Here is a 57671-nt window from a genome sequence, read left to right as displayed (position 1 = left end):
GCGGATGATCCATTGGTGTAATGAATGGTTTCCCTTTATCAAACTCAGTGATTTCAACTTCAACACCTGCTGGTTTATGTGTTTCAATATGTTTACGTAGTAAATCTACAATAATGACCGGATCTTGATCTGGAACGAGACGACAAGTTATTTTAGCGCCAGCTTTAGCTGGTAATACTGTTTTAATACCTTCGCCAGAAAAACCACCGAATACGCCATTTACTTCTAAAGTAGGGCGTGCCCAAGTTTGCTCTAAATAAGTGAAGCCTTGTTCTCCGAATAATTCAGAAACACCGGCCTCTGCCTTCATATCGTCTTCGTTAAAATCTAGCTCGGCAAATGCTGCGCGTTCCTCATTCGTTAAATCGCGGACATCATCATAGAATCCTTCGACTTGAATCGTACCATGTTCATCATGGAAAGAAGCCAGAAGTGTTGCGATTGCGTGGATTGGATTTTGTACACCACCACCGTAAATTCCAGAGTGAAGATCACCTTTCGGACCTTGAACATTAATTTGAACACCCGTTAAGCCACGTAATGCGTAGCAGACAGCAGGTTTACCAGGTGCATATAGCCCTGTATCTGAAATAACGACTAAATCTGCTTTTAATTCTTCTTTATGATCGATGATAAATTGATCTAAATGAACGCTACCAATTTCTTCTTCACCTTCAAATAATACCTTGACATTGACGGGCAATTTTTCAGGGGATTGCAACATAGCCTCAAGTACTTTAACATGCATGAATACTTGTCCCTTGTCATCACTCGCACCACGACCATACATAATATTGTCGCGAATTTCAGGTTTAAATGGCTCAGAATGCCATAATTCGATGGGATCAACAGGTTGGACATCATAATGACCATAAACAAGAACAGTTGGTTGATCATCCGCGTGAAGCCAGTCAGCTGTTACAACAGGATGACCAGCCGTATCGCGTACTTGAATATTTTCCATTCCTGCTTTTTTAAGTAAAGTAGCCAAGTGATTTGCGGCAATGATCATATCTTCTTTATGCTCAGATAAAGAACTAATACTTGGAATCGCTAAAAATTCTTTCATTTCATTTAAATGCTCGTCGCGATGAGCAGTAAAATAAGCATCTAATTGTGATAATTGCGTCAAAATAATCCCTCATTTCATTGGTTTTATAGCAATAGTATAGCATAGCAACAGAACTATTTCGAGTATCGTAATAGTTCTGTTTTACGAATGATAATTTAGGTCGACAATGTTCCAGATGACCTGTATAGTTTTTACAAGAGGTATTCTCATTTCAAATGATAATAGTCAAAAAAATGATAGATTACGCTATAAACTATTGGAATCAAATGACCGATTAAAGGGTATGAGGTACTATCTACGTTATTGAAGGAGGGCTTTTCGTGGAATTTGTCGCCTTATTTATCTGTCTCATCTTGTCTTTTATTTTTTCGGGCAGTGAAACGGCGCTCACAGCAGTAAATAAACTAAAGGTGCAACTACGTGCAGACAATGGAGATCTCAAATCTCAAAAAATGCTGCGCTTAATAAAAGAACCAGATCGAATGATTACAACGATATTGATAATTAATAACACTGTAAATATATTAATGCCAACATTATTAACAATCATTGCTATTCGACATGGCTGGACAATCTCCATTGCTACAACAATTTTGACGATTATCCTTATCATATTTGGTGAAGTTTTACCAAAAACAATCGCGGTCACTTTTGCCGAAAAAATTGCCTATATCGCTTTGCCACTGATTGCTTTTTGTGTCATGGTTTTCAAACCAATTACTTATATTATTCAAAATTTCACGAATATTTTTATCCGTATCTTATCAAAAGGTGAGGTGACAGAGGCATCGCTGACAAAAGCAGATATCCGCTCGATGGTAGATATTGCGACGACGACGGGTGCTTTTCAAACAGATGAATCAGATCGTATTAAAGAGATGATGGATTTTCCTGAAAAAGATGTTTCTGATGTATTAGGTGCTCACCGCACTGAATTAGTGGCGTTGCATATTGATGCTTCCTATGAAGAAGTAAGAAAGACAATTATTGATTCAGGTCATTCACGTTATCCAGTTTATACAGATGATATCGATACGATTGTTGGCTTGTTTTTTTCGAAAAAATATGTAGAGTGGTCGATTGACCCTACCAAAAAAATGAAGGAATTTGTTGATTATAATGCATTATTTGTTGTAGCGAGTATTCCTGTGGAAAAAGTATTTAAAATGATGATGACCGAAAAAAAACATTTAGCAATTGTCTTAGATGAATACGGTGGTACACTTGGTATCGTTTCACATGAAGATATTATAGAAGAAATGATTGGACAAGAAATTGAAGATGAATCAGATCAACAATTAGTAGATGTTTTTGCATCTACACCAACAACTGTCGTTTGTAGTGGTCGTATCGAGGTAGATAAAGTAAATGAATTATTAAATATCGAACTGCCGAACGATGACTATGAAACGATGAATGGTTTCATACTCGCTCAATTTTTCCAATTACCGAAAAAAAATGATACATTCCATTGGGAAAATATTGTGATTACGATTAATGAGGTTGAAGATCATAAAATTCAGAAATTAACAGTAACGAAACAAGTAGATTAGACGGAAGCTGACTTTGGAGAATCCCTTCAAAGTTAGCTTTTTCTACTATGTGGATTAGAAAGGAGCAAAGTACAGATGGTCATGACGATTGAAAATTTTTTGCAATTACCGATTACGACAAATTTTAAAGTAGTAGCTGGAGAACGCTATTTAAAACGTCCTATGCAAAATGTTGAAATTTTAGACTTTGAATTTATGGAGGGTTTTGAAGTAAATCGGCATACAATGTTTTCAGAAGCAAGTCTCGTATTATCTAGTTTATTATTTGCAAAGGATGATGAGCAAGCCCTTTTTCGAATGATTGATGAACTAACGGAGTTAAAAGTAAGTTGCTTCGCATTCAAACCAGTTATTTACACGGAATTACCACCGGAAGTACTCCACTACGCAGAGTCTAAAAAACTGCCCATTCTCGTGTTTGGTGGAGATGAGTTTTTTGAGGATATTATTTTTCAAGCAATGGATTATCGCAATAAAACGGCTCAAATTGAATTTTTAGAATCGACGATTGCATCCCTTATGGAAAATAAACTAGCAGCAAATCAACAACAATCTTTAATCAAACAAATGAATCGTTCATTTGAAGAGTATATTATGGTAATGAATATTAAAAGTGAAAGAATTGCCAATGAAAATTTATTTCGTTTTGAACCTTTTTTAAGAAAGGGATTAATTTGTCGTTATGAACAATCTATTTTTATCATTATGACGCATCAACAATATAACTTTGATTTCTTAGAGCAGGCAACGATGATTAAACAGTTACTTAATACATCGTCGTTATCGGATTTTATCGGTTATAGTCAGATACATAAAACATCAGAAAACTTTGCTACTGCCCTTCATGAATCGTATTATGCATCTATATTTGCAGAAATCAATAGTGAAAAAGACTGTCGTTACAGTGAGCTGAAAAATGATCAATTACTTATTGAAAATTATCGTAATAATAGCCATTTTACAATGAATTATGTTACGACGTATCTGGCTAAAATTATCGATGATATCGGTGATAATAATTTGTTAAATACAGCGATTACCTATATTTTAACGGGCGGCAATATTAAGGAAACAGCTGATCTACATTTTTGTCATCAAAATACGATTCGCTATCGTATGACAAAAATACGACAACTCATCGATGAACGAGCTACTGATTTTCAATTTTATGAGCATCTCTCTGTAGCAATTAAGCTGTATTTACTTCATAAATATACAATCAATCGTAATTCTTTGTAAAAATTACAAAGAATTTAGAAGAAATTTAGAAAATAGCCCACTCTGCTTGTACTAATTACATGTTATTCTGTAATAAGTTAGAGGGGGAGAACGAATGAAAGAAAGAACAGCCGTCATGATGCTGATGCTCACCGCAATTGTCTGGGGGAGCGGTTTTGTCATGACGGATATTGGCTTGGTGTATTTAAGCCCATATCAATTAATGGCAGGAAGATTTATTTTAGCAGCCATTATACTGATTAGTATATTTAGTTATAAACTCAAAAATATAAACAAAAAAGTGCTGATAAAAGGTGCGATATTGGGGACTATTTTATATACTGGTTTTGTGTTGCAAACGGTTGGTTTACAATATACAACACCCTCAAAAAATGCATTTTTAACAGCTGTTAATGTCTTAATTGTACCGCTGATTGCTTTTGTTATTTACAAACGTAAATTCGATCGCTTTGAAATGATTGGTGCCTTTGCAGCCTTGATTGGTATCGGATTATTATCATTAGAAAGCTCCTTTACTATGAATATTGGTGATGTTTTAACATTGCTTTGTGCTGTAGCATTTGCTTTTGATATTTTTTATACGAATAAATTTGTACAAAAAGAAGATGCAATTTTACTGACGGTTGTCCAATTTATAGTAGCAGCGATCTTGAGTGTTATTTTTATGCTATTATTTGACCATATACCTACTTCTATCGAAGCGGGTGGTATTTATTCAATTGTCTATCTAGCAATCTTTTCGACAATTATTGCTTATTTACTACAAAATATTGCTTTCCAATACACAACAGCAACAAAGGCTGCAATTATTTTATCAATGGAAGCATTGTTTGGCATGATTTTTTCCGTCCTTTTTTTATCTGAATTATTAACATTCAGAATGGTAATCGGGGCATTTCTTATTTTACTGGCGATTATTATCGCAGAAGTGAAACCCACATTCAGAAAAAAACAAGCAAATCTGATTGGTAAATTAAAAAATTGACTAAGTAAATACGTCTGGAATGCAGTAAAATAACTTTTCGACGAATCAAAACACCTCTATTAAATTCTGTATGGGATCATACAAAATTAATGGGGGTGTTTTTGTATTGAAACGAGCGCTAGTAATTTTATAGAGATTTTTTAGCATAAAGTTATTTTATGTTAATACAATATTGAGAGAAGTACTAAGATAAACTAATGCATTTTTCACATATTGTTTGGAGTAATCGAAGCCAAGTATTGCAACAATTTTACCGTTTGTATCATAAAGAGGGGCGCAACAAGTTTTCCATGAGCCATATTCATCTTCGTAAATAGGGCTGACACTGATGACGCCCTCATAGGCATTAGAGATCGTATCATTGATAATTTCGCTGCCATAATAAATAGCGCCAACAGGAATGACAAAATCAGCACTTGATGTGAGATTAATAATGTTATTATCGGCATCCTTATAAAAGATAAATCCCCATTCCACATCATCTTCACGTGTATAGATTTGTGTTAATTGATCAGATAATGGTTGTAGAAATGCAGGGTTTTTTGGGTTTTTTACAGCATCTTCTAATATTTTTGGAGAAATTGTAACAGATGCAACGACTGCTGTGGAACGTAGTCGTTTATTTAATTCATTTTCTAAAATAGTGCGTGTACTAAAAATATTCGTCGCATTATCCTTAATTTTTTTATATTTTCGACTCATCGTCGGCTGGCTAATACCGAGGACATTTGCAGCAAGTTTCAAAGAATTATACTTTTTCATCGCCATTAAAATCAATTGTTCTTCAATCAACTCTTGTGCTTCTTGTAAAGGCATTAAAGATTTAAAAATTAAATTCTTATCCTCTTGTTGATGACTGCTAGGTGGATCTAAAAAAAGACGAGTTTGTTGCATGGTCATAATATCGTCATCTGCTAGAATCGTCATTCTTTCTATGAAATTTTCAAGCTCACGCACGTTACCAGGCCATTTTTGTAAGCATAAAAAATCGATCGCTTCGATCGTGAATTGGCGTGTTGTCGCATATTTTTTATTGTAAAAACGTGTGAAATGCTCAATTAATTCTGGAATTTCACTAACGCGATCACGCAATGGTGGAATGGAGATCGGGATAATATTTAAACGATAATATAAATCTTCTCTAAACTTACCATCATGCACCATATTAATCAGTGATTGATTAGTTGCTGCTATGATTTGCACGTCGATTGGAAACTCTTTAGAAGAGCCGATGGGTGTAACGACTCGCTCTTGTAGAACGCGCAATAATTTCACTTGCATAGATAAAGGTAACTCAGCGATTTCATCTAAAAAAAGCACGCCATTATTGGCTTCTCTGAATTTACCGATTTTACCGTCTTTATGAGCACCTGTGAAAGCGCCAGCAATATAGCCGAATAGTTCACTTTCAATGAGTGTTTCGGGTAGTGCACCACAGTTTATAGCGACAAAGGGTTGGTCTTGTCGCGTGCCAGTATCATAAATTGCACGAGCAGCCATCTCTTTACCGACACCAGATTCACCTAATAATAGTGTTGTGGCTCCTGCTTTTGCGGCTTTATCAATTTGTATAGCTACTTTTTTCATCGCATTACTTTTAATGATGAAAGCACTTTTGACAGATGTAGTGTCTTTCGTATTTTCGATTTCATCTGTTTCTAAAATATTATAGCCAAAAAATAATTCATCATCTGAAGGAATTACATAGGTAAGTACGCGTTTATTGAGCCAAGTTTTTTGTAAAAAAGATTGTTTATCTGTAGATATTTTATAGTGTGTGAAGATTGAATTTTGAAATAATTCTTTTTCAAAAGATGAAATAGTCGTATGTAATTTTATTTTTTCTTCATATATAGAATTACTCGTGAAAAATTGAACAATTTCCCCTTTTATTGTACAAACGACAGAAAAATCGAACATCTGAGAAAGTATTGCATTTTGTTGCATTTATAAATACCCCTTTCTTTCTCGAATTTCATAAATGAAATTATAGTAATCATTTTTGAAATCACTAATCCAAATTTATGATAAAAATTCAGAAAAATCAATACTTTTAAAGTTGGCATGTAATTTGCACATATAAAAGTAACTATGAAAAGGGGGGGATTTCATGAATGTAACAACTGCTGCAAAAAGCTATGACAAAGAATTAAACTCTACTGAACCTTTTATTAAATCGATGTATGAAGATTTAGAAAAAAGAATCGAAGAATTCGAGGATGAAATAATTGAATCGAATAATAAAGTGAAGTTATCAGATTTTATAAGTGTAACCGTAGTAATGGGGATTATTACGATTATTGCATTCAGTATATAGAATTTCATAAAGGGGTGTGGGGACTGTGTCTAAAACAAAATCTAATGTGAATGCGGATATCGCTTTTGCCTATTTACCAACACATAAAAAAGAGAGGAAAATGAAGTTTTTCGATTTATTACTCGTACAAACAGTCATTGGACTATCAGCTTTTGGCCTACTATCAGGTGCATATGCGGGTTCGATGTTGACAACAGGTGATTCGATGATTGCTGTATTGTTTGGAAATGCTTTTCCAATGTTTTTAATAGCGCCAGTAGCAATTTATTTTGCAAAATATGGAGTCGATACATTCGTCGGATATCGCAGTGCTTTAGGATACAACGGAGGCGTCGCTTTTTTTGTTTTATTCTATTGTTTGTCTTTAGGATATAGTGCATTGGCTTTATTCATGGCAGGTGAATCTTTATCAAGTGCATTGAAAATTGTTCATGCACCTGCTGTCGTTTCTGGGAGTGGGGGCGCAACAATCTGCGCATTACTATTATTTGTAGTAGCACTTCTGATTGTTATAAGAGGTCCACATGCGATTCGGAAATTTAATTTATTTGCTGTACCTGCTTTCTTTTTATTTTTAATTGGTTTAGTAATCGCAGTTGTTTTTTCAGACCATATTCCTGCGCTGAGCAAATTAGTGCCCATTGAGCCATTTGAAAATCATACTAGATCATTTGTTACAGCTTTAGAAATCAATGTTGCACTGGGCTTTTCATGGTTACCTTACTTAGGACAATATAGTCGTTTAGCCAAGTCGACAAAATCAGCTTATCAAGCTAGTTTTTATAGCTATGGTGTCATCGTAGTGGTTGCTGCAGTCGTTGGGGCATTAGCTGCCTTAATTTCGGGTTCTATGTATCCGGGTGATTGGATGAATGCCATTATGGGGAGCAAATATGCAATAATCGGTCTTATTTTACTAACTGTTGCTAATTTAGGCGCAACCCTATTCCTGATGTATTCATTTGCTATTAGTTTTAAGACAATGTTCTCAAAAAGTTCATGGATTTTAGCAGTTTGTTCACTGTTACCAACTGTATTTTTACTTCTAAACTCAGGATTTTATGATGCGTTTAATATTTTTATGTCGGTCATCTCATTTACGATGGCTAGCCTAGGTGGTATTTTAATCGCAGATTATTTCTTCGTTAAAAAACAAAATATTTCAATGCGAGATTTATACAACACCAACGGGAAATACAAATATTGGTTTGGTTTTAACCCATCAGCAGTTGTCACATTGTTAGTCAGCTATATCTTTTATTGGGGAATTTATAATCCGATTACATTAGAAGTTACTGGTTTATTTTTGAAAATTTCAGCAGGAATCCCAACCTTCTTCTTATCATGCGCTGTTTATTTTATTTGTGCAAAATTTATTTTCCGTTTTGAGGTAGATCGCGTATCTTCGAAGGATGAAACATTCAAAGCATACTTAATAGAACAGAAAAACGATGATGATCAAGTTAAGCAGCCAGTGGAACAACAAAACTAGGAGGAATTAATATGTTTACACAAAACTTAGAATTTAAAACAACCGACTTAGACACATTTCCATTTCCGTTTCGTACGGGGAACTACCGTTATTCAAATGATTTACGAAAATTAGAAAATGTAAATCTAGTAACAATTACACCCGAATATGAATTGCAAGTACGCACAAAACGCCGCCTATTAGATGAACAACCAGAAGTCCGTTATCAATCTTTCCCACATACGATGGAAATGCAGTGGGAGTTTTTAGAAATGGTATTTAGCATGGCTGTTGAAAAATACCCAGAGCATTTTGAATTAGTTAAAAATGGAGACGAGTGGACATTTAAAAATAATATTTTAAAAGAGTCCGATACATTCACTTTTGGAGATGCCTCCACGCTACCTTATGAACCTTATAATTTTGCAGGTCGTCATTTCCACCAAGATTTTGTTTTGATGGTGAATCGCGATGATAATTTTTATCTAGAAGTAGGACAAGTATCCTATGCTGCATTATTTTCAGCACATTGGAATACTGGTATGTCCTTTGATGAAATCCACGGTCCCGTACCTTTTGTATCAAAAAATGGCGATAATTTAGTTGATCGCATTCGTAAATTTTTGTTAGGTATTAATCCTGGTGAGCCATGGACGCGAATTAACTGGAATCTGATGGCCAATCGTTGGGATGTAAACTATGAAACAATGGATGTTTGGGAACCCGAACGTAGCCTAATCACCGCAGAAAATGCAGGCAAGCTTGTCCGACTTCGTGTGGAAGAACAAAAGTTTTATCGTATGTCCCGCAGTAATGCTATTTTATTTGTATTGAATACACAGTTTTTACCGTTGGAAGATTTGAAGCTACGCCAAGAGTGGTTTGATTTAACGTATAGCGTGTTAAGCGATATTCCAGAGCCAATGGCTGAATATAAAGGGATTGCTCCTTATTTAGCTCAATCAGTAGCGTTTTTACGCCGTGAGGATGAGCAACTGAAAAAACAGCAACAAGAGGAGGCATAAAATATGTACAATAGCCCGGTCTTGTTTTTTGAATCAACAACACTCGTAGAAATACTTAGTCCAAAAACTCATTTCGTTAGAGCCGCAATTATTTGTCCGGAAAGCTACAAAGAATATGCGCTTGAATTACAACGAAAATTTCATGATACAGCTGCTGATATTCACTATTATTCTGAACCTACACAAACACGTGAATTTATTGCATCTCAAAAAATGGGTGTTTGTTTTTATGTCATTGGTGAATGGCAACCAACTGCAACTATTTTTACAATTGCAGTTGAAGAAGGCGTTTCTGAAGCAGAACTCCAAGTGAAAATTATAGGGGATAAAGAAAAATTTGTTTATTGTATGAAATGTTTTAAAGATAGCCAAATTCCAGTGGATGCTAAAAAAGTACAATGTCCATGTGGCGCTCATTTAGAAGTAGGTCCATTCTACTCAATTGTTCGTAAAGGGTATATTGGCTACCCATTTATACCGTTGACAGAAGGAGTGATTTGATGAGAATTGCAGGGAATATTCCAGTGAAAATTGAGCGAATTGTGCAAGAGTCACCTACTATTAAACGTTTTCGTTTTATACCAACAGAAGATGAATTATTACCAGCTTTTACTGGTGGTGCTCATTTAAAAACCTTTCTTCAAGCAGATGACGAATTATTTGAAAGAGATTATTCATTAATAAGTGATCCTCGCAATCGTCAATTTTATGAAATTGCCATTAGTAAAGATTCGAACTCTCGTGGAGGATCAAAATATTGGCATGAACAGATAGTAGAGGGAGATGAGTTAGAAATTTCATTTCCACGAAATTATTTCACATTAAATGTTCATGCGAAGCATCATGTTTTTTATGCTTCAGGAATTGGTATTACGCCATTTTTATCCATGCTACAAGACAACCAATTTAATCAAACTATGGAATTACATTATGCGGCACGTACACCAGAAGAATGTGCTTTTTATGAGGTATTAAAAGACAAATATAGCGACATTATTACCTTTCATTTTTCTCGTGTAACAGAACCGAATCGATTAAGTTATGAGCATATGAAAACAAATCGTATTGGTTCTCATGTGTACTTTTGTGGTCCTGTATCTATGGTAGAGGAGTTTCAAGATGCCGCCTTTTCCTATGGCTACCCCGAACATGCCATTCATTTTGAATTGTTCTCAAATGGTTTAGATAATTCAAATTTAAAAGCATTCACAGTGTCTTTAACTGAAAGTGGTAAAGAAATTCAAGTTTCGGATAAAGAATCATTATTAGATGTCTTACTAAGAGAAGGTATAAATGCGCCATATGCTTGTAAGATAGGTGGCTGTGGTAGTTGTGAGGTAGAAGTTTTAAATGGAGAAGTTGAACATCGTGATCACTTTTTATCAGAGGATAATAAACAGGAACGTAAAACCATCCTAACCTGTTGTTCGAGAGCAAAAGAAGAAAATCTAACTATAAAACTATGAAATGAGGCTTTGTTATGACAACTTTAACGACGGTAATGCAACTAAAAAGCTATATAAATGGTGAGTGGGTAGAATCACAAAAAACAATTGATATTATTAATCCAGCAAATCAAGAAGTAATCGCAGTAGCTCCACGTATGTCTAAAGAACAAACAGAAGAAGCTATTCAAGCAGCACGCGAGGCATTTGATCAAGGCGAGTGGGCAAAAACAACGACGAAAGAACGCTCATTGATTTTACATGAAATTGCCAATAAATTAGAAAAAAGAATTCATGAATTTGCTGTGTATGAAACATTAGACAACGGAAAGTTATATGCGGAAGCAGAGGCGGACATTGAAGATACAGTATCTTGTTTCCGTTATTATGCCGGTATTATATTACATCCAGATGGGGAGACCTACAATGTACCAGACGATGTACAGGCAATGGTTGTTAAAGAGCCAGTGGGTGTAGCGGGACTTATTGTCCCTTGGAATTTCCCCCTACTGATGAGTGCATGGAAAATTGCACCTGCACTAGCAGCAGGCAATACCATTGTCTATAAACCAGCAGAAATTACACCGATTACGGCATATAAGCTATTTGAATTATTTGAGGAAGTTGGTTTACCAAAAGGTGTTGCCAATATGGTACTTGGTCAAGGCTCAATAATTGGTCAAACGATTTCAGAAAGCCACGATGTAGACATGGTATCTTTCACAGGTAGTACAGATATTGGTCGAGGTATTATGCGAGCAGCTGCAGGGAATTTAAAGAAAATTTCGCTTGAATTAGGTGGGAAATCACCCAATATTGTGTTTGCGGATGCAGATTTAGAAGTAGCTGTAGATTATGGTTTATTTGGAATTTTCTTAGGCGCAGGACAGGTTTGTTCATCAGGAAGTAGGATTTTAGTACAAGACACAATTTTTGATGCCTATGTAGAACGTTATGTAGCGCGTGCTGAAAAAATTGTTGTAGGCCCTGGGATGAACAAGGATACAAATATGGGTGCTATTGTGAGTGAAGGACAAATGAATTCCATTTTAGGGTATATCAAAAAAGGGATTGCTGAAGGGGCAACTTTAAAAACAGGTGGATATCGTTTAATGGATCATGACCGTGATAAAGGTTTTTTCATTGCACCAACTGTATTCACAGATGTTGATCAGTCCATGACAATTGTTCGAGAAGAAATATTTGGTCCAGTTGTGACAATTCAAAAGTTCTCTACTGAAGAAGAAGCAGTTGCTTTAGCAAATGACACAGATTTTGGTCTTGCAGGTGGCGTATTTTCAAATGACGGTGCAAAAGCATTACGTGTTATTAAACAAATTCGAGCGGGCATTACATGGGTAAATGATTATCATCCAACTTATGTAGAAGCACCTTGGGGTGGTTATAAGCAATCAGGAATTGGTCGTAGTTTAGGTAAATATAGTTTGGAAGAATTTCAAGAAGTAAAACAAATAAATATTCGTTTGAATGTTGAACCAAATGGCTGGTTCCCACAATAAATAGCTAGCACATATATTAAATATAAAGGGGAAATGACAATGATTACAACTAACTATACAAATGAAATAAATGACAAACGTGCAAAATATGTAGTACCGGGTGTAAGTAATGGTTCATTGGCAGTCGCAAAAGAAGCTTTTGGTTCAACGATTATTGATATTGATGGTAATGAATGGATTGATTTTGCGGCAGCAATCGGCACATTGAATGTTGGACATAGTCATCCAAAGATTGTGGAAGTAGTGAAGGCGCAGGCAGAAAAATTCTTACATCCTGGTTTTAATGTGATTATGTATGAATCTTATATTTTATTGGCTGAAAAATTAGCTGAAATTACGCCGGGTACACATGACAAACAAGTTATTCTGTTGAATTCAGGTGCAGAAGCAGTTGAGAATGCTGTGAAAATCGCTCGAAAATATACAAAAAAACAAGCGGTTGTTACGTTTACAAATGGTTATCATGGTCGTACAAATTTGACGATGGCTATGACATCTAAAGTAAAGCCCTATAAATATGAATTTGGTCCGTTCGCACCGGAAATCTATAAAGCTCCATTCCCATACTTATACCGCAAACCAAATAATATCACAGATGAAGAATATGTAGATTATATTATTGAACAATTCCATGATTTCTTCATTGCTACAATTGCTCCAGAAATGGTCGCTTGTGTCGTTATGGAACCAATTCAAGGAGAGGGTGGATTTATTATTCCACCGAAAAAATTTGTTCAAGCGGTAGCTCAATTCTGTAAAGAAAATAATATTGTTTTTATTGCCGATGAGATTCAAACTGGTTTTGCAAGAACTGGGAAATTATTCGCTATTGAACATTTTGATATAATTCCAGATTTAATGACTGTTTCAAAATCATTAGCAGCGGGTTTACCATTAAGTGGTGTAGTTGGACGCAAAGAAATGATGGAGGTAGCAACTGCTGGAGAATTAGGTGGCACGTATGCTGGTAGCCCAGTAGCCTGTGAGGCAGCGTTGGCTGTAATTGATATTATTGAAGAAGAAAAACTATGTCAACAAGCTGAAGTAATCGGTCAAAAAATTGAAAATCATCTAAATAATTATACTGAAAAATATAGTTTTATTGGCGATATTCGTCGTGTTGGTGCTATGGTAGCTGTAGAGCTTGTTGGTAATAATAAAAAACCCGATAAAAAAACAGCTGCGGCAATTGCCAAATATGCGAATGAAAATGGTTTATTATTATTGACGGCAGGTATCAAAGGAAATGTTATTCGTTTCTTAACTCCTTTAGTGATTACAAATTCAGAGCTTGAAAAAGGCTTAGCAATTTTAGATGATGCATTCGCATTTGCAGCAAAATAGGAGGCAAAAAAAATGACAAATTGTATCGTTAAAAATCCGGCAACTGGTGCGGTATTAGCAGAAATCCCCATTGATAGCGTTGAAGCAATCAAAGTGAAAATAGCTGAAGGTGCAGAAGCCTTTAAATCATGGAAAAAAACAAGTGCACATGAACGTGCAGCATTACTTATGGCTTGGTCAGCGTTAATAAAGAAAAATCGTCAACAGCTAGGTGAATTAATAACAGCTGAAAATGGCAAACCAATAAAAGAAGCTTTAGGTGAAGTCGATTATGCAGTCAGCTATATTGATTGGTATGCTGAAGAAGCAAAACGCATGTACGGTCGTACGATCCCAGCGCATGTTCCAAATAAGCGCATTATTGTAACACGTGAAGCGATTGGACTTGTCGGAGCGATTACACCATGGAATTTCCCAGCAGCTATGATGACAAGAAAGGCAGCGCCGGCATTAGCGGCTGGCTGCACCTTCATTGTTAAACCAGCTGAGGAAACACCACTGACAACAATTAGACTTATTGAACTCGCGCATGAGGCCGGTTTTCCAACCGCTGTTGTACAGTCTATTTTAGCAGATGGACCAACTGTAGGTGAAATCTTTACTTCATCGCCAGAAGTTAGGAAAATTACCTTTACAGGCTCTACACCTGTAGGTAAATGGTTAATGGAAAGAAGTGCACAATCGGTAAAACATATGACGATGGAACTTGGTGGACATGCGCCAATTATTATTGCAGAAGATGCAGATTTAGATTTAGCGGTGGAACAAACTGTCATCGCTAAATTCCGAAATGCAGGTCAAACTTGTGTTTCACCTAACCGTTTGCTTGTTCATGCCAATATTGCAGATACTTTTGTAGAAAAATTAACAAAACGTGTTGATTTATTGAGAGTCGGAAATGGTATGGACAATCACAATGAGGTTGGACCAATTATCAACAAAAAAGGTTTCGATAAAATTGTCAATCAATTAAATGATGCCGTTGAAAAAGGTGCTAAAGTTGTGATAGGGAATGAATTCGATTTTGATGAAGGCGCAGATTATTACTTCGTCCAACCAACGATTCTTACGGACGTTACTGCAGATATGAAAATGATGCAAGAGGAAACATTTGGTCCAGTAATTCCAATTGTAACATTTACATCAATTGATGAAGCAATCGATGTTGCCAATAATACGCCTTATGGATTAGCAGCCTATTTCTTCACAGAAAGCTATAAAATGGGGAATTATATTGCTGAGGGACTCCATTTTGGTATTCTTGGTTGGAACGATGGAGCACCTTCTGGAGCGCATGTACCTTTTGGTGGTATGAAAGAGTCAGGTATCGGTAGAGAGGGTGGCTCAGAGGGAATTGAGCCATATTTAGAAACAAAATATCTATCAATGACTATTTAATTAATAATTCTACGTCAAATATTGAGGTGGTGTGATGTGATTCTTTCACATCACACCACTTTTTCTATGCGTTCGTTTCAGATGAATCGATGAGTTATCTTAGTTAACATCTATCGGGTCTCATCCACCTATTTGGGGGCATGCTGTTTTTTAATCGGTAAAATACGATATGTTTGTATCTCCCGCAAAATGAGTTGAGGCAAAGTCCGTGGCAAGCAACAAGCGGAAGTTGTATGGATTTAAAAATCCCAATCAATAGTATGGAACCTAATTAATCACACTATAAAAAAACCATTTGCCATCACGTAACTGTGAGGTAAATGGTTTTTCTGTTTTTTGTAAAATAGGTAAACATTACAATCTATTTTTATTACCTTACATGTTTGTAATCAAAGTGAAAGCCAAAGCGATGGAGCGTAAGGTTCGTATCAGTGATAATAAGAGTATCAAAAAGAACGAAAAAATAATTGGAGGTTTTACAATGACTATTCAACTTGAAACAGTTTATGACGAATATAATCGTTACATATATCATTTATGTTTAAAATTAACACGCAATAAAGCAGAAGCAGAGGACTTAATGCAAGAAGTATGGGTTAAAGTTGTTCGCTATGAATCATACGTTGCACAAGTCGACCACTTGAAAGCTTGGTTAACAACTATTTGCATGAACACTTTCCGCGACCGCTATCGCAAAAATGTTCGCCGCAGCAAATATATGATGAACCAACCTGATACATTAGACGTACCTATATTAGATTTGGTTCCCAACAATGAACTAACTACTGAAGAAGTGATTGAAAAGGAAGATGTTGCTCAACTCGTACATGCAAAAATCAACGAGTTGGATGGGATTTATCGCAATACATTATTGTATTTTTACGTAAATCAATATTCTTTAGTCGAAATCGCTGATTTAATGAAAGTATCAATTGGTACGGTCAAATCACGTCTTTTCCGTGCGAAACAACGCCTAAAAGAAATGATGTTATTAGATGAAGTAACCGCTTCAGCAGTTCTACCAGCATAAAATGAAGCAAGTCCTAGCTTGCCCCCCTCTCCAAATAGGAGTTTATATAGATTTTAAAGAGGTTGTCAATGCCGCGACAGCCTCTTTGGTATGTCCAGATTGTGGAACGGATCCGCTCTGGAAATATTTGATTTTACAATAAATAGTGTTGGTAATAATTTTTAATTGTATGACAGAACCGTTCGTATTTGGTTTTTAACAAGGCAATCATGCGTAAAAATATTTCCTATAGATCATTAAAATAATAGGCATATGAGGCTGGAACAGGCAGCTGAATGCATGTTATACAAGCTTTTTTGTTATCTATATTCGAGAGTAGCGTATCAAAATTAGGGCTGCTTGGTACTTTATTACTTATCCGCATTGCCTTCGGTAGTTAAAAATATAAAAAAAGCCCACACAAAAAGTGCAGGCTGTAATGAACATGACTGGGTTCAATTATCCTAATAGGAGTTTTGCAAATATTTTTCGTAAGGATTCGAGTTCCTCTTCTGAAAGCATACCAAACATGCGATGCACCATATGGTCGATATGGTCATAGGCATGCTCAAGCTGCTTGGCACCTTCTTCTGTAATGGCCAGCTGAAACGCACGGCGATCAGCTTCATTTTTTGTTTTTTGTATAGCGCCTGCTTTAATAAGCTTTGTCGTTAGAACCGTCACGCCACCTGTTGTTACATGTAATTTTTCAGCAAGTTCAGATGGTCGAGTTGGTCCATTGCTATCAAGAAGATCTAATAATAAAATATGTGTTTTAGATAAACCGATATTATTATGACTATTCCACTCATTTGCCCATTTACGCTCCAAAGAGGCAGCAATTTCAAAGAGGGAAGTAATACTGCGCTCTTTACCTTCGTTATTCATCGATTACTCATCTCCAAAGCTAATTATTAAAACTCATTTGATAAGCGTTGCATTTCGTACAGCTCATAAGCGCGAACTTTACGTGGGATGAAACGACGGATGTCCATTTCATTGTATCCAACTTGAAGGCGTTTATCATCAATTAAGATGGGGCTACGTAACATTTTCGGGTGATCTTTAATCACATTATAAAGTTCTTGAATAGATAGTTGATTGATATCACAATTTAAATTTTTGAAATCTTTTGAGTTTGTAGAGATAATTTCATCTGTACCATCCTCAGTCATTCCAAGAATTTTTTTGAATTCAAGTAAAGTTAATGTATCAGATGTAATACGTTTTTCAACGTAAGGGATTTCATTTTCAGTTAACCATTGTAACGCTTTTTTAGAAGAAGTGCAGCTCGTTTGTGTATAAATTATAACAGTCATGTTCATTACCTCTTTCTCTCTTGTTAATATAATTATATCTTACCAATAAGCTATTTATAAGTCAATTACATTTTTATGACAAAAAGATGAAGAAAGTGTCATAAAACAGAAATATTACACATCTGTAAGGTTTGTGTAAAGAGCCTGTAACTGTACTATTATGAAAATGAAACAGTGTGTAAAAAAGGTGAATATAGATAAAAAAGAAGCTTATTCGCAATGGAATAAGCTTCTTTTGTCAGAATAATCTTATTAATGGATGTCTTTTTTCTTGAAGTTACCACCTTGCATTTCAGTCATATTGCTGAATGCGAGGAATGCACCTGGATCAATTTCTTCTACAATTGTTTTAAGTTTTGCTTCTTCAAGGCGGTTAATAACGCAGAAAATAACGTCTTTTTGATCTTTAGAATAACCACCGCGACCATTTAAGTAAGTGACACCACGACCTAAACGGAACATGATTTTATCGCCAATAATTTCACTTTTATCACTAATAATCCAAATAGATTTGGTTTGGTTAAATCCTTCTGATACGAGATCAATCGTTTTAAATGCAATGAAGTAGGCGATTAGCGAGTACATTGCCCGATCAAAACCAAAGATAAAACCAGCACTACCTAATATGAATAAGTTCATAAATAAAATAATTTGACCTACTGAAAATGGTAGTTTTTTGTTGAATAGAATAGCGAGTGTCTCACTGCCATCCAAACAACCGCCAGCACGAATAGCGATACCTACGCCCAAACCGAGCATAATCCCACCTACTACTGTAGCAAGCAATGTATCATTTGTAATTGCGTAGCCATGAGGTATAAAGGTTGTAGCAATTGATAAAATTGCTATGCCATAAGCGACATAAATAGCGAAGCTTCGACCAATTTGTTTATAACCTAAATACAAAAAGGGCAAGTTAAAGAGGAAGAGGAATAGGCCGAGTGACATGCCAGTTAAATGGGATACCATCATTGCGATACCTGTTACGCCACCATCAATTAAGCTGTTCGGAATCAATACAAGCTCAAGTCCACAGGCCATGATGAGTGCGCCAATTGTAATAAATATGAATCGCATAATAATTTTACGAGTCTTCAATCTTTCTGGGGAAATAAATTCCGCGGGTTTTGCATTATTCATTTGTAAATACACCATCCTCCCTTTTATTGTGACGGAAAAATAACGAACGTACAAGTAAAAATCACTAGAAATTGATTTTAAAGTAAAGCGACATTACAATTTTGTAATAGTTAAAAAAGGCGTTTTTTTCGTTTGAAAAATTGAAAATACTATTTTTATTATTATTTTTCCCTATTAATTTTCATTTATTTGAAATTTTTCTATGATAGGGTTAATGAAAAAAATTATAAAAAAGGCTTGATCCCCTTTCAATTATACAAAAATTAGAATGTGAGAATCGATTTTTAAAATAACAAATTAAGGTGTTGAACATACTGTCAGAGCGTATATAATTCATTGTAACTATTCTCAAATTTACTTGAAACTAAACAACCAGTCTCCGATAAAGTATCGAAAACTGGTTGCATCATGCTTTTTATTTGAACTGAGAATACAGGATGTCCCGTCCTCTTTTATAATGAAGACTCCTCAGTTGGATGTGCTTGAGAGAACCATTCTGCAACGTCCCAAACCTTTGTTACAAGACCTTCATAAAATTCAGGTTCATGACTAACGATAATAATCGTGCCCTTGAAGGCCTTCATCGCACGTTTTAATTCATCCTTCGCATCAATGTCAAGGTGATTCGTCGGTTCATCAAATAGTAACCAGTTCGATTCTTCCATCATCAACAAACAGAGGCGTACTTTTGCTTGTTCACCACCACTTAGATGAGCCATTGGGCGTGAAATATGATCGTTTTTCAAACCAGTTTTTGCTAATAGTCGACGAATTTCTGCTTGGTCTAATGAAGGAAATGCATTCCAAACGACATCAATCGGCGTTTCGTTACCTGCTGGTACTTCTTGTTCAAAATAAGAAGGGAAAAGGAAATCACCACGAATAGACTGACCAGACAATGGCTTAATTTTACCGAGCATTGTTTTTAATAAGGTAGATTTACCGACACCATTCATACCAACAAGAGCAATTTTTTCACCACGTTCAATATCGAATGTTAATGGAGGTAAAAGAGGTTGATCATATCCAATAACTAAATCTTTTGCTTCTACTACATAGCGACTTGAACTGCGTGCTTCTTGGAAACCAAATTGTGGTTTTTGTGCAGTTTCTGGACGGTCAATACGTTCCATACGATCCAATTGCTTTTGACGTGACTTTGCACGACCGGTCGTTGAGAAACGAGCCTTGTTTTTATTGATAAATGTTTCTTGTTTTTTGATAAAATCTTGCTGTTTTTCATAAGCATCCAAATGCTGACGCTTATTCAGTTCTGCCAATTCTAAGAATTTTTCATAAGAAGCCGTATAACGTGTTAATTTCGAAAATTCTAGATGGAAAATCACACCAACAACATCATTCATAAATTCAACATCATGCGAGATTAACATAAATGCATGCGGATATTCTTTTAAATAATTTTTCAACCAGTTAATATGTTCTTCATCTAAATAGTTGGTTGGTTCATCTAATAGTAAAACTTTTGGTTTTTCCAAAAGTAATTTAGCGAGTAGCAATTTTGTACGTTGACCACCAGATAGAGCTGTGACATCACGATCTAGACCGATAACATCCAGACCTAATCCACGCGCAATATCTTCGATTTTCATATCTAGTGTATAAAAATCGCCAGCATCTAAGGCATCTTGAATATCAGCCATTTCCACTAATAAGCCTTCCAATTCTTCAGGTGTTGCTTCACCCATTTTATTGGCGATTTCATTTAGCTGCTCTTCCTTTTTATATAATGGAAGGAAGGCATCACTTAATGTGTCATACATCGTACGACCTGGTGTTAGAATAGCATGTTGGTCTAAGTAACCGTAATGAGTATGTGGTAACCATTCAACACGTCCTGTATCATGAATTTGTTGACCAGTAATAATACTCATCATCGTAGATTTACCGACACCATTTGCACCGACTAAACCAACATGTTCACCTTCTACAATACGGAATGAAACATCTTTAAATAGTTCGCGGTCACCGAATGAATGACCTAATTTATCAATTGTTAATATTGCCATAAATAATTATTTCCTCCTGGTAAAAACGAGGGCCATCTCAAAAAAATCAAGACAGCCCATTGCTTTTTAAAATTGTGCTAATTGTTCGTTTAACGCTTTTAGCTGTTCTTCCATATCTTTCAGACGACTCTCAGCTTTTTCAATCATTCCAGCATGGCCGGTAGATTCTAATTTTTCTATATCCCCTTGATGACGGATATAATCGCTTTTTAATTCAAGAATTTGGTACTCAATATCAGATTTTGTAGCCATTAAAATTCTCCTTTATTTGAAAATGCACCAGCATTTATTTTTAAACTTCATAAAAAACATTGTAACATAGGACAGCTTTTCGAGAAAGAATGTAATGCGTTAAAAAACAGCAGAGCTTCTCTGTTTGTTTACATGTAGAAAATCATGCATCAAGAATCTTTCTACTATAGAAACTTTATGGATCCGTAAAGGAAGACGTAAATTAGCTTAAAAGGGTAGATTAACAAGAACGATAGTTCATTCATTAGTCTGAATTATGGTTAAACTACTAGTTGGACAAGAATCTATTTTGATACAATAGAATTACGGAAAATAATTGGAGGGTCAGCATATGAAAATTCTATTAGTAGACGGTACAGTATTAGGCTCAAAAACAGGTGCCATTCTAGTTGAAATAAAAAAATATATAGAAAAAATCGATGAAAATTTTGATATGGAGATTCTAACATTTGCAAACTACGAGCATCAAATTGTTGATGGTCGCCCGTTTGATCAATATAATACAGGTATGCAAGAGATGGTAACGAAATTGGAGCAAGCGGATGGTTATATTTTCGCAACGCCCATTTTTCAAGGATCGATTCCCGGTGTTTTAAAAAATGCTTTTGATTTTTTAAATCCTAAAGCATTACGCTATAAACCGGTGTCAATCGTCGCAAATGGTGGAACACATCAACATCATTTAGTAGTCGAAAATCAATTCAAGCCAATTTTGGATTACTTTAGAGCGCTTGTCACACCAAACTATGTTTATACACATGCTGACCATTTTGATGAAAATAATATGATAATTGATCCGAATGTACATGAACGTTTGCAAGAACTTGCACGTGTTTTTGTGAAATATTGTGAATTAAGTGCCACTTTATCGAAAACACCTATTGATCAACACGAATAAGGTTGAAGCTCCCCTGGAAATAAGGGGAGCTTTTTAGATAGTCGCCCTTTTTATAAAACCATGCTATACTCTTATTAATTAATTTGAGCGGAGGTGAAGAGAATGATGAAATCAACTATTGAGACATGTGTACAACTAGATACTGCAATGTACTATGCACGTGTCATTACATTTGATTTTGATGCAAAAGGGATAACTATGTCTTTTTTTAACAACATCAAAAAATCAAACAATAGCTGATTAACCATTCCTTCATAACATATTATGTAGAGGTTTGCTCGTTAATTGAGCAAGCCTCTTTTTGTTTTCAGCTATTTATACGGAGGATACTAATTATGTATATTAAAGCAGAAGCAATCAGTAAAAATTTCGGTGGTAGTACGCTTTTCGAAAAAATGACCGTTGATATTCATGCAGGGAATCATGTAGCGATCGTCGGTAATAACGGCTGTGGTAAAACAACATTATTAAAAATATTCGCAGGAGAAGAGGTTGCGGATGCGGGACGCATTATTAAACAGAAAGATAGTGTGATTGGTTTTCTACATCAAATCCCTTATTATCCACAGTGGAAGGTTTCAGATGTATTATATGAAGCGTTTCAGTCAATTACGGCACTTCAGCAACAGATGACAGCATTGGAACAACAGATGGCAACAACATCAGATTTAGATAAATTACTCGTGAAATATGGTGAATTACAGGAATTATTTGAGGCGCAGGATGGCTATGCACTAGCTTCAAAAGTAGCGAGTATTGCCAATGGTTTAGGGATTGCCTCATTAGTTGATGAATCATTTGAACAATTAAGTGGTGGTGAAAAAACGAAGGTGACACTCGGCAAAATCCTGCTACAAGAGCCGGATATTTTATTGCTGGATGAACCAACAAATCATCTAGATTTACAAGCAATTGAATGGCTAGAAAACTATATAAAACAATTTAAAGGTACTGTGGTAATCGTGTCGCATGATCGACAATTTATGAATCAGGCAGTGGATAAAATCATTGAAATAGAAGATGGTCAAGCATGGGTCAGTCACGGGAATTATGATCATTTTTTACAGGAAAAAGAAGATAAGTTCACGCGTGAATTTGCACAATATGAAGAACAGCAAAAAAAGATTAAAAAAATGCGCGACTCGATTCGTCGCTTGAGACAATGGGCTAATGAAGCTTCACCACCCAATCCAGATTTATTCCGCAAGGCAAAAACGATGGAGCGTATGTTAGAACGTTTGGAAAAAGTTAAAAAACCAACAGTTCAAAAAAAGATGAATTTACAATTGGAAGCTGCCGGTCGAAGTGGTAAAGAGGTCGCACAGTTTAAAGCTGTGAATAAATCATATGAGCGCCCACTATTGGAAAATATTAATTTCACTTTATACTGGCAACAAAGTTTAGCGATAATTGGTGCAAACGGTGCAGGTAAATCGACGATTATAAAGATGCTTTTGGGTGAAGAATGCCCTGATGCTGGAACGATCCAAATCGGCAGTTCAGTGAAAATTGGTTATTTAGCACAGCATATGATTCAGGCGGATTCAGAAGCGCGTCTCATCGATGTTTTTCGCGAGGAGATCATGATGACGGAACCCGAAGCACGTCATATTCTAGCACAATTCTTATTTTATGGGCATGATGTCTATAAAAAAGTGAAAAATATGAGTGGTGGGGAAAGAATGCGTCTCAAACTGGCACAATTTATGCAACAAGATATTAATTTACTGGTGTTAGATGAACCAACAAATCATTTGGATATCGAATCACGAGAAGTATTAGAAGACAATTTAGAGCAGTTTGAAGGGACGATTATTGCCATCAGTCATGACCGTTATTTTTTAGAAAAATTATTTGGGCGTATTGCATGGCTCGAGTTTAACACGATGACAATTCATGAAGGAAATTATGATTGGGCCAAAGAGAAACAGGCGATAGTACGTGAAGCAATCGAAGAACAAAATAGACTAAGTCAACTCCAAACTAACGAAATAAAAGAACAGCAAACAAGAAGCTATACAATAGAAGAGAAAATTGAGAGAATAGAGAAGAAAATGGCAATAACCACAACGTTAGAAGAACTTGATCGTTTAGAAAAACAACTTGAGCAACTATACGATTGCTTATAATAAGCCTGGAAATGCAGCATGAAGCCAACATTATTGACTTCATGCTTTTTTGTTGAAGTTTACGTTAACGTCAATGATACACTGCATATGAAAGGCTCTTTAGGGGGTAAAATTCATGTATTCAATTACGGAGCTTGCAAAGGAATTTGATATGACGACACGCACAATTCGCTATTATGAGGAGCTAGGTATGCTCAATCCACAGCGTACGGCTTCCGGACAACGTGTTTTTTCAAAAGTAGATCGCTCAAAGATGAAGCTCATTTTACGCGGCAAACGATTAGGTTTTTCATTGAAAGACATCAAAGAGATGGTCATGTTGTTTGATACGGATTCAACTGGCCAGCAACAATTAAAAACGACACTTATTTTTGGCGAAAAAAAACTGCAAGAAATTGATGATCAAGTAGCGAATCTTTTATTGCTAAAGAAAGAAATAGAAGAATTCCAGCGTCAATTCACAGAACAATTAAATAATAGGGGGTAGTTGTCAATGAATATTTCAACATTGATTGCACATAATGCGTTTAAGTATCCAATGAAGGAAGCGGTAGTCGACCCGTATAAAAGATACAGCTATAAACAATTGAATGACAAAGTAAATCGCTTTGCATCGCAATTAGTAGCACAAGGTTTTTCAAAAGGCAGCAAAATAATCATCTTTATGCCAAATGTCGTAGATTTTGCAGTTGTCTATTTTGCTATACAACGAATTGGTGCAATCGTTGTCCCAGTTAACGCCAAATTTACACAACCAGAAATTGAATTCATTATCGATCATGCGGGTGCAGATGCATTGATTGCACATGAGCTATTATTTGAGCAAGTGAAGGGATTGTCGTCAAGGATTACTTTGATCAAAACAGGGGCCGCTGTTGAAGGATGGCTCTCTTTAGAACAAATGATTGATGCGGGAGATGACATGTCGATTACTTGTGACTTAAAAGAAGATGATGAATCGACCATTCTGTATACATCAGGTACGACAGGTGACCCAAAAGGTGTGCTATTTAGCAATCGCAACATTCTAACGGTTGCGACTATGATCGCTGTAGAAATGGAAGTAAAGCCTGAAAGTCGCATATTACTTATGATGCCACTGAGCCACTCAGCACCATTGCATTTATTTTTCATAGCGGGTTGTTTTGTGGGTGCTACAAATGTTCTCGTACCAACATTTACACCAGATTTATTGATAGATATTGTTGAACGTGAGAAAACAACTCATTTCTTTGGTGCACCAGTCGCCTACCTACTAACAGCAAAACATCCACAAATTGGCATGCGCGATTTATCTTCGATGAAGTGGTGGGTGTACGGTGGAGCCCCATTGTCAGCAGATGAAGTGACAATGATTCAACAGGCATTTAAAACAAATCGTCTTACATGTGTGTATGGCTTGACGGAAGCAGGTCCGAGCGGTTCTCTACTATTTGCCGAGGAACATGGAGAAAAAACGGGCAGTATTGGTAAACGTTCACCATTGCATACGGAACTACGGATTATTCGTGAAGATGGTGAAGATGTCGCAATAGGTGAAGTAGGAGAGATTATTTTACGTGGTGAAGGTAATATGATTGGTTATTACAATAATCCACAGGCTACGGAAGAAGTATTTTTTGGAGATTGGGTTCGATCTGGTGATTTAGCTCGTTTTGATGATGATGGTTATATTTGGATTGTCGATCGCAAAAAAGACGTTATTATTTCAGGAGGCGTAACCATTTATCCGAAGGAAGTAGAGGATGCATTACTACTTTATCCATCGTTACAGGAAGTCGCGATTATCGGCCTACCACATCCAGAGTGGGGAGAGACAATTGTTGCCTATTTTGCCGCTACAGAAAGAATTGCCATTGAGCAGTTAAAAGAATTTTTAGCACAACGTTTAGCGGCTTATAAAATACCAAAAATCTTCGAACAAATGGAAGCGCTACCAAGGAATGCTTCTGGAAAAATATTAAAACGTCAATTAAAAATGGAGGAATAAACATGGTAAAAGTATTGCAAGAGCAGCCAGTTAAAAATAGGAATTTCTTTTTAGGGGATGACACACTTGCGCTTATTTTACGACAAAACCTACCAACTTCATTTCATCGTTATGCAGAAGAGGCGTTGAAGAATTTTGGAGAACGAGTTGCGACGGATATTGATGTTAGGGCGGCGTACACTGATCGTGAAGGGCGACCAAAATTAGTGGTTTACGATAAGTTCGGTGAAGAAATTAGTGAAGTTTGGACGAATGAAGGCTACCAAGCAACAGTAAAGGAAACCTATGATACGGGCATTGTTGGCTATTTGCATAAAAATATACCGGAACTTGGTCATCGCGGAAATTATATGTATAGCTTTGCACAAGGCTATTTGTTGTCGCAAGCAGAGCCTGGTTTTTACTGTCCTGTTACGTTGTCAATGGCGACAGGTTTTTTACTCGAGCACTATGCTAGTGAAGAATTAAAACAACGCTTTTTAGTGCCAGTTAGCTCTACTGGAGAGGGCGTACATTTTGAAGGGGCTACATTTTTAACCGAACGACAAGGTGGTTCAGATGTTGGAGCCAATGTTGTTGAAGCTATTTTTGATCAAGGTAACTATCGTTTATACGGTGAAAAATACTTTGCTTCTAATGCAGGTATGGCAGGTGTTGCCATGGTATTAGCTCGAATGAAAGGCGCAGAAAAAGGCTCTCGTGGTCTAACATTATTTGCTGTTCCTTGGAGAAAAAAAGACGGCACTTTAAATAATTTGCGCATTCGTAAACTAAAAGATAAGCTCGGTGTCATTGCAGTCCCTTCAGGAGAAGTAGAATTTAACGGAGCTGAAGCATTTGTAGTCGGCGATGCAAGTAAGGGGTTTTATTATATGATGGAGGCGTTAAATTTATCGCGTGTATGTAATGCAATCGCTTCCCTGGGTATTATGCGTAGAGCTTTTGTGGAAGCACGTGAATATGCTTCCTTGCGTCATGCCTTCGGTAAAAAATTAACTGATTTCCCAATGGTTAAGGATTCTCTTGGTAAAATGGCAGCTGTTTTACATGTTGAAGTAGCTACTACTTTTGATTTTATAAAACAATATGACAAAATAATAGATGGAGCAACACCACAAGAGTTGCTTTTGAATCGTCTAAATATTGCTATCTTGAAAAAAGAAACAGCGGATCAAGCAATTCATTTTGCGCATGAAGCAATTGAAATGCATGGTGGAAATGGCTATATGGAAGAATTTGTGACATCTCGTTTATTGAGAGATGCTCAAGTATTACCTGTATGGGAAGGTACAGCAAATATTCTTGGACTTGAAATTGTACGTCTGGTAAAAAAACATGCCGCACATGAATTGTTTATAACATTCTTATCACGTCGACTTGACCAGTTACAAACCGATTCATTACAAACTATTGTCGTAGATCAACTGGCAATTTTAGAAGAACAACTACATCTTTATGCAAGTTTATCGGAAGAAATGCTAACATTTGAAGCAAAAGCAATGGCGAAAAAAATGGCACTATTGTATGAGGCAGTTGTTGCAGTCGAATGGGCTCAACAGTATGGAGGACGATATGAAAAGTTAGCACAAGTATATATCGAGGAACGTTTTAATTTACGTAAATTAGGTGATGATATGACAACGGTACGTTATTTTGATGATTTAATACAATAAAGTGTAGGATAAAACAGTCGTTATTTTTATGATGGCTGTTTTTATATTGACAATCTATTCTCTTTTAATTCAATTATTCGAGCGCATCATTCTATTCTTGGTCTTTTTTCCGTTATAATAGAACGAGTAGCGAGAGGAGCGGGAATATGTCAAAATCATTAGTATTAGCTGAAAAACCATCGGTAGCACGCGATATCGCGAGAGTGCTCAACTGCAATAAAAAGGGTAATGGTTTTTTAGAAGGGGATCAATATGTTGTCACTTGGGCATTAGGTCATCTAGTAACACATGCAGATCCAGAGCAGTACAATCAAAGTTACAAGGAATGGAAAATGGAGGATTTACCGATCATTCCTCAGCCATTTAAACTTGTACCGATTCGTCAAACAACAAAGCAGTTTAATGCTGTAAAAACACAATTAAATCGCCATGATATTACGAATATTATTATTGCGACAGATGCAGGACGTGAAGGAGAATTGGTGGCACGGTGGATTCTCCTTCAAGCAAAATCAAAAAAACCAATTAAACGTTTATGGATTTCTTCTGTAACAGATAAAGCTATTAAAGATGGCTTCAATAATTTAAAAGATGGTCGTCAATACGAGCATTTATTTGAAGCGGCGGTAGCGCGTGCTGAAGCGGACTGGGTAGTTGGCATTAACGCAACACGTGCACTAACTGTAAAACACAATGCACAATTATCAACAGGTCGTGTTCAAACGCCGACGTTAGCAATGATTGCCAATCGTGAAGAGCAAATTAAACATTTCACACCAAAAACTTTTTATGGGCTACAAGCTCTTACAAATGATGCAACTTTTATTTGGCAAGAAAAAGGGACAAACCAAACACAATCATTTAATAAAGAGAAAATCGAGGCTATTTTAAAGCAATTAGACACGCAAAAAACAGCGAAGGTAGTCGATGTTAAAACGACACCAAAACGTCAATCAGCACCGTCACTATTCGATTTGACAGAACTTCAAAAAGAAGGACATAAACGTTGGGGTTGGTCTGCAAAAGAAACATTATCAACATTGCAAACCCTGTATGAGCGTTATAAAATCGTCACATATCCACGTACAGATTCAAAACATTTAACAACGGATATGGCGAGTACTTTAGCAGAGCGTATTAAAGCTTCGGCGGTTGGAGACAATCGTGCGGCAGCCAATAAATTAATCCGTAATGGTCAAACCGTCGCTCAAAAAGGTGTTATAAATGATGCATTAGTGTCTGATCATCATGCTATTATCCCAACAGAGGAAGCGGTTGATTTACGTGCTTTATCAGATAAAGAGTATAAATTATATGATCTGATTACCAAACGCTTTTTAGCTGTATTCCATAAACCATACCAATATGATCAAACGATTGTCACATTACAAGTTGGGAATGAACAATTTACGACAAAAGGAAATGTAGTTGTAGATGAAGGATGGAAGGCGGTATACCTGCAAGAAGATGAAGAATCCAAAGTTCACGCGATTCCTACTTTCACAAAAGGTGAATCAATTACTTTACGTGCAATTGCTATGACACAGGGAGATACAAAGCCACCAACTCGTTTTAACGAAGGAACATTGCTTGCAGCGATGGAAAATCCAAGTGCATTTATGGCAGATGAATCAAAAGAATTAGTAAAAACATTAAAAGAAACAGGCGGAATCGGTACGGTGGCAACACGTGCAGATATTATCGAAAAATTATTTAAATCATTTGTTATTGAGAAAAAAGGCAAAGATTTATTTATGACATCAAAAGGTCGTCAATTGCTTGAATTAGCACCAGCAGACTTAAAATCACCCGCGTTGACAGCAGAGTGGGAAACTGAACTCAATAAAATTGCGACAGGTCGTGCAAAAAAAGCAGACTTCATCAATAAGATGATTGCTTTTACACAAAAATCTATTTCTGATATTAAGAAAAGTGACCAAAAATTCAAGCATGATAATTTATCAGGTAAAAGTTGTTCAGAATGTGGCAAACCGATGCTTGAAGTAAACGGTAAACGTGGGAAAATGCTCGTTTGTTCAGATCGTGAATGTGGCAATCGAAAAAAAATCTCTACAGTTACCAATGCGCGTTGTCCAGTTTGTCATAAAAAATTAGAATTACGTGGTGAAGGCGATGGTCGCATATTCGCATGTAAATGTGGGCATCGTGAAAAATTATCTGCTTTCGAAAAACGTCGTAAAGAATCAGGCAATAAAAAAGTATCTAAAGGCGATGTAAATAAATACATGAAAAAACAAGAAGAACCAGAAAATACAGCAATGGCAGATGCCCTAGCAAAACTTTTTGGCAATAAAGATTCGTAAGAACAAGAATAGCATGACAAACAAAGCCTCGAATAGTCGACACTTTAGAAAAAAGTGTCCCATTTGGGGCTTTTTTATTGTCCTACACAGGAACGACTACGAGCAACTTAGGACAAAGAGCATGATTGTAGATGAACAGTCATCTATTCACCTTTAGCGTAATGATTTGATCAAAAAAATAGTAGAGGAAAGATTGTTCAGAAATCATCAAAATAGGAAGAGTTGTACAAACCTCTACCATTTCTTATGATCGGGTCCACAAAAAACCCATTCAAAGTAAGCGTGCCAGTATGATATTGTAATCTTTATACGTAATCAGATGAATTATTTGTTATATAATGTAATCAATGTAAAAATAATAGATAGTAGTTAAAAGAAAGGGTGCTGATTATGCATTATCGTCAAGCGACAATGGAAGATATTGAACAACTATGTGAATTACGTAAAAAGCAATTAATCGATGAAGGGGGCGTAGCAAATCGTTTGATTGATGACGAATTAAGACAGTTTTTTACGTCAAAAATGCAAGATCATGATTTGATTCAAATTTTATTGGAGGATGAAGGTCGAATCGTTGCTTGTGGTGCATTGGTATTCTATGAATTTCCACCATCATTCTCCAGTGGCTCAAGTATCAAAGGCTATGTCACCAATATGTATACAGAACCAAATTATCGCAAGCGTGGTATTGCGACAACACTTTTAGAAAAATTAGTGGAAGTAGCGAAAGCACGACAAGTCAATCAACTATGGTTAGGTGCATCGGAATTAGGAAAGCCTGTCTATAAAAAATTTGGCTTTCAAGAAAGTGATGTATGGATGGACTATATAATAGAATAAGTATTGGGAAATTCGTATGGTTGTTCAAGCTGTACAGAAAAATGAACAAGAGCTAAACATTTAGCAATATAAGCCGATTTAATCTAAAAGTATTCGGATGTTTTGTTGTGATATGAAAATCAAATTGGTATTAAATTAATACGGATATATAGTTACTAATGCTGGATTTATATGATGTCTTTGGTTCTATTTATTCATGTGTAATTTTTAGTTGACCTGTGTAATTCGTTGGTGTTAAAGGCATGGCAGACATGGTAAAATTATTTTACCTATAAGCGTAGTGAAAAGGAGGGATTAAATGAAATTAGCAGCATTATTAAATAATCGTTTTACAGAAGTGGAAGCTCGAAAGAAATTAGTAACATCAAAAAGTGCTGATGATGCATACCGTAAAAATGCAAAGTATTTTACACCAACGCAAAATCCAGCTATTGAACAGTTAATGGATTTACTGACAGGTAAAAAAGAACTTGAAAACCAGCCAGAGATTCAACAATCAATTGATCAACTAAAGCAAGATGCAGTCAATGAGCAACTTCAATTAGATGTGGATCATCAAATATATAGTAAACAAAAGGGTGGAGCGACACCGGTACAATTAATGTTAAATAGCAATGTTTCAGTACATCTCCTCCCGGAAACAGGTCTTCCGCATGCACCTATTTTTGATGTGAAAAATGCGAAACAAATGGCGAAAGAACGTTTGACTGAAAAAGCAATTGCCACATATACATTTCAAATGACGATGGCAAAAGGCGGCTTTAAAATTTTACAGCCTATGATTTATCGCACAGCATAGGAATGGAGTTTTATGATGGCAAAAAAAATTCAAAAGACAAATGCAGTACGGCTATTGGAACAAAAAAAAATACCGTTCTCTTTAAAAGAATATACAGTTGATGAAGCACATTTAGATGGCGTAACAGCAGCACAGGAAATTGGTGAAGCTGTTGAGAAAGTCTTTAAAACACTTGTTGCGATCACCGGGAAAAATCAACTATATGTTTTTGTCATACCCGTAGCATGTGAGCTTGATTTAAAAGCAGCAGCAAAATTTGTTGGTGAAAAGAAAATAGATATGCTTCATGTGAAAGATTTACTACCAACTACAGGTTATATTCGTGGTGGTTGCTCACCAATCGGCATGAAAAAACAATTTCCGACAGTTATTGACGACACGGCACAACAACAAGATGAACTATTTATTAGTGCAGGTAAGAGAGGCATGCAAATTCTTATCGCACCACAGCATTTAGCCCATATAACGAATGCTACATTTGGTTCAATAACTTGTGATTAATGCATATCATTTGTTACAATGTAGTTTGTGCGAAAAACCTCATATAAATGAGGTTTTTTTTGGGGGGAAAAAATATGAAAGATCATCTTGTTTTACGTTGGACATTTTTTGTTACAGGTTTAGCGGTTTTAGCTTTTGGTGTTGCATTAACGATTAAAGGTCAGCGTTATGGAGTCGGTTCATGGGATGTGCTTCATGTGGGACTATTTAATACATTTGGATTAACCATCGGTATGTGGTCGATTATCATTGGCCTCATCATCATTATTATTAGCGCACTTGTCTTACGTACGCTTCCGAAAATAGGAACGATTGCCAATATGTTATTAACCGGCACATTCATCGATATTTTTAATGCGTTAATACCTGAAGTACATACAGCAAGCATACAGTTACTCTATTTTGTACTTGGTGTTATTATTTTAGGTATAGGCGATGCTATTTATATTGCGGCTGGATTGGGAGCAGGTCCACGTGATAGTTTAATGCTGATTGCGGTAGATAAGATGAAGCTAAGCATCACTGTCGCCAGAACAGGAATGGAATTTTTTGTTGCAGTTGCTGGTTATTTAATCGGAGGACCGATTGGTCTCGGTACAGTCATTATGGTATTCGCACTTGGACCAGTCATTCAAATTGCGATGAAATATAGTTTGTTAGCCTTCGATTATTTTGCATCAGCAACGGCTAAAAAAGCATAATCATAAAGCCCAATTCTTTGTATAGCCTACAAAGAATTGGGCTTTTAAACTATTAGCTAATCTAAATCACTCTATTTTTTGAAATGTTCATGTTCAGTTGTTGTGGCTGACATCAAACTTATTTTTCTCGAATTATTCCATGTCAATTGGACAGTTGTTTTTATTAGACAGATAAAAATAGACAGTTGTTCTTTGTGGAAATACAATGCTGAAAAAAAGCTGTAAAACCAATAGTATCAATGGTTTGTCTGTCTTTGTCGAGTGTGAAAAAATCTTTATTATGCTACAATATATGTATTATGCAGTGGAAGGAATGATTCAATTGTCTAAAGCATTACATTCATTTTTAGAAGAAAATTTAAAAGAGCTTCGCGATCAAGGATTATACAATGAAATTGAACCTGTAGAAGGTCCAAATGGTCCCATTATAAAAATTAAAGGTAAAAATCTTATTAATCTTTCAGCGAATAACTATCTTGGATTAGCAACGAATGCACAACTAAAAGAAGTAGCTAAACAAACAATTGATGTCTATGGCGTTGGTGCCGGTGCAGTTCGTACAATTAATGGTACACTCGATCTTCATGTGAAATTAGAGGAGAAATTAGCAGAATTCAAAGGTACAGAAGCTGCGATTTCGTATCAATCGGGTTTCAATTGTAATATGGCTGCAATTTCAGCTGTCATGGATAAAAATGATGCTATTTTATCGGATGCATTGAATCATGCTTCAATTATTGATGGTTGTCGCTTATCCAAAGCTAAAATAATTGCTTTTAATCACTCGGATATGACGGATCTTCGTAACAAAGCACAAGCTGCAGTAGAATCGGGTCTTTACAAAAAAATTATGGTGATTACAGATGGCGTATTTTCAATGGATGGTGATATTGCAAAACTTCCTGAAATTGTGGAAATAGCAAAAGAATTTGACCTAATCACATATGTTGATGATGCCCATGGTTCAGGTGTTACAGGTAAAGGGATGGGTACAGTCAAACATTTTGGATTACAGAATGATATTGATTTCCAAATGGGTACTTTATCGAAAGCAATTGGTGTTGTTGGCGGTTATGTTGCGGGTAAACAAAATATGATTGACTGGCTGAAAGTGCGATCTCGTCCATTCTTATTCTCGACAGCATTACCACCTGCAGATGTAGCTGCTATTACAGCGGCGCTTCAAATGTTGATTGATTCAACAGAACTTCACGATCAGTTATGGGAAAATGGCGATTATTTAAAAGCTGGTTTAAAAAAATTAGGCTTTAATATTGGCAATTCCGAAACACCGATTACACCATGTATAATTGGAGAAGAAAAATTGACACAGCAATTTTCTCGCCGTTTATTAGAAGAAGGTGTATATGCTAAGTCAATCGTCTTCCCAACTGTTCAAAAAGGAACGGGGCGTGTACGCAATATGCCATCAGCAGCACATACGCAAGCGATGTTAGATGATGCACTTGTTATTTATGAAAAAGTTGGGAAAGAACTAGGTATTATTAATTAATAAAGAGGATTGCGCATACGTATAAAAACATGGCCATATTTGAGCGTAAAAAAATAGCTCTGTGTCAAATGTTGGGGTGAATGAAATTGGATTTTCAATTTCATTCACCTTTTTCATTTAGCCCAGATGTAAACCAACTTCTTTATACTTGAATGTTAGTAAGATCTTCGCTCTAAATCGTTCAAACCATTTTATGTGCTTTTTTCTGTCTATTTTTAGGTATGTTCATCATGATTAAAAGAAATGGCGAGGACTCCTGCAGAAAAACAAGTAGTAAGCAATCCTTTATTTTCACCTACGATGAAAATAAATAGTGCGTTACTTGTCGGCGGAAAGCTCTCGCTATTTCTAATTGTCTAAAACATGAATTGTTTTAATACCCCAACATATATAATAGAGCCAAAAAAACCGAAATTGCGCTGTGGCGCGGTTTCGGTTTTTTGTTATTAAAATGGTATAATGTAAAAAACTGTAGGAGGGAATTTGATGAGTAATTATTCGTTGGACGACTTTTTAAAAGAGACACAGGAAGATGCAACAAAAAATTCGTTTTTTGAATTGGAAACAGAGCGTGTTTTAGAAGTGAATTTGGATGGTCAGGTTTGGGCAAAGATGGGCTCCATGATTTCTTATACAGGTAATATTAAATTTGAACGTGAAAAAGTGTTAGAGCATGGTCTCGGGAAAATGTTTAAAAAAGCATTCACTGGAGAGGGTACCGCATTAATGAAAGCTACTGGTGAAGGGAAGTTATACTTGGCAGATCAAGGTAAAAAAATTGTTATTTTTGATTTGGAGCAAGATTCAATTTCAGTCAATGGCAATAATTTACTTGCTTTTGAACCATCAGTAAACTGGGATATTCGCTTGATGCGTAAAATGGCTGGCATCGCTTCTGGTGGTTTGTTTAATGTACTATTAGATGGTCAAGGTAAAGTGGCCATCACAACACATTTTGAGCCATTAACGATTAGAGTGACATCGGAGAATCCTATTTTAACGGATCCAAATGCTACGGTAGCGTGGTCAGGTAATTTAAAACCAGAATTTAAAACGGATATCAGCTTACGAACATTTATCGGTCGTGGTAGTGGTGAATCCATTCAAATGGAGTTTTCAGGTGAAGGTTTTGTCATCGTGCAACCATTTGAAGAAGTGTATAGAACAACAGGAGGTTAAACCGAACTAGGTTTTTATCATAATTTCATATAAGTACTGCTGCCCCTTTAGGTGAGACACAACAAAAAAGCTCTACAAAGAATACAGGTAGTAACAATCTAAATAACCAGTTTTCGATTAATTATCGAAAACTGGTTATTTTTTAGATTGTCGAATAATAGGCGATTGCATTATTATGCTGGACTATATCTGTCTATTAATTGCTGTTTACTGCTGCATTTGTTGTAATTATTGTGTAACCATTTTCGTGAAGTATTTCCACATAGCATATGTGAAGACACCAAGACCTGCAGTGATGACAATAGTTGACCACCACTCGTCTTGGAATGGTAGTGGCACATTCATGCCGAAAAAACTAGCGATGACTGATAGTGGCAGCATAATTGTAGAAATGACTGTTAAAATATTGAGTTTATCAATTGATTTTGCGCTGATGATGGAATAATACGTATCAAGGGCACTATTCACAAGTTCTTGATGGGTTTCCGTAGAATCGACAATGCGTTCAAGGTGGTCGTTTAAATCTTTGAAAAATGGCTCATTTACCTCGTGTACGGGAAATTGCCATTTGCCACTGACCATTGAAAAGATTCGTCTTTGCGGCATAATCGTTTGACGAATTAAAATAATAGAACGTTTTAAAGCTAAAAATTCATCGGTGATTTTTTTTGCTGGATAGTCATACATCGTATCTTCTAGTTCATCGATGCGACTACGAATACGATCTAAGACAGGGAAATATTCATCGGTAATACCATCTATAATTGTATGCAGAAGTAAATCAGCTCCACCGCTCATAAAGCGTGTATCCTTTAGTGCAAACATTTCCATGTGAGCGAGCCATTTTAACTTTTGCTTATGCACCGTAATAACATAATGATCGCCGACAAAAATATTCAATGTTTCGGTCGTGATTTCAGTGTCTTTATATTCTTTATAGACAGCAGCATGAAAGACGAAAAATGAATAATTTTTATACATATCCATTTTGGGGCGCGTATCAACAGCTAAGCAATCTTCTATTGTTAATTCATGGAAATCGAATAATTGTGCTAATTGCTGTAGTTCAACATTGTCATAATCATATAAATCAATCCAAAGTAAATTTTCTTTGTTGGCGGTCGCCATCTGTATGTTATCCAATTGTACATCGTGAATAATTTCATTGTTAGCCTTATTAAATAAATGTGTTTTAATCATAGGGTTTCTCCTTTATTATGCAAAAAAGCTTATCATTGAGGGTTTTCTGCATAGCTGTATTTGATGTATGTGATGTGGTTCAGGACTACTATCCATGTGATCCTCACTCCTTTGTCATAATAAATTTCAAATAAAAAAACACCCCTCGACGAAAAGGGATGTTAAATAAATGCACAAAGAAAGTCCATGCATCTTTACATAAGCCCCTTTCGTAGAGTTTTAGCACTATATGACATAGGACGTTTAAGTCCAGCTACGTTAAAAATCACCTTAACTCGATGATTCCTGTTGACCCATTGGCGTCTTTGGACGTTTCTGGGCAGCAGCATATCTTCATATAGGAGCCTCACCTAACGAGGAATAATAATTTGATGTGAATACGAGATGAAGCATAACAACTATATTTCAAACTGTCAACCGCAAAAAAATGTTTTTAAACAGGAACCCATATATGTAAAAACAGAATAACCGTATAAAGTCAGTCATAACAATGATTGAAATATTATAATAAATAAATATTTTAAAAAAATAACAATTTAATCCCATATATTGTATTTCCTGTATTTGATATTGTGTAAAAAAATGAATATACTGTTTTAGTGACTTTTTTTAGAAAACAAATAGTATAGGTTTTTTAAGGAGTTTTAGTATGAATCGAAAAAAGTTAACTATTCGGGCAACAGCCTATCTTGCTATTGTACTCACAATATTTTTCATCATTTATCGAAGTGGTATAGATGTCTCAGATCTATCACCAGATATGATTACACATTTAGCACATAATAATATTTTAATTGTTTTCGCCATTATGCTTGTTATTATGATTTTGCAAAATTTATTTACATTTATACCGCTTGTCCTTGTTATTACTATTAATATATCTTTATTTGGCTTTTGGCCGGGTTATTTTTTAAGCGCATTATGTAGTGTTATTGGTAGCACACTCATATTTTTATCGATTCGTTACATATTTCCTAACGCTTTTGCGAAAACAAAGTTGCATAAATATGAAGAAAAAATTAAAAAAAATGGTTTTATGTTCGTTTTTTTAGGGCGAATACTACCATTTATGCCAACAAACCTTATTAATATTGTATCAGGTTTAAGTTCAATAAAACTTAGTCATTTTGTTGTTGCTACAACATGTGGTAATTTAATCTATGGTCTAGTGTTATCTTCTGCGTCATTTAGTATAATTGCATTATTTATTCATAATCCATTAATTGTTGCTATTTTAGCCATCACTCTAATTGCTATTTATTTTATGGTTAAAAAACGTAAAAAAAGTCTGAAATCAATTTGATTTCAGACTTTTTTATGATTCTATACTAGTTGTTGGGGTTTTCAAACAATACCACCCAATATTTGACGTAGACCTATTTTAATTGCGTTTTAAACGAGCTGCCCATCTATTACCAATGGTTTGAATAATTTGTACGAGAATAATGAGCATTGCAACAACAACATACATTAATTCTGTTTTATATTGTTGGAAACCGTAGCGATAGGCAATATCACCAAGTCCACCGCCTCCAACCAAGCCGGCCATTGCCGTTGCACCTATTAGACTAATGACTGCAAGTGTAAGCCCAAGAATCATCGAAGGACGTGCTTCGCGTAGCAAGACATGCCAAATGATCTGCCTTTTTTTCATACCCATTGCTTTATAGGCTTCAATCACACCTTGATCTACTTCTAAAAAAGCAGATTCCATTAAGCGAGCGATATAAGGTGCTGTATAAAGAACCAAGGGAACAATAATACCTTGCACGCCAATTGTCGTACCAACGATGTACTTCGTAAAAGGAATTATGAAGAATAATAAAATAATAAAAGGGATAGATCGTACAATATTGATCATAATATTTAAAATTTGATAGACTACCCGATTAGCTAATAATTGACCTGGTCTTGTTAATACGACGGCAATACCCAGTGGTACACCGATTAAAATAGCGATAATAAGTGAAATACTCGTCATTTGAAAGGTTTCAATAATACCTTTCCAGAGCAGCTCTCCCCAGTCATCTATAAATGTACTCATCTAATTTGGCCTCCTAATTGCTCAATTCGGATGCCAACATCACGTAAGTAATTGAGCGCTTTTTTTAAGGCAATTGCATCACCTTCAAGATGTACGGTAATATTGCCGACAATACCATTTTTTAATTCGATAATATTAGCAGCCAAAATATTAGGTGTGACGGCGAAACGTTTGCTAATTTCAGCTAATGCAGGTTTACCCGTACTTTGACCTACAAAGGTTAGGCGTGTGACAGCACCAGAGACATTCAAAGTTTCAATGAGGGTATCGGATAGCTGGCGTTGTGATATTGTATTTAAAAACTTACGTGTTGTTGGGTGTTCTGGTTTAGCAAATAATTCAAGTGTCGGCCCTTGTTCAACAACCTGCCCATTTTCCATTACATAAACTTCATCGCATATTTTTTGAATAACATTCATTTCATGTGTGATGAGTAAAATAGTAATGCCTAACTCTCTATTAATTTTAAGGAGTAAATCTAAGATCGAGTCGGTCGTTTCAGGATCTAGAGCAGAAGTTGCTTCATCACTTAGTAGGATTTTGGGCTCTAAAGAGAGAGCACGTGCAATCGCAACACGTTGTTTTTGACCACCCGATAGTTGGGAAGGGTAGTTTGCAGCGCGGTCGCTTAAGCCAACAATTTCTAAGTATTTTTCAACTCGTACTTTTAAATCCTTTTTAGCTACACCAGATAGTTTTAAAGGAATGGCAATATTATCGTAAACTGTCACTGTCTGAAGTAGATTAAAATGTTGGAAAATCATACCGATACCACCGCGAACTTTACGTAATTCTTCACTGGATAGCTCTAGTAAATTTTCCCCATTGATTAATACTTCACCCTCCGTCGGTGCTTCTAGTAAATTAACACAGCGGATTAATGTACTTTTACCAGCACCACTATAACCAATGACCCCATGTATTTCGCCTTCTTTTACCGAAATACTGACACCATCAACTGCTGTAATTAATTTTTTATTCGACTTAAATGTTTTTTTTATATTTTTCAACTCGATCATATCAATCTCTCCTTACAAAATTAGCTTATTTATTAAATACAGGAATAACAGCACCATCGAATTCTTTTTCGATGTATTTTTTCACTGTTTCTGAATGATATGCTTTTACAAATTTTTTAACATCTGCATCATTGATATGTGATTTTTCTACCACAATGGCATTGATATGTGGAGAATCTGTACTTTCAACTGCTAAAGCTGATTTTGTATCCATACCTGCTTCAAGCACAAAATTCGTATTAATGACAGCTGCATCAACTTCATCTAGTTGACGTGGTAATTGAGAAGCCTCTAATTCAACAAATGTGAATTGATGAGGATTTTTGTCAATGTCTTTGGGAGTAGGTAATGTATCTCCCGTATCTTTTAGTGTAATAAGTTTATTTTGTACCAATACCTCAAGTGCACGAGCGCCGTTTGAAGCATCATTTGGAATGGCGATTTTCGAGCCATCTTTTAATTTATCAAGTGATTTTACTTTTTTAGAATAGAGTCCCATTGGTGTTAAAATGGTTGTACCAACCGATACTAAATTACCTTTTTTCTCGGCATTGTAATTTGCTAAGAAAGTAAGCGTCTGGAAACTATTAGCATCTAAATCACCTTGTTCAAGTGAAGTATTTGGTAATACATAATCAGAAAATACTTTTAGTTCAACATCCAAGCCGTCTTCTTTAGCTACTTTTGCAGCCTCTCTAGCAATTTTCTCATGTGGACCACCTGTAACACCAACGATCAGTTTATCGTCAGAACCTGCTGCTGCGTCATCTTTTTTGTCGTTGCCACATGCTGCTAATACCGATGCTGCTAATGATAGTGATAAAATAATTCCCGCTGTTTTTTTCATAATATAAATCTCCCCTTAATTTCTCATTTTATTTTTTAATAATTATAAAAAATAAAAAAGCCCCTCTAATTAAATAGAGAGGCGAAATTTGTCGGATTTACCCCTCTTATCTATCAAGATTTTGTCATCTTGCTGGAATTAGCACCTTTCCACATACAGGATTGTATGGGAAGGTTGCCGAGCTTCATAGGGCCAGTCCCTCAGCTACTCTTGATAAGAGAATATATTTTTATATAATTATTTGTTGTATTCAATTTATACAAAATAGTCAGACAAGTCAATGCTTTTTTTGAAAAAGTATTAATTTTTATTATTGTACACTTAAATTTGTCGAAAACTCAGGCAAACTTGAAATTCTTTCCACTGCTTCTAATAAGCGACTTTCTTCCACAAGTAAGCCCACGCGAATATAACCTTCACCAAATTTTCCAAAGCCATTGCCTGCTGCAACAGCAATATTCACTTCGTCTAGCAAATAATCCGCAAAGCCTTCACTAGTATAGCCTTCAGGTACTTTTAACCAAGCAAAAAAGCTACCTTCTGGTGCATTTACAGCCCAGCCAATACGTTGGCAAGCGGTTATTAATACATTACGACGTTGTTCATAAACGGCTAGTTGATCAACAACACATTGTTGTGAATCTGTGAGTGCAACAGCGGAGGCTATTTGAATTGCTGGGAAAATACTGCAATATAAATGATCTTGTAATAAGTTTAACCCCTCAATTAACGCTGCGTTACCAACTGCAAAACCCACACGCCAACCAGCCATATTATATGTTTTGGATAAAGTATAAAATTCAATGCCAACTTCTTTCGCCCCATCTGATTGTAAAAAGCTAATTGGACGTTGGCCATCAAAACCAAGCGATGCATAAGCAAAATCATGCATGACGGTAATATTGTTTTTCTTTGCAAATTCAATTGTCTCATCAAAAAATGCGGGTGTTGCCACTGCACCTGTTGGATTGTTTGGATAATTTATGTACATCAATTTTGCAGCTTCAATGACAGCATCATCTAATGCCGCATAATCCGGTAAAAAATGATGATCAGCTAGTAAGGGCATCGTTTCAAATTTAATGTCAGCAAGTGCTACACTTGATAAATAATCGGGATAGCCAGGGTCTGGTAAGAGCATCGTATCACCTGGATCTAAAATCGTTAAAGGCAATTCAACAAGGCCCGATTTTGCACCAAAGAGAATGGCGATTTCTGTTTGTGTATCAATGTCAACATTATACTCACGCTTATAAAAAGCAGCAATGGCTTCTTTAAAAGGAGTTATACCTCTAAAAGGTGAATATTTATGCATGGTAGGGTCAGCAGTTGCTTCTTGCATGGCTTTAATAATATGTTGTGGTGTTGGGCGATCGGGATTTCCTTGACCTAAATTAATAATATCTCTCCCTTCAGCGATAGCTTGTGTCACACGACTTGCAAGTTTTGCAAAAAATTGTTCAGGTAAATTTTTCAAGCGTTTGGAACGAGTCATTTATTTGCCTCCTTGGACATTTTTGTTATGATAGAGAAAACCTTCTCTATGAATACTTATAAGTTTTATCGCAAATCATAATACTTTTTAAACTAATTGTCTAGGTGGTGGAGAAATGAAAATTGGATGTATTCAGCTCAAAGTGTCCTTTGCCGATGTCGAAAAAAATTTTTCTCGAGTGGAGATGTTAATTCGAGAAGCGGTAGAAAAAGGTGCGGAAATTGTTGTGTTACCAGAAATGTGGAATACGAGTTATGCACTGGATCGTTTAGAAGGAATTGCCGATGTCGATGGTGTACGTACGAAGGCTTTTCTTGCAAATTTAGCGCGAGAATTACATGTGCATATCGTTGGTGGATCTGTATCGACTAAAAAAGGCGATGCATTTTATAATACGATGTTGACATACAATAATAGTGGTGAGCTAGTAGGTGAGTATGATAAAGCGCATCTTTTCCGTTTGATGGATGAGCATTTATATTTGGCTGCAGGTAGCACACAAAATAATTTCCAACTTGGTGATTTAGATGCGGCGGGAGTTATTTGCTATGATATTCGCTTCCCGGAATGGTTGCGTCTACATGCATTAAATGGAGCACAAGTAATTTTTGTATCAGCTCAATGGCCAACTGCACGTATCGATCATTGGAAAATTCTATTGCAAGCGCGCGCAATAGAAAATCAATGTTTTATCGTTGCAATCAATCGTATTAGTAATAAGCCAGAAAATTTTAATGGTCAATCGATGGTTATTGAACCATGGGGTGAAATTTTATGGACTGGTGCAGAGGATGAAGAACTGGCAATCGTTGATATTGATATTGCTAAAGTAGATGAAGTACGCAAAAAAATACCTGTTTATGATGATCGTCGATCGGAATTATATGGCGATTTAGTGAAAAAATAAAATGGTAAAATCCTGTAATGGTTAAATAGACAGTGTTAAAAAACCTACAGTACGCTGTAGATCAATGAATGGCAATCTATTTTTTGCCAACTGCATAACAAAAGACATAGCCATTTAATGAGGCTACAATCTGATGACTTCGGTAAACTACTGGAGTCATCTTTTTTAATGGTCCTATCTATTTTTATTAGGGATGGGCAGTGGATAAATATAGACGGAGTCTGTGACTAAATATATTGTCGAAAAGAATGGCTTAACATATAACGTTGTAAGCCGCGACTACGATTGATTGCAAGGGTAGAGTTCATTTTATAGTCATCAAAAAGACATGATTCATAGGCGATTTTTGCGTCAAGAGCATGTGTCATCCAAGGTTTTTTTAACGTATCTCGCAGTCGTAAAGCCTCATCAAAATGTCCGCGTAAAATTTCTGCTTGGGCCATCGTATAATGACGTAAATCATAATCTTTAATCTGCATGGCTTCAGAAAGCGCGCGATCATAATCATTATCTAAAATGGCTAATAATGCACGGTAATTATGTAAATCATTTGGGTGTTTTGTCAGCGCGATAATTTTTTCAAGTAATGCTCGCTGAAAATCCTTTGATTCGTGAGCCACCGCATAAGAATAATCAAATAGTAATTTGCGGCGATTATTTTGAAGGAAATGATCGACTTTTTTGATGTCCTTTGTCCAATGAATAATATTGAAGTATGGTAAGACAGTGAAGGAAAAAACAAAAGTAAATAAAATTAAAAAGATAAAAATAGGTGATAATGATATAGCAAATAATAATGAACAAATAATAATTGCGCTAACATATATGCTGATCAACTTTAGCAAGTGCATATTCATGCTCCTTTTAATAGTAGTTGTTCTAAAAATACCCCTTACAGTAAAAAACAAACTGTGTTCTACAAAAAAACAAAAGTTGATATTACTGAAAATAAAATATATAATGAATATACTTAGAAACATTGGTGTAAAAGCTTTTATAAGGGTGGAAAAATGTCCTTTCAGGAGAATCAAATGTATGCACAGGAAAGATGTACACTCCAAAAACACAAATGTAATCACTGCGAGGAGGAAATGAAATGAAGAAAATTATGATAACGGGTGCCTGCGGTCAAATTGGTTCCGAGTTAGTAGAAAAATTGCGTGAAGAATATGGTGTGATGAATGTTTTAGCGACAGATATTAGAGAACCTGCTACCAAAACAGGCCCATTTGAAATTTTAGACGTAATGGATGCAGAAAAAATGCAAAAATTGGCAGAAAATTTTGGTGCAGATACATTGATGCATATGGCAGCTTTATTATCAGCAACGGCAGAAAATAATCCTGTACTAGCTTGGAATTTGAATATGGGCGGTTTGATGAACGCACTTGAAGTAGCACGTAAGCTAAATCTTCAATTCTTTACCCCGAGTTCGATTGGTGCATTTGGTCCTTCAACACAAAAAGATCATACTCCTCAAGATGCATTCCAAAGACCGACAACAATGTATGGTGTCAACAAAGTATCAGGTGAACTTTTATGTGATTACTACTATACAAAATATGGTGTTGATACCCGAGGCGTACGTTTTCCTGGCCTAATCTCAAATGTTACTGCCCCAGGTGGTGGTACAACGGATTATGCAGTAGACATTTACTACAAAGCCATTACAGATGGTAGCTACACATCATATATTGCAGAAGGTACGTATATGGATATGATGTATATGCCAGATGCACTTGATGCCATCGTGAAATTAATGGAAGCAGATGGTGACAAACTACAACACCGCAATGCTTTTAATATTACAGCGATGAGCTTTGAACCAGCACAAATTGCTGCTGCTATTCAAAAATATATCCCTGAATTCACAATGGATTATGCAGTAGATCCAGCAAGACAAGCAATTGCAGATAGCTGGCCCGATTCATTGGATTGCTCTGCGGCAGAGGCAGAATGGCAATTTGAGGCAAAATTCGATTTAGATGCGATGACCAAGGATATGCTCAATCAGTTAAGTGAGAAATTACAACAGCAAAAAACAAGTACGAACATCGTTTAACTGCTAGTGTTCCATATGAAAAAGAGCCTGAGACAAACGTATTTTCAATAGAGAAAATCCCGTATGATTTTTCGAAATCATATGGGATTTTTCATTTGAAGCGATGTCACTGCGTTCTTGTGGGGTTTTCAGCTCATGCTATTCCCACAGGAGTCGTTTTCTGCGCGTTCAATTGATTTGATTATTCGTATTTGAGACAGACTATTTTTGTTCTGTCCTAGGCTCTTTTTATCGGTTGAAAAAATAAAATAACGAAGGCATTCTTTATGAAAGACGAACGTTATTATATTGTTAGTATACTATTATTGCAGATTATACCATCAGATGAACGTTTGCTTTAAAAATAAAAAAGATACTAAAATAATATATAGGTTGAAAATAGAAATTGGTTATAAGATAGCAACTCTCGACATAATTAAAAGTTGATTTTGCTTTTTTGCACATATTGATTGCGTAAATCAATAAAAAAAGTATAATGAAAATAGATGTAGTAGTTTCAAAAAGTTGGAAAATTAGAAGTTGCTGTGAAACCTCACTTGATGACAGAACTATTTAAAAGGGAGAAGATTTAGAAATGAATCTCACGATGCCACTTGTCGTAAATGCTGAGACAATCCCAGAGAAAATTTGTATCATTTGTGATGAACGCCACTATAGTTTTCAGGAATTTAATGAAGAAGTAAATCGTATAGCACATGGTTTATTACAGCATGATATCAAAAAGGGGCAACATATTAGCGTCTTTATGAAAAATTCGGATTATTTTGCTATTGCAGCCTATGCAATTTGGAAAATAGGGGCGGTGTTAGTACCAATCAATTTTCGTTTAGCACCGCCAGAAGTACGTTATATAGTGGAGCAATCCAAGAGTGTATTACTATTTTGCGACGCACAATTGGAAGCGATTGCATACGAAGCTATAAAAGAACAACAGGTGTTAAAAACAGTCATTGTCCAGCCAATAGCAACACAGCCTCACTTTCTGAGTTGGCAAGATATTTATAGTCATAAAGTGAATGAACCATCAGTCATAATAACGAGCGATGATCATGCCGAAATTCTCTATACCTCTGGCACGACAGGTCAACCAAAGGGTGCGCTATTTGATTATAAGAGAATAGTAGCAGTTAATGATGGCATCAAAGAAATATTCAAAACAACAGCAGAAGATGTATATATACATATTGCGCCTCTCTTTCATGCGGCACAGTTAAATTTATTTTTTACAACAGCTATTTCACAAGGTGCAACGGCTATTATTCAGCGTGATTTTGAACCTAAAAAAGTACTGCAACAGATAGCAAAATATAAAGTGACGATTTTTTTTGCAGTACCAGCAATGTATAACGCTTTAGTGCATGCGGATGATGGTCATTCAAATTTATCTTCTGTAAGGGCATGTGCCTACGGTGCAGCACCCATGGCACCAACTCTTGTTCAAGAGAGCATGAAACTTTTCAAAACTGATCAATTTTATAATTTATGTGGTCTAACAGAAGCAGGACCAGGTGGTGTGTTTTTGTCGCCTGAAGACCATCAAAAAAAATTAGGTGCAGGTGGAAAAGCGATGCCGAATTCTATGGTGCGTGTTGTTAATACAGCTTTTGAAGATGTAGCACCGGGTGAAATAGGTGAATTTATTATTCAAGGTGCAGCTGTTATGAAAAAATATTACGATAAACCACAAGAAACAGCGGAGGCTTTTAAAGATGGATGGTTAGTAACTGGTGACCTTGCAATGATGGATGAAGAAGGCTTTATCACATTGGTCGATCGCAAAAAAGACATGATTATTTCTGGTGGAGAGAATGTTTATTCTGTTGAAGTGGAGCAGATATTAAATGGCTATCCAGCTATTTTAGAAGCGGCGATAATCGGACTACCTGATGAAAAATGGGGAGAAATGGTAGTAGGAATACTCGTATTAAAAGAGGGAACGATTCTCGATGAGCAGCATTTACATGACTATTGTAAACAGAAGTTAGCGCGCTATAAAATGCCCAAAAAATATATATATGCGGATACCTTACCACGAAATGAATCGGGCAAAATTTTGAAATATAAATTAAGAGAAACTTTATAAGGAGCGGATCAAAATGAAAGAAGTCGTTATTGTTGCAGCTGTGAGAACAGCTGTTGGAAAAAGAAATGGTCAATTAGCTTATACAAGAGCAGATGATATGGCAGCAGAAGTATTAACGGAAGTAGTGAAGCGTGCGGGTGTGGAAAAAGCAGTTGTGGACGACGTAATCTTAGGTTGTGTGTCGCAAGTTGGAGAGCAGGCCGGAAACATTGCCAGAACAGCGGCATTAATCGCGGGATTTCCTATTGAAGTGCCGGGTGTCACAATTGATCGTCAATGTGGTTCAAGCCAACAGGCAGTCCATTTTGCCTCACAAGCAATTGCTTCTGGCGATATGGATATAGTGATAGCAGGTGGCATTGAAAATATGACGAGAGTACCTATGGGGTCTAGTGCCATCGGAGTTGGTTTGAGTGAAAAATTAACAGATAAATATGAAATTATTCAACAAGGGTTTTCAGCGGAAAGAATTGCAGAAAAATGGGGATTCAATGCACAACAATTAAATGAATATGCATATGAAAGTCATAAGAGAGCTATTGAATCGATTGATCGTGGAGATTTTAAAAAAGAGATCATGCCTTTGCAAGTTAAAAATGAATCCGGAGATACAGTGCTTTTTGAAGTAGATGAAGGACCTCGTGCTTCTACAACAGTGGAAATATTAAATAAATTAAAACCATCATTTCAAGAAAATGGGCTTATTACAGCTGGGAATTCAAGCCCGATTAGTGATGGTGCCTCGGCTGTACTATTAATGTCGTTAGAAAAAGCACAGGAATTGGGGATTAAACCATTAGCGAAAGTTATTGCGCGTTCAGTGATTGGTTCTGATCCCACATTGATGCTGACAGGTCCAATTGCAGCAACAAAAAAAGTATTGAAAAAAGCTGGACTGGATATTAGTCAAATAGATACGTACGAAGTAAACGAAGCCTTTGCACCTGTTACTTTAGCGTGGTTAAAAGATTTAGGTGCAGACCATGCCAAGTTAAATGTTAATGGTGGAGCAATTGCTTTAGGTCATCCATTAGGCGCATCAGGTACAAAATTAATCACGACACTCATCCATCGAATGCAGAGAGAAAATTTAAAATATGGTCTTGTAACTTTTTGTGAAGGTGGGGGCATGTCAAATGCCACTATTTTCGAAAAAATGTAGGAGGGACACTAAATGGAATTAAAAGAAGTAGTAGCTGTTATTACAGGTGGTGCTTCGGGTTTGGGAAAGGCTACTGCACAACATATAGTCGCAGCTGGAGGCAAAGCAATTTTACTCGATATAGATCATGAAAAAGGTCAGGTTTTCGCTGCAAGTGACCAAGATCATTTATTATTTGTCGATACAGATGTGACGGATGAGCAGGCGGTGTTAGCTGCGTTAAATGCGGGAATCAAAAAATTTGGTGACTGTAACGTCGTTGTAAACTGTGCAGGAACTGGCTCCGCAACGAAAATACTATCAAAGCATGGCATTCATTCACTGCAGCAGTTTTCACGTATCATTGATATTAATCTTATCGGCACGTTTAATGTATTGCGTTTAGCAGCAGATTTGATGCAAACAAATGACGCGGATGAAGATGGACAAAGAGGTGTTATCATCAATACAGCATCCGTAGCTGCATTTGACGGACAGATTGGACAGGCTGCATATAGTGCTTCAAAAGGAGCGATTGTTAGTATGGCATTACCTTTAGCTAGAGAGTTGGCAGACGTCGGCATACGCGTCATGACAATTGCACCTGGCATGGTTGAAACACCGATGTTTGCGAGTTTACCAGAATCGGTGCAACAATCACTTGGCGCAGCGACGCCTTTTCCAAAACGCTTGGGTAAAGCAAGTGAATATGCATTATTAGTAGAAGGTATTATTCGTAATACATTATTAAATGGTGAAGTAATTCGGATGGATGGTGCCATTCGTATGCAACCGAAATAAGGGGGATATAATATGAAAAGATATCGTTTTGAAACGGATGAACATGAATTATTCAGAAAATCTTTCAAAAAATTTTTAGATGAAGAAGCGGTCCCAAACTATGAGCAGTGGGAAAAAGATCGAATTATTCCACTCGAATTTTGGCGCAAACTAGGAGAAAATGGCTACTTATGTCCTCAAGTAGAGGAGAAATACGGTGGTCTTCATGTCGATTATTCATTTGGTGTCATTATTAATGAAGAGTTAGAACGAGTTGGTGGAGGTATGACAGGTATTGCATTACATAATGATATTACAATTCCCTACATCGAAGAATTTGGTACCGAGGAGCAAAAACAGCGTTGGCTACCAAAATCAATCACCGGAGAATATATTTCTTCAATTGCTATGACTGAACCTGGAGCTGGTTCAGATTTAGCTAATATTACGACGACCGCAGTTCGAGATGGTGATCATTATATCGTCAATGGTTCTAAAACCTTCATTACAAATGGAATTCATACGAACCTTGTACTATTAGCAGTTAAAACAGATAGTAAAACGGCTAAAAAGCATGATGGCGTGAGCTTGCTCATCGTAGAAGGACCAACTCCTGGCTTTACGAAGGGGCGCAAATTGGACAAGATGGGCATTCATTCCCAAGATACAGCGGAATTATTTTTTGAAGATTGTCGTGTCCCGGTGAGCAATCTCATCGGTGAAGAAGGAATGGGCTTCAAATATATGATGCGAAAATTACAGCAAGAAAGATTGGGCGTAGCACTGGCGACGCAAATTGCTTCCGAAGATATGTTGGAATTAACGTTGAATTATGTAAAAGAGCGACAGGCATTCGACAGACCAATCAGTTCTTTTCAAAATACGCAATTTAAAATAGCTGAAATAGCGACACGTATTGAATTAGGAAAAACTTTTTTAGAGGCATTAATTGAAGATCATATAGCAGGAAAAGATGTAGTAACACGTGTATCAATGGCCAAATATTGGATTTCAGAGTCCGCGCAAGATACAGCTAAAACATGTGTACAACTCCATGGTGGTTATGGTTTTATGGAGGAATACAAAATTGCTAGACGCTATAGAGATATTGTTGTGACATCAATTTATGCAGGTACAAATGAAGTAATGAAGAGGATTATTGCCAAAAACTTAGGGATATAGGAGTGAAGGACCATGATGGATACACCTTTAGTATTAACAGCTTTTCTAAATCGAGCAGAAAAATATTTTGGTAAAAAACAAATCATTTCACGTACATCCGACACAAAAATTCATCGAATCACGTATGCGGATTTTGCAGTGAGGACACGTAAACTTGCTTCAGCACTAGCTGATCTAGGCATGCAGCGTGGCATGAAAATAGGTTCATTTGCTTGGAATCATCATCGTCATTTAGAAACCTATTTTGCTGTACCATGTTCAGGAGCAATCCTTCATATGATCAATATCCGTTTATCGGCAGAGCATCTTATTTATATTATTAATCATGCTGAGGATGAGATTATTTTAGTAGATGAAGATTTGCTCCCAATTATCGAAAGCATTGAACATGAGTTGAAATCAGTGAAAACCTATATTATTATGGGCGATGATGTAGATTTATCTAAAACGACATTAAAAAATGTACTGTCGTATGAACAATTAATCGCATCAGCAGATGAAAATTTTGTGTTCCCAGATGATTTAGAAGAAAATATGACAGCGGGTATGTGTTATACGAGCGCAACAACAGGTTTCCCTAAAGGTGTGGAATATTCACATCGTGGTCTTGTATTACATGCTCTATCACTAGGTTTAGTTGAAACGTTTGGTATTAGTGAACGGGAAGTTATTATGCCTGTTGTGCCAATGTTTCATGTTAATGCCTGGGGTCTACCTTTTGCTAGTGTCAATTACGGAGCCAATCAAGTATTGCCGGGACCAAATTTTACACCGAAAATTTTGATTGATTTGATGGAGTCAGAGAAAGTGACTTTGACAGCGGGTGTGCCAACAATTTGGCTTGGTGTTATTCAAACATTGGATCAAAGTCCAGAACCACGCGATTTATCATCATTAAAATTAGTTGTCAGCGGTGGTTCTGCTTCACCGAAAGGTCTTATTAAAGCATTCGAAGAAAAGTATAATATTCCATTCATTGTAGGGTATGGTATGACGGAAACGAGTCCTATTGTCAGCGTATCAAATTATACGAGTGAAATGGACGACTGGACAGCAGATGAAAAATTAGCTATTCGCGCTACGCAAGGTTTAACCGTGTCGCTTATTGAAACGCGCATCGTGAATGAAAATGGCGAAGTGCCAGCAGATGGTCAAACGATGGGTGAACTGACCATTCGCGGACCGTGGATTGCCGACGAATATTATAAGGATGAACGCACAGAAGATGCTTTTAGAGATGGTTGGTTATATACGGGAGATATCGCTGTAAGAACACCAGAAGGCTATATTAAAATTACCGATCGTACGAAGGATTTAATCAAGAGTGGCGGTGAGTGGATCTCATCCGTTGACTTAGAAAATGCATTGATGACACATGAAGCAGTTTTTGAGGCAGCTGTTATTGCGATGCCACATCCTAAATGGCAGGAACGCCCACTAGCATGTGTTGTCTTGAAAAATAACGATATTGAAGAAAATAGTGTGAAAGCACAGTTATACAGTCATCTAGAGCAAGATTTTGCTAAATGGTGGTTACCTGATGATATTATATTCTTAAAAGAGATTCCAAAAACATCTGTAGGGAAGTTTTTAAAAGCGAAACTACGTGATGATTTAGAAACATTACTTGTAAAATAGTAGTCGAAGGGGCCGATGGACAATACAAGTCGTCGGTCTCTTTTTTATGTGAAAAATAGATGTCTTCGAGTGGATTTATGAAAAACTTAGGAAGTGGAGTGGTTAAAGATGATGGATACACAGCTTGTATTAACGCAATTTTTAACGCGCGCTGAAAAATATTATGGGCATAAAAAAATTATTTCGAGAACATCTAGTACGATGACTCACCGTATTACGTATCGTGATTTTGCTCAACGGACACGAAAACTGGCATCAGCATTGGAAGGGGTGGGGATGAAAAGAGGGACAAAGGTCGGTACATTTGCCTGGAATCACCATCGTCATTTAGAAGCATATTTTGCGATTCCATGTGCAGGTGCAATTATTCACATGTTAAATATCCGTTTATCACTTGAACATTTACGCTATATTATCAATCATGCAGAGGATGAAATTATTCTCGTAGATGAAGAATTAGCCCCATTATTGGCAAGTATTCAACATCAGTTAACCACGGTGAAAACATTCGTTGTTATGGGGGATCACGTCGATATTGCTGCCACGAAATTGCAAAATGCACAATCATATGAAGAATTGTTGGCGGCAGCAGATAGTAGTTATGAATTCCCGACAGATTTGGATGAAAATATGAATGCTGGTATGTGTTACACAAGTGCGACAACGGGTTTTCCAAAAGGTGTTTTCTACACGCATCGCGGAATTGTGTTGCATTCGTTGTCCCTTGGTTTAGTAGAGAGTTTTGGTTTGAATGAACGGGATATTGCACTTTCAGTCGTACCAATGTTTCATGCGAGTGCATGGGGCTTGCCTTTTGCCGCAGTGAATTTTGGTTCTACACAAGTGCTACCGGGACCAAATATGACACCTCAAATTATTTTAGATGTAATGGAAGCAGAAAAAGTAACGGTTACAGCAGGCGTACCAACAATTTGGTTTGGTGTGTTGCAACTTTTAGAAAATAGTACGCGACCGATTGACCTATCATCAATACGTATTCTTGTAAGTGGTGGAGCCTCTTCTCCTAAAGGATTAATTCAAGCATTTGAACAAAAATATAATATTCCATTTACAGTTGGTTACGGTTTAACGGAGACAAGTCCACTTGTAACACTATCACGCTATAAATCTGAAATGGATGATTGGAGCGAGGAACAAAGGCTTGAAGCACGCAGTATGATTGGTATGCCAGCAGCTCTTTTACAAACAAAGTTACTAAATGAAGAGGGTGAAGTACCCTGGGATGGCAAAACAATGGGAGAATTGCTCGTGAAAGGACCATGGATTGCCGATGCATACTATAAGGATGAACGAACGGTAGAAGCATTTAAAGATGGTTGGTTACATACTGGCGATATTGCCATTCAGACACCAGAAGGTTTTATAAAACTTGTTGACCGCACAAAGGATTTAATAAAAAGTGGTGGCGAATGGATCTCATCTGTTGATTTAGAAAATGCACTAATGACGCATGATGCAGTGGCGGAAGCGGCAGTCATTGCCATGCCACACCCTACATGGCAAGAGCGTCCATTAGCATGTGTAGTATTAAAAAATAAAGAAGTAAATAGTGATGATATAAAAGAACAGTTATTACAGTATTTAGCGCAAAATTTTGCTAAGTGGTGGGTGCCAGATGAAATCGTTTTTATCGATGAAGTACCAAAAACATCAGTCGGTAAATTCCAAAAGAATCAGTTGCGCAATCAATTAGAGGAGTTATTACAATAAAAAAACGCCCTTCGAAATAGCGAAGGGCGTTTTATATGACTGAGCATTAAGCTAATAATTTTTGAAAATGTAGTCGTTTGTTCAACGCTAGCATAATCGGAATACCAATTAGCATAATACCAAGCTCTCCTAGAGCAACTGTCAACCAAGTATACAAAAATGGTAGATCAAATAGGATGACTAATTCAAGTGAAATCAACCACATCATAAAGGCAAAAACAATCGAGTTGAGAACCATACGTTTGATAATCGATTTAATGTATTTTGCTGAAAGGATGGCAATGCCAAGAGACAGTGCGGTTTGACCTACACCAAAAAGTAAATCTAGTGGACCATTTGGCGAAAAGAGATTCGTAATAAAAACGCCGACAATAATAGCGTAAAAGAATTTCTTATTGAAGATAACAAGGTGATTCAAAATTTCGCCAAAGCGAAATTGAATAGCCCCAAAAGCTAGTGGTGATACGAGTAATGACACAGCAATATACAAGGCTGCAATAATACCACTCGTAGCTAAGAATTTGATTTTCATACTATTCATTTCTCCTTAGTTTTTTTTCGTGGGATGGTTACGAACCACGTAAAAATGACATAACAACTTATTCTAAAGCGAAATAATAGGAAAGTCAAATGAACAAAAATTAGTAGCGTTATATAAACCAATGGTTAACGCGAGCGGTAAAAAAATAGTATTGGGAAAAGGACAAGAAAATAATTATTTTAGGCTCTATATAATAGGAAGCTAGTAGCATCAACACTTTGATGAGTTGAACCTCAACGCTTTAGTGTGTAAAATTATCAAACTATTCATAATATTGTTGACTATTGATTTTTAAGGCGGTAACATAGCAATAATTAAGGTAATTACATAATATGGAGGCGGGAAAATGAAAAAGAAAAATGCGCTACTATTATTTTTGCTATCAGCAATTATTTTAGTTCTTGCAGCTTGTGGAACGACTGAAGATAGTAAAGGGAAAGCAGAAAAAGAAAAAGAATATAAAGTAGGGATTTTACAATATGTAGAACATCCTTCTTTAAATGAAGCAACAAAGGGCTTTAAGGCTGCTTTAGAACAATCAGGTTTAAAAATTAAATATGATGAGAAAAATGCACAAGGAGATGCAAGTAATAATGTGACTGCAGCAAATAATTTAGTTGGCGCAGGAAATGATTTGATTTTTGCCAATGCTACGCCTTCAGCTATCGCCGCTCAAACAGCAACAGCTGATATTCCAGTATTATTTACATCGGTCACAGATGCGATTGACGCGGAGTTGATCACATCGATGGAAAAACCGGGCGGAAATGTTACGGGGACAATCGATACCCATCCTGAAGCAATTCCAAAGACAGTAAAATTTTTAGCAGAGCAATTAAATGCTAAAAAGGTAGGAATGGTTTTTAATTCAGGTGAACAAAATTCACTTGTACAAGTCAAATTGGTCAAACAAGAAGCAAAAAAATATAATATCGAAATTATTGAAGCATCTGTAGCAACATCAGCAGATGTAAAACAAGCAACAGAATCATTGATTGGCAAAGTAGATTCTTACTATATTATTACGGACAATACGGTCGTTTCAGCATTAAGTGCAGTACTTGATGTGGCAAATGATAAAAAAATTCCAGTGATGGTTGGCGAACTTGATTCTGTTAAAGCAGGTGGGTTAGGTGCATATGGCTTTAGTTACTATGATATAGGATTTGAAGCAGGCGAAATGGCCATTCAAATTTTAAAAGATGGTAAAAAACCAGCTGATATTCCAGCAGCTTTCCCAGATAAGTTGAAATTTGAAATGAATGAAAAAACGGCCAAGACAATCGGTCTTACTATAAAGGAAGATTGGAAAGCAGAACTCGTAAAATAACAGGAGATGATTCTACATGTTTGTAGCAATTTTTGGCTCTGTTGAACAAGGAATCATCTATGCAATAATGGCGCTCGGAGTGTACTTGACATTCCGAGTTTTAGATTTCCCTGATTTAACAGTAGATGGCAGTTTCGTAACTGGTGGGGCGACAGCAGCGACGATGATTACATTAGGGTATAACCCCTTTATAGCGACATTATGTGCACTAATCGCTGGTTTTATCGCTGGTAGTATAACCGGTATTCTTCATACAAAAGCAAAAATCAATGCATTATTAGCAGGTATTTTAATGATGATTGCCCTCTATTCGATAAATTTACGGATTATGGGTGCAACATCAGAAACATCGATAGGCAGACCGACGATTCCTTTATCCAATGCAGACACCGTATTTAAATCAGTTGCTGCATTTTGGCAAAAGCTCGGCATTGATGATTCGATTAATAATATGTTACGCAGTATGGGCGTACAAATGGTCCCAAATACATGGGGAACGATTTTCATTATGATCATCGTGACCATCTTTATTAAATTTGCTGCCGATTGGTTTTTGAAAACAGAACAAGGTTTAGCCATTCGTGCAACGGGTGACAATTCAAAAATGATTCGTAGTTTTTCAGCAAATACGGATACACTAATTATTATAGGATTGGGTATTTCAAATGCACTTGTTGCGTTATCAGGTGCACTAATTGCTCAGTATAGTCGCTTTGCTGATATACAAACAGGTACTGGTATGATTGTTAGTGGCCTAGCTTCAGTCATAATAGGAGAGGCGATTTTTGGAACAAAGAGCGTTGCCAGAACGACATTAGCAGTCGTTTGTGGAGCAGTTATTTATCGTATTGTCATCGCATTGGCTTTACAAATAAAACTATTCGATACAGGTGATTTAAAAGTGCTGACGGCCATCATTGTTATTATCGCTTTAGTTGTACCGAATTTGATTGAAAAACGTAAAGAGAAAAAACGAAGAGCAAGGCGAAGAATGATGAGGTATCAACAATTAACTTCGGCTAAAAAGGATGGTGAATTCATTGCTTAAAGTTAAGAATGTTAATAAAATTTTCAATGAAGCAACAGCTGATGAAAAAATTGCATTAAACGATATTGATCTTCTGTTAGCCCCCGGTGATTTTGTCACGATTATTGGTAGTAATGGTGCAGGGAAATCGACATTAATGAGTACGATTTCAGGTGCATTGACACCAGATATTGGTGATATTTCGATAAATGAAAAAATAGTGACAAAACTACCAGAGTACAAACGTTCAAAATATATTGGCCGCGTCTTTCAAGACCCAATGGCTGGTACAGCGCCAAATATGACAATCGAAGAAAATCTAGCAATTGCCTATTCGCGCAAAAAAAATAGAGGGTTACGAAACGCTATAAATCGTCGACGTAAAGACTTTTTCATCGAATCGCTACAAATGCTTGGCTTAAACTTAGAGTCACGTCTATCAGCAAAGGTGGGCTTATTATCAGGTGGTGAACGCCAAGCGCTATCATTATTAATGGCGACGTTTACAAAGCCCGATATTCTATTATTGGATGAACATACGGCAGCACTTGATCCATCAAGAGCGGAGATTATTACAAATTTAACGAAGAATTTAGTGGCAAAAGATCAGTTGACGACATTGATGGTGACCCATAATATGCAGCAGGCGCTCGATTTAGGGAATCGCCTTATTATGATGGATAAAGGTCAAATTATATTAGAAGTAGGACCAGATAAAAAACCCTATTTAACAATTGATGATCTCATGTCAGAATTTCAGCGCATCCGCGGTGAGAAAATGGTATCTGATCGTGCATTACTTAGTTGAAATAACTAATAATAAAGAGTATTTTTGTGACAATCATTTGAAGCTGTCATCTGTCTCTTGAAAGTTCGCTTGGTCCTTATGTTCTGTTGATTTAATCGTGACCGAATATGTTTTACTTTTAGAACCCTCTTTATAACAGCCTTCTTGCATTGGACAAACTTTACATTTTTCTA

Annotated in this window: 51 protein-coding genes and 3 riboswitches (1 of these 54 running past the window's edge); of the genes, 37 read left to right on the top strand and 14 right to left on the bottom strand. The window is 36.3% G+C overall.

What is annotated here, in order from left to right:
- Positions 1-1132: the 5' portion of a dipeptidase gene (locus DEX24_RS01965; RefSeq protein ID WP_109304724.1), read on the bottom strand. 242 nt of this gene lie to the left of the window's left edge; only the first 1132 of its 1374 coding nucleotides appear in the window; its start codon is at positions 1130-1132; the stop codon falls past the left edge of the window.
- A gap of 260 nt (positions 1133-1392) precedes the next feature.
- Between DEX24_RS01965 and DEX24_RS01960 the strand changes: the two genes are divergently transcribed.
- From DEX24_RS01960 to DEX24_RS01950, 3 genes are all read left to right on the top strand, one after another.
- Positions 1393-2625, top strand: coding sequence for a hemolysin family protein (locus DEX24_RS01960; protein ID WP_109304723.1), 1233 nt, complete (start codon positions 1393-1395; stop codon positions 2623-2625).
- A 75-nt stretch (positions 2626-2700) separates the two neighbouring features.
- Positions 2701-3864, top strand: a complete 1164-nt coding sequence (locus tag DEX24_RS01955; RefSeq protein ID WP_109304722.1) for a PucR family transcriptional regulator — start codon at positions 2701-2703, stop codon at positions 3862-3864.
- A 94-nt stretch (positions 3865-3958) separates the two neighbouring features.
- Positions 3959-4849, top strand: coding sequence for a DMT family transporter (locus DEX24_RS01950; RefSeq protein WP_109304721.1), 891 nt, complete (start codon positions 3959-3961; stop codon positions 4847-4849).
- Positions 4850-5005: 156 nt separating this feature from the next.
- Here DEX24_RS01950 and DEX24_RS01945 read toward each other — a convergent pair whose 3' ends face one another.
- The gene (locus DEX24_RS01945; RefSeq protein WP_109304720.1) at positions 5006-6796 is read right to left on the bottom strand and encodes a sigma-54 interaction domain-containing protein; all 1791 of its coding nucleotides are present in this window, start codon (positions 6794-6796) and stop codon (positions 5006-5008) included.
- A gap of 163 nt (positions 6797-6959) precedes the next feature.
- On the opposite strand from DEX24_RS01945, the gene DEX24_RS01940 reads away from it, so the two are divergent.
- The 9 genes from DEX24_RS01940 (at position 6960) to DEX24_RS01900 (ending at position 16399) form a co-directional block, all read left to right on the top strand.
- A complete protein-coding gene (locus tag DEX24_RS01940; RefSeq protein ID WP_109304719.1) occupies positions 6960-7166 on the top strand; it encodes a hypothetical protein in 207 nt (68 codons plus the stop codon).
- A 25-nt stretch (positions 7167-7191) separates the two neighbouring features.
- Positions 7192-8658: a purine-cytosine permease family protein gene (locus DEX24_RS01935; protein ID WP_109304718.1), complete on the top strand. Its 1467-nt coding sequence runs from the start codon at positions 7192-7194 to the stop codon at positions 8656-8658.
- Between the two features lie 11 nt (positions 8659-8669).
- On the top strand, positions 8670-9662 hold the full coding sequence (locus tag DEX24_RS01930; protein ID WP_109304717.1) for a heme-dependent oxidative N-demethylase family protein: 993 nt from the start codon (positions 8670-8672) through the stop codon (positions 9660-9662).
- A gap of 3 nt (positions 9663-9665) precedes the next feature.
- Positions 9666-10163: a hypothetical protein gene (locus DEX24_RS01925; RefSeq protein ID WP_109304716.1), complete on the top strand. Its 498-nt coding sequence runs from the start codon at positions 9666-9668 to the stop codon at positions 10161-10163.
- Positions 10163-11128, top strand: coding sequence for a PDR/VanB family oxidoreductase (locus tag DEX24_RS01920; RefSeq protein WP_170112804.1), 966 nt, complete (start codon positions 10163-10165; stop codon positions 11126-11128). The genes DEX24_RS01925 and DEX24_RS01920 overlap by 1 nt, the downstream gene beginning before the upstream one ends.
- 14 nt (positions 11129-11142) lie before the next feature.
- Entirely contained in the window at positions 11143-12627 is a 1485-nt protein-coding gene (locus DEX24_RS01915) for an aldehyde dehydrogenase family protein (RefSeq protein ID WP_246131343.1), read from the top strand.
- A gap of 33 nt (positions 12628-12660) precedes the next feature.
- A complete protein-coding gene (gene gabT / locus DEX24_RS01910; RefSeq protein ID WP_109304715.1) occupies positions 12661-13971 on the top strand; it encodes a 4-aminobutyrate--2-oxoglutarate transaminase in 1311 nt (436 codons plus the stop codon).
- Between the two features lie 12 nt (positions 13972-13983).
- Entirely contained in the window at positions 13984-15369 is a 1386-nt protein-coding gene (locus tag DEX24_RS01905; RefSeq protein ID WP_109304714.1) for an NAD-dependent succinate-semialdehyde dehydrogenase, read from the top strand.
- Positions 15370-15850: 481 nt separating this feature from the next.
- Positions 15851-16399 (top strand): RNA polymerase sigma factor, encoded by a 549-nt coding sequence (locus tag DEX24_RS01900; protein ID WP_109304713.1) that lies wholly within the window; start codon positions 15851-15853, stop codon positions 16397-16399.
- Between the two features lie 438 nt (positions 16400-16837).
- Here DEX24_RS01900 and DEX24_RS01895 read toward each other — a convergent pair whose 3' ends face one another.
- The 5 genes from DEX24_RS01895 to DEX24_RS01875 form a co-directional block, all read right to left on the bottom strand.
- The gene (locus DEX24_RS01895) at positions 16838-17266 is read right to left on the bottom strand and encodes a MarR family winged helix-turn-helix transcriptional regulator (protein WP_109304712.1); all 429 of its coding nucleotides are present in this window, start codon (positions 17264-17266) and stop codon (positions 16838-16840) included.
- Positions 17267-17292: 26 nt separating this feature from the next.
- Positions 17293-17697: a transcriptional regulator Spx gene (spx, locus tag DEX24_RS01890; protein ID WP_109304711.1), complete on the bottom strand. Its 405-nt coding sequence runs from the start codon at positions 17695-17697 to the stop codon at positions 17293-17295.
- 252 nt (positions 17698-17949) lie between these two features.
- Positions 17950-18837 carry a YitT family protein gene (locus DEX24_RS01885; protein ID WP_109304873.1) on the bottom strand — a complete coding sequence of 296 codons (888 nt, stop codon included), beginning with the start codon at positions 18835-18837 and terminating at the stop codon, positions 17950-17952.
- A 452-nt stretch (positions 18838-19289) separates the two neighbouring features.
- Entirely contained in the window at positions 19290-20864 is a 1575-nt protein-coding gene (locus tag DEX24_RS01880; protein WP_109304710.1) for an ABC-F family ATP-binding cassette domain-containing protein, read from the bottom strand.
- A 66-nt stretch (positions 20865-20930) separates the two neighbouring features.
- A complete protein-coding gene (locus DEX24_RS01875; protein WP_109304709.1) occupies positions 20931-21116 on the bottom strand; it encodes an SE1832 family protein in 186 nt (61 codons plus the stop codon).
- Positions 21117-21447: 331 nt separating this feature from the next.
- Here DEX24_RS01875 and DEX24_RS01870 point away from each other — a divergent pair, with 331 nt between their 5' ends.
- The 13 genes from DEX24_RS01870 to DEX24_RS01815 all read left to right on the top strand — a co-directional run bounded on the left by DEX24_RS01870 (position 21448) and on the right by DEX24_RS01815 (position 35663).
- Positions 21448-22014: an NADPH-dependent FMN reductase gene (locus tag DEX24_RS01870; RefSeq protein WP_109304708.1), complete on the top strand. Its 567-nt coding sequence runs from the start codon at positions 21448-21450 to the stop codon at positions 22012-22014.
- 102 nt (positions 22015-22116) lie between these two features.
- The gene (locus tag DEX24_RS17080) at positions 22117-22254 is read left to right on the top strand and encodes an RAxF-45 family protein (protein ID WP_170112803.1); all 138 of its coding nucleotides are present in this window, start codon (positions 22117-22119) and stop codon (positions 22252-22254) included.
- Positions 22255-22349: 95 nt separating this feature from the next.
- Positions 22350-24143 (top strand): ribosomal protection-like ABC-F family protein, encoded by a 1794-nt coding sequence (gene abc-f / locus DEX24_RS01865; RefSeq protein WP_109304707.1) that lies wholly within the window; start codon positions 22350-22352, stop codon positions 24141-24143.
- 115 nt (positions 24144-24258) lie between these two features.
- Positions 24259-24630: a MerR family transcriptional regulator gene (locus DEX24_RS01860; protein ID WP_109304706.1), complete on the top strand. Its 372-nt coding sequence runs from the start codon at positions 24259-24261 to the stop codon at positions 24628-24630.
- 6 nt (positions 24631-24636) lie between these two features.
- Positions 24637-26133 carry a class I adenylate-forming enzyme family protein gene (locus tag DEX24_RS01855; RefSeq protein WP_109304705.1) on the top strand — a complete coding sequence of 499 codons (1497 nt, stop codon included), beginning with the start codon at positions 24637-24639 and terminating at the stop codon, positions 26131-26133.
- 2 nt (positions 26134-26135) lie between these two features.
- On the top strand, positions 26136-27806 hold the full coding sequence (locus DEX24_RS01850; protein ID WP_109304704.1) for an acyl-CoA dehydrogenase family protein: 1671 nt from the start codon (positions 26136-26138) through the stop codon (positions 27804-27806).
- A gap of 146 nt (positions 27807-27952) precedes the next feature.
- The gene (locus DEX24_RS01845) at positions 27953-30130 is read left to right on the top strand and encodes a DNA topoisomerase III (RefSeq protein ID WP_109304703.1); all 2178 of its coding nucleotides are present in this window, start codon (positions 27953-27955) and stop codon (positions 30128-30130) included.
- Between the two features lie 390 nt (positions 30131-30520).
- A complete protein-coding gene (locus DEX24_RS01840) occupies positions 30521-30970 on the top strand; it encodes a GNAT family N-acetyltransferase (RefSeq protein WP_109304702.1) in 450 nt (149 codons plus the stop codon).
- A gap of 298 nt (positions 30971-31268) precedes the next feature.
- Positions 31269-31769, top strand: coding sequence for a hypothetical protein (locus DEX24_RS01835; protein ID WP_109304701.1), 501 nt, complete (start codon positions 31269-31271; stop codon positions 31767-31769).
- A gap of 15 nt (positions 31770-31784) precedes the next feature.
- Complete coding sequence (gene ybaK / locus DEX24_RS01830; RefSeq protein ID WP_109304700.1) at positions 31785-32270, top strand: Cys-tRNA(Pro) deacylase; 486 nt, start codon at positions 31785-31787, stop codon at positions 32268-32270.
- Positions 32271-32344: 74 nt separating this feature from the next.
- Positions 32345-32971 (top strand): YczE/YyaS/YitT family protein, encoded by a 627-nt coding sequence (locus tag DEX24_RS01825; protein ID WP_109304699.1) that lies wholly within the window; start codon positions 32345-32347, stop codon positions 32969-32971.
- 313 nt (positions 32972-33284) lie between these two features.
- On the top strand, positions 33285-34484 hold the full coding sequence (locus DEX24_RS01820) for a glycine C-acetyltransferase (protein ID WP_186819589.1): 1200 nt from the start codon (positions 33285-33287) through the stop codon (positions 34482-34484).
- Positions 34485-34970: 486 nt separating this feature from the next.
- Positions 34971-35663 (top strand): AIM24 family protein, encoded by a 693-nt coding sequence (locus tag DEX24_RS01815; protein ID WP_109304698.1) that lies wholly within the window; start codon positions 34971-34973, stop codon positions 35661-35663.
- 228 nt (positions 35664-35891) lie between these two features.
- On the opposite strand, the gene DEX24_RS01810 is transcribed toward DEX24_RS01815, so the two are convergent.
- Positions 35892-36863, bottom strand: coding sequence for a magnesium transporter CorA family protein (locus tag DEX24_RS01810; protein ID WP_109304697.1), 972 nt, complete (start codon positions 36861-36863; stop codon positions 35892-35894).
- Between the two features lie 197 nt (positions 36864-37060).
- Positions 37061-37228: riboswitch (M-box (ykoK) riboswitch) on the bottom strand.
- Positions 37229-37512: 284 nt separating this feature from the next.
- Here DEX24_RS01810 and DEX24_RS01805 point away from each other — a divergent pair.
- Positions 37513-38166 (top strand): TVP38/TMEM64 family protein, encoded by a 654-nt coding sequence (locus DEX24_RS01805; protein ID WP_109304696.1) that lies wholly within the window; start codon positions 37513-37515, stop codon positions 38164-38166.
- Positions 38167-38244: 78 nt separating this feature from the next.
- Here the strand turns inward: DEX24_RS01805 and DEX24_RS01800 are convergent, their stop codons facing one another.
- From DEX24_RS01800 to DEX24_RS01785, 4 genes are all read right to left on the bottom strand, one after another.
- Entirely contained in the window at positions 38245-38907 is a 663-nt protein-coding gene (locus tag DEX24_RS01800) for a methionine ABC transporter permease (protein ID WP_109304695.1), read from the bottom strand.
- Positions 38904-39926, bottom strand: coding sequence for a methionine ABC transporter ATP-binding protein (locus DEX24_RS01795; RefSeq protein WP_109304694.1), 1023 nt, complete (start codon positions 39924-39926; stop codon positions 38904-38906). Before DEX24_RS01795 ends, DEX24_RS01800 begins: the two co-directional genes overlap by 4 nt.
- Before the next feature lie 25 nt (positions 39927-39951).
- A complete protein-coding gene (locus DEX24_RS01790) occupies positions 39952-40773 on the bottom strand; it encodes a MetQ/NlpA family ABC transporter substrate-binding protein (RefSeq protein ID WP_109304693.1) in 822 nt (273 codons plus the stop codon).
- 103 nt (positions 40774-40876) lie between these two features.
- A riboswitch (SAM riboswitch) is annotated at positions 40877-40993 on the bottom strand.
- Positions 40994-41083: 90 nt separating this feature from the next.
- Positions 41084-42268, bottom strand: a complete 1185-nt coding sequence (locus DEX24_RS01785) for a pyridoxal phosphate-dependent aminotransferase (RefSeq protein WP_109304692.1) — start codon at positions 42266-42268, stop codon at positions 41084-41086.
- A 115-nt stretch (positions 42269-42383) separates the two neighbouring features.
- Here DEX24_RS01785 and DEX24_RS01780 point away from each other — a divergent pair, with 115 nt between their 5' ends.
- Positions 42384-43175 carry a carbon-nitrogen family hydrolase gene (locus DEX24_RS01780; protein ID WP_109304691.1) on the top strand — a complete coding sequence of 264 codons (792 nt, stop codon included), beginning with the start codon at positions 42384-42386 and terminating at the stop codon, positions 43173-43175.
- A gap of 227 nt (positions 43176-43402) precedes the next feature.
- Here DEX24_RS01780 and DEX24_RS01775 read toward each other — a convergent pair whose 3' ends face one another.
- A complete protein-coding gene (locus DEX24_RS01775; RefSeq protein ID WP_109304690.1) occupies positions 43403-44026 on the bottom strand; it encodes a hypothetical protein in 624 nt (207 codons plus the stop codon).
- Between the two features lie 245 nt (positions 44027-44271).
- Here DEX24_RS01775 and DEX24_RS01765 point away from each other — a divergent pair, with 245 nt between their 5' ends.
- The 7 genes from DEX24_RS01765 (at position 44272) to DEX24_RS01735 (ending at position 53792) form a co-directional block, all read left to right on the top strand.
- Complete coding sequence (locus DEX24_RS01765; protein WP_109304688.1) at positions 44272-45237, top strand: L-threonine 3-dehydrogenase; 966 nt, start codon at positions 44272-44274, stop codon at positions 45235-45237.
- Between the two features lie 574 nt (positions 45238-45811).
- Entirely contained in the window at positions 45812-47320 is a 1509-nt protein-coding gene (locus tag DEX24_RS01760; protein ID WP_109304687.1) for a class I adenylate-forming enzyme family protein, read from the top strand.
- A 13-nt stretch (positions 47321-47333) separates the two neighbouring features.
- Positions 47334-48482 carry a thiolase family protein gene (locus DEX24_RS01755; RefSeq protein WP_109304686.1) on the top strand — a complete coding sequence of 383 codons (1149 nt, stop codon included), beginning with the start codon at positions 47334-47336 and terminating at the stop codon, positions 48480-48482.
- Between the two features lie 12 nt (positions 48483-48494).
- Positions 48495-49262, top strand: a complete 768-nt coding sequence (locus tag DEX24_RS01750) for an SDR family NAD(P)-dependent oxidoreductase (protein ID WP_109304685.1) — start codon at positions 48495-48497, stop codon at positions 49260-49262.
- A gap of 12 nt (positions 49263-49274) precedes the next feature.
- Positions 49275-50423, top strand: a complete 1149-nt coding sequence (locus tag DEX24_RS01745) for an acyl-CoA dehydrogenase family protein (protein WP_109304684.1) — start codon at positions 49275-49277, stop codon at positions 50421-50423.
- A 12-nt stretch (positions 50424-50435) separates the two neighbouring features.
- Positions 50436-52061 carry a long-chain fatty acid--CoA ligase gene (locus DEX24_RS01740; RefSeq protein WP_109304683.1) on the top strand — a complete coding sequence of 542 codons (1626 nt, stop codon included), beginning with the start codon at positions 50436-50438 and terminating at the stop codon, positions 52059-52061.
- 108 nt (positions 52062-52169) lie between these two features.
- Positions 52170-53792 carry a long-chain fatty acid--CoA ligase gene (locus DEX24_RS01735; RefSeq protein WP_109304682.1) on the top strand — a complete coding sequence of 541 codons (1623 nt, stop codon included), beginning with the start codon at positions 52170-52172 and terminating at the stop codon, positions 53790-53792.
- Positions 53793-53838: 46 nt separating this feature from the next.
- On the opposite strand, the gene DEX24_RS01730 is transcribed toward DEX24_RS01735, so the two are convergent.
- Positions 53839-54324 (bottom strand): QueT transporter family protein, encoded by a 486-nt coding sequence (locus DEX24_RS01730; protein WP_109304681.1) that lies wholly within the window; start codon positions 54322-54324, stop codon positions 53839-53841.
- A gap of 9 nt (positions 54325-54333) precedes the next feature.
- Positions 54334-54378, bottom strand: a riboswitch (PreQ1 riboswitch).
- 301 nt (positions 54379-54679) lie between these two features.
- On the opposite strand from DEX24_RS01730, the gene DEX24_RS01725 reads away from it, so the two are divergent.
- From DEX24_RS01725 to DEX24_RS01715, 3 genes are read left to right on the top strand one after another with little or no spacing between them, the layout of a single operon-like run.
- Positions 54680-55663: an ABC transporter substrate-binding protein gene (locus DEX24_RS01725; protein ID WP_109304680.1), complete on the top strand. Its 984-nt coding sequence runs from the start codon at positions 54680-54682 to the stop codon at positions 55661-55663.
- Between the two features lie 16 nt (positions 55664-55679).
- Positions 55680-56711 carry an ABC transporter permease gene (locus DEX24_RS01720; protein ID WP_109304679.1) on the top strand — a complete coding sequence of 344 codons (1032 nt, stop codon included), beginning with the start codon at positions 55680-55682 and terminating at the stop codon, positions 56709-56711.
- On the top strand, positions 56692-57498 hold the full coding sequence (locus tag DEX24_RS01715; RefSeq protein ID WP_373863540.1) for an ABC transporter ATP-binding protein: 807 nt from the start codon (positions 56692-56694) through the stop codon (positions 57496-57498). Before DEX24_RS01720 ends, DEX24_RS01715 begins: the two co-directional genes overlap by 20 nt.
- Positions 57499-57671 lie beyond the last annotated feature (173 nt).

This window comes from Kurthia sibirica (assembly GCF_003143975.1).
Lineage (GTDB): Bacteria > Bacillota > Bacilli > Bacillales_A > Planococcaceae > Kurthia > Kurthia sibirica.
This window is presented reverse-complemented; position numbering and strand designations above follow the sequence as displayed.

What these genes read in the sequence shown, in the direction of transcription:
- DEX24_RS01955 (WP_109304722.1), top strand. Translation starts at nt 2,701, where the DNA reads ATGGTCATGACGATTGAAAATTTTTTGCAATTACCGATTACGACAAAT.
- DEX24_RS01950 (WP_109304721.1), top strand. Translation starts at nt 3,959, where the DNA reads ATGAAAGAAAGAACAGCCGTCATGATGCTGATGCTCACCGCAATTGTC.
- DEX24_RS01945 (WP_109304720.1), bottom strand. Translation starts at nt 6,796, where the DNA reads ATGCAACAAAATGCAATACTTTCTCAGATGTTCGATTTTTCTGTCGTT.
- DEX24_RS01940 (WP_109304719.1), top strand. Translation starts at nt 6,960, where the DNA reads ATGAATGTAACAACTGCTGCAAAAAGCTATGACAAAGAATTAAACTCT.
- DEX24_RS01930 (WP_109304717.1), top strand. Translation starts at nt 8,670, where the DNA reads ATGTTTACACAAAACTTAGAATTTAAAACAACCGACTTAGACACATTT.
- DEX24_RS01925 (WP_109304716.1), top strand. Translation starts at nt 9,666, where the DNA reads ATGTACAATAGCCCGGTCTTGTTTTTTGAATCAACAACACTCGTAGAA.
- DEX24_RS01920 (WP_170112804.1), top strand. Translation starts at nt 10,163, where the DNA reads ATGAGAATTGCAGGGAATATTCCAGTGAAAATTGAGCGAATTGTGCAA.
- DEX24_RS01915 (WP_246131343.1), top strand. Translation starts at nt 11,143, where the DNA reads ATGACAACTTTAACGACGGTAATGCAACTAAAAAGCTATATAAATGGT.
- gabT (WP_109304715.1), top strand. Translation starts at nt 12,661, where the DNA reads ATGACAATGATTACAACTAACTATACAAATGAAATAAATGACAAACGT.
- DEX24_RS01905 (WP_109304714.1), top strand. Translation starts at nt 13,984, where the DNA reads ATGACAAATTGTATCGTTAAAAATCCGGCAACTGGTGCGGTATTAGCA.
- DEX24_RS01900 (WP_109304713.1), top strand. Translation starts at nt 15,851, where the DNA reads ATGACTATTCAACTTGAAACAGTTTATGACGAATATAATCGTTACATA.
- DEX24_RS01895 (WP_109304712.1), bottom strand. Translation starts at nt 17,266, where the DNA reads ATGAATAACGAAGGTAAAGAGCGCAGTATTACTTCCCTCTTTGAAATT.
- spx (WP_109304711.1), bottom strand. Translation starts at nt 17,697, where the DNA reads ATGACTGTTATAATTTATACACAAACGAGCTGCACTTCTTCTAAAAAA.
- DEX24_RS01885 (WP_109304873.1), bottom strand. Translation starts at nt 18,837, where the DNA reads ATGAATAATGCAAAACCCGCGGAATTTATTTCCCCAGAAAGATTGAAG.
- DEX24_RS01880 (WP_109304710.1), bottom strand. Translation starts at nt 20,864, where the DNA reads ATGGCAATATTAACAATTGATAAATTAGGTCATTCATTCGGTGACCGC.
- DEX24_RS01875 (WP_109304709.1), bottom strand. Translation starts at nt 21,116, where the DNA reads ATGGCTACAAAATCTGATATTGAGTACCAAATTCTTGAATTAAAAAGC.
- DEX24_RS01870 (WP_109304708.1), top strand. Translation starts at nt 21,448, where the DNA reads ATGAAAATTCTATTAGTAGACGGTACAGTATTAGGCTCAAAAACAGGT.
- DEX24_RS17080 (WP_170112803.1), top strand. Translation starts at nt 22,117, where the DNA reads ATGATGAAATCAACTATTGAGACATGTGTACAACTAGATACTGCAATG.
- abc-f (WP_109304707.1), top strand. Translation starts at nt 22,350, where the DNA reads ATGTATATTAAAGCAGAAGCAATCAGTAAAAATTTCGGTGGTAGTACG.
- DEX24_RS01860 (WP_109304706.1), top strand. Translation starts at nt 24,259, where the DNA reads ATGTATTCAATTACGGAGCTTGCAAAGGAATTTGATATGACGACACGC.
- DEX24_RS01855 (WP_109304705.1), top strand. Translation starts at nt 24,637, where the DNA reads ATGAATATTTCAACATTGATTGCACATAATGCGTTTAAGTATCCAATG.
- DEX24_RS01850 (WP_109304704.1), top strand. Translation starts at nt 26,136, where the DNA reads ATGGTAAAAGTATTGCAAGAGCAGCCAGTTAAAAATAGGAATTTCTTT.
- DEX24_RS01845 (WP_109304703.1), top strand. Translation starts at nt 27,953, where the DNA reads ATGTCAAAATCATTAGTATTAGCTGAAAAACCATCGGTAGCACGCGAT.
- DEX24_RS01840 (WP_109304702.1), top strand. Translation starts at nt 30,521, where the DNA reads ATGCATTATCGTCAAGCGACAATGGAAGATATTGAACAACTATGTGAA.
- DEX24_RS01835 (WP_109304701.1), top strand. Translation starts at nt 31,269, where the DNA reads ATGAAATTAGCAGCATTATTAAATAATCGTTTTACAGAAGTGGAAGCT.
- ybaK (WP_109304700.1), top strand. Translation starts at nt 31,785, where the DNA reads ATGGCAAAAAAAATTCAAAAGACAAATGCAGTACGGCTATTGGAACAA.
- DEX24_RS01825 (WP_109304699.1), top strand. Translation starts at nt 32,345, where the DNA reads ATGAAAGATCATCTTGTTTTACGTTGGACATTTTTTGTTACAGGTTTA.
- DEX24_RS01820 (WP_186819589.1), top strand. Translation starts at nt 33,285, where the DNA reads ATGATTCAATTGTCTAAAGCATTACATTCATTTTTAGAAGAAAATTTA.
- DEX24_RS01815 (WP_109304698.1), top strand. Translation starts at nt 34,971, where the DNA reads ATGAGTAATTATTCGTTGGACGACTTTTTAAAAGAGACACAGGAAGAT.
- DEX24_RS01810 (WP_109304697.1), bottom strand. Translation starts at nt 36,863, where the DNA reads ATGATTAAAACACATTTATTTAATAAGGCTAACAATGAAATTATTCAC.
- DEX24_RS01805 (WP_109304696.1), top strand. Translation starts at nt 37,513, where the DNA reads ATGAATCGAAAAAAGTTAACTATTCGGGCAACAGCCTATCTTGCTATT.
- DEX24_RS01800 (WP_109304695.1), bottom strand. Translation starts at nt 38,907, where the DNA reads ATGAGTACATTTATAGATGACTGGGGAGAGCTGCTCTGGAAAGGTATT.
- DEX24_RS01795 (WP_109304694.1), bottom strand. Translation starts at nt 39,926, where the DNA reads ATGATCGAGTTGAAAAATATAAAAAAAACATTTAAGTCGAATAAAAAA.
- DEX24_RS01790 (WP_109304693.1), bottom strand. Translation starts at nt 40,773, where the DNA reads ATGAAAAAAACAGCGGGAATTATTTTATCACTATCATTAGCAGCATCG.
- DEX24_RS01785 (WP_109304692.1), bottom strand. Translation starts at nt 42,268, where the DNA reads ATGACTCGTTCCAAACGCTTGAAAAATTTACCTGAACAATTTTTTGCA.
- DEX24_RS01780 (WP_109304691.1), top strand. Translation starts at nt 42,384, where the DNA reads ATGAAAATTGGATGTATTCAGCTCAAAGTGTCCTTTGCCGATGTCGAA.
- DEX24_RS01775 (WP_109304690.1), bottom strand. Translation starts at nt 44,026, where the DNA reads ATGCACTTGCTAAAGTTGATCAGCATATATGTTAGCGCAATTATTATT.
- DEX24_RS01765 (WP_109304688.1), top strand. Translation starts at nt 44,272, where the DNA reads ATGAAGAAAATTATGATAACGGGTGCCTGCGGTCAAATTGGTTCCGAG.
- DEX24_RS01760 (WP_109304687.1), top strand. Translation starts at nt 45,812, where the DNA reads ATGAATCTCACGATGCCACTTGTCGTAAATGCTGAGACAATCCCAGAG.
- DEX24_RS01755 (WP_109304686.1), top strand. Translation starts at nt 47,334, where the DNA reads ATGAAAGAAGTCGTTATTGTTGCAGCTGTGAGAACAGCTGTTGGAAAA.
- DEX24_RS01750 (WP_109304685.1), top strand. Translation starts at nt 48,495, where the DNA reads ATGGAATTAAAAGAAGTAGTAGCTGTTATTACAGGTGGTGCTTCGGGT.
- DEX24_RS01745 (WP_109304684.1), top strand. Translation starts at nt 49,275, where the DNA reads ATGAAAAGATATCGTTTTGAAACGGATGAACATGAATTATTCAGAAAA.
- DEX24_RS01740 (WP_109304683.1), top strand. Translation starts at nt 50,436, where the DNA reads ATGATGGATACACCTTTAGTATTAACAGCTTTTCTAAATCGAGCAGAA.
- DEX24_RS01735 (WP_109304682.1), top strand. Translation starts at nt 52,170, where the DNA reads ATGATGGATACACAGCTTGTATTAACGCAATTTTTAACGCGCGCTGAA.
- DEX24_RS01730 (WP_109304681.1), bottom strand. Translation starts at nt 54,324, where the DNA reads ATGAAAATCAAATTCTTAGCTACGAGTGGTATTATTGCAGCCTTGTAT.
- DEX24_RS01725 (WP_109304680.1), top strand. Translation starts at nt 54,680, where the DNA reads ATGAAAAAGAAAAATGCGCTACTATTATTTTTGCTATCAGCAATTATT.
- DEX24_RS01720 (WP_109304679.1), top strand. Translation starts at nt 55,680, where the DNA reads ATGTTTGTAGCAATTTTTGGCTCTGTTGAACAAGGAATCATCTATGCA.
- DEX24_RS01715 (WP_373863540.1), top strand. Translation starts at nt 56,692, where the DNA reads ATGGTGAATTCATTGCTTAAAGTTAAGAATGTTAATAAAATTTTCAAT.